The 57,393-nt window shown below is 72.0% G+C and carries 58 protein-coding genes (1 of these 58 only partly in view); 4 read left to right on the plus strand and 54 right to left on the minus strand.

Annotated features, from left to right (window positions below):
- Nucleotides 1-691: 691 nt before the first annotated feature.
- The 21 genes from tyrS to ABD287_RS13655 form a co-directional block, all read right to left on the minus strand.
- On the minus strand, nt 692-1,948 hold the full coding sequence (gene tyrS / locus ABD287_RS13555) for a tyrosine--tRNA ligase (protein WP_344172920.1): 1,257 nt from the start codon (nt 1,946-1,948) through the stop codon (nt 692-694).
- A gap of 49 nt (nt 1,949-1,997) precedes the next feature.
- Nucleotides 1,998-2,612, minus strand: a complete 615-nt coding sequence (locus ABD287_RS13560) for a DNA-3-methyladenine glycosylase (RefSeq protein WP_344172922.1) — start codon at nt 2,610-2,612, stop codon at nt 1,998-2,000.
- A gap of 7 nt (nt 2,613-2,619) precedes the next feature.
- Nucleotides 2,620-4,068, minus strand: coding sequence for an argininosuccinate lyase (gene argH / locus ABD287_RS13565; RefSeq protein WP_344173134.1), 1,449 nt, complete (start codon nt 4,066-4,068; stop codon nt 2,620-2,622).
- A 5-nt stretch (nt 4,069-4,073) separates the two neighbouring features.
- Nucleotides 4,074-5,315 (minus strand): argininosuccinate synthase, encoded by a 1,242-nt coding sequence (locus ABD287_RS13570; RefSeq protein ID WP_344172924.1) that lies wholly within the window; start codon nt 5,313-5,315, stop codon nt 4,074-4,076.
- Nucleotides 5,312-5,899 (minus strand): arginine repressor, encoded by a 588-nt coding sequence (locus ABD287_RS13575; RefSeq protein ID WP_344172926.1) that lies wholly within the window; start codon nt 5,897-5,899, stop codon nt 5,312-5,314. Before ABD287_RS13575 ends, ABD287_RS13570 begins: the two co-directional genes overlap by 4 nt.
- Nucleotides 5,900-6,018: 119 nt before the next feature.
- Nucleotides 6,019-8,508, minus strand: a complete 2,490-nt coding sequence (pheT, locus tag ABD287_RS13580) for a phenylalanine--tRNA ligase subunit beta (RefSeq protein WP_344172928.1) — start codon at nt 8,506-8,508, stop codon at nt 6,019-6,021.
- Nucleotides 8,509-8,511: 3 nt separating this feature from the next.
- Nucleotides 8,512-9,594: a phenylalanine--tRNA ligase subunit alpha gene (gene pheS, locus ABD287_RS13585; protein WP_344172931.1), complete on the minus strand. Its 1,083-nt coding sequence runs from the start codon at nt 9,592-9,594 to the stop codon at nt 8,512-8,514.
- A 140-nt stretch (nt 9,595-9,734) separates the two neighbouring features.
- The gene (locus tag ABD287_RS13590; RefSeq protein WP_344172933.1) at nt 9,735-10,010 is read right to left on the minus strand and encodes a hypothetical protein; all 276 of its coding nucleotides are present in this window, start codon (nt 10,008-10,010) and stop codon (nt 9,735-9,737) included.
- A 66-nt stretch (nt 10,011-10,076) separates the two neighbouring features.
- Nucleotides 10,077-10,928, minus strand: coding sequence for a TrmH family RNA methyltransferase (locus ABD287_RS13595; RefSeq protein ID WP_344173136.1), 852 nt, complete (start codon nt 10,926-10,928; stop codon nt 10,077-10,079).
- A gap of 29 nt (nt 10,929-10,957) precedes the next feature.
- Complete coding sequence (gene rplT, locus ABD287_RS13600; protein ID WP_344172935.1) at nt 10,958-11,350, minus strand: 50S ribosomal protein L20; 393 nt, start codon at nt 11,348-11,350, stop codon at nt 10,958-10,960.
- A 35-nt stretch (nt 11,351-11,385) separates the two neighbouring features.
- Nucleotides 11,386-11,580 (minus strand): 50S ribosomal protein L35, encoded by a 195-nt coding sequence (rpmI, locus tag ABD287_RS13605; RefSeq protein WP_344172937.1) that lies wholly within the window; start codon nt 11,578-11,580, stop codon nt 11,386-11,388.
- Nucleotides 11,581-11,600: 20 nt separating this feature from the next.
- Nucleotides 11,601-12,218: a translation initiation factor IF-3 gene (gene infC / locus ABD287_RS13610; RefSeq protein WP_344173138.1), complete on the minus strand. Its 618-nt coding sequence runs from the start codon at nt 12,216-12,218 to the stop codon at nt 11,601-11,603.
- A 302-nt stretch (nt 12,219-12,520) separates the two neighbouring features.
- Nucleotides 12,521-12,985, minus strand: a complete 465-nt coding sequence (locus tag ABD287_RS13615; RefSeq protein ID WP_344172939.1) for a PH domain-containing protein — start codon at nt 12,983-12,985, stop codon at nt 12,521-12,523.
- 47 nt (nt 12,986-13,032) lie between these two features.
- Entirely contained in the window at nt 13,033-13,878 is an 846-nt protein-coding gene (gene hisG, locus ABD287_RS13620; RefSeq protein ID WP_344172941.1) for an ATP phosphoribosyltransferase, read from the minus strand.
- A gap of 43 nt (nt 13,879-13,921) precedes the next feature.
- Entirely contained in the window at nt 13,922-14,185 is a 264-nt protein-coding gene (locus ABD287_RS13625; protein WP_344172943.1) for a phosphoribosyl-ATP diphosphatase, read from the minus strand.
- 81 nt (nt 14,186-14,266) lie between these two features.
- Nucleotides 14,267-14,743, minus strand: a complete 477-nt coding sequence (gene ribH, locus ABD287_RS13630) for a 6,7-dimethyl-8-ribityllumazine synthase (RefSeq protein WP_344172945.1) — start codon at nt 14,741-14,743, stop codon at nt 14,267-14,269.
- The gene (locus ABD287_RS13635; protein WP_344173140.1) at nt 14,743-15,978 is read right to left on the minus strand and encodes a bifunctional 3,4-dihydroxy-2-butanone-4-phosphate synthase/GTP cyclohydrolase II; all 1,236 of its coding nucleotides are present in this window, start codon (nt 15,976-15,978) and stop codon (nt 14,743-14,745) included. Before ABD287_RS13635 ends, ribH begins: the two co-directional genes overlap by 1 nt.
- A 17-nt stretch (nt 15,979-15,995) precedes the next feature.
- A complete protein-coding gene (locus ABD287_RS13640; RefSeq protein WP_344172947.1) occupies nt 15,996-16,589 on the minus strand; it encodes a riboflavin synthase in 594 nt (197 codons plus the stop codon).
- A gap of 432 nt (nt 16,590-17,021) precedes the next feature.
- On the minus strand, nt 17,022-17,975 hold the full coding sequence (locus tag ABD287_RS13645) for a response regulator (RefSeq protein WP_344173143.1): 954 nt from the start codon (nt 17,973-17,975) through the stop codon (nt 17,022-17,024).
- Between the two features lie 50 nt (nt 17,976-18,025).
- A complete protein-coding gene (gene rpe / locus ABD287_RS13650; protein ID WP_344172950.1) occupies nt 18,026-18,700 on the minus strand; it encodes a ribulose-phosphate 3-epimerase in 675 nt (224 codons plus the stop codon).
- A 43-nt stretch (nt 18,701-18,743) separates the two neighbouring features.
- Nucleotides 18,744-19,364 carry a hypothetical protein gene (locus ABD287_RS13655; RefSeq protein WP_344172952.1) on the minus strand — a complete coding sequence of 207 codons (621 nt, stop codon included), beginning with the start codon at nt 19,362-19,364 and terminating at the stop codon, nt 18,744-18,746.
- Nucleotides 19,365-19,576: 212 nt separating this feature from the next.
- Between ABD287_RS13655 and ABD287_RS13660 the strand changes: the two genes are divergently transcribed.
- Nucleotides 19,577-20,647 (plus strand): hypothetical protein, encoded by a 1,071-nt coding sequence (locus ABD287_RS13660; protein WP_344172954.1) that lies wholly within the window; start codon nt 19,577-19,579, stop codon nt 20,645-20,647.
- Between the two features lie 70 nt (nt 20,648-20,717).
- On the opposite strand, the gene ABD287_RS13665 is transcribed toward ABD287_RS13660, so the two are convergent.
- From ABD287_RS13665 to def, 3 genes are read right to left on the minus strand one after another with little or no spacing between them, the layout of a single operon-like run.
- The gene (locus ABD287_RS13665; protein ID WP_344172956.1) at nt 20,718-22,079 is read right to left on the minus strand and encodes an RsmB/NOP family class I SAM-dependent RNA methyltransferase; all 1,362 of its coding nucleotides are present in this window, start codon (nt 22,077-22,079) and stop codon (nt 20,718-20,720) included.
- A complete protein-coding gene (gene fmt / locus ABD287_RS13670) occupies nt 22,076-23,011 on the minus strand; it encodes a methionyl-tRNA formyltransferase (protein ID WP_344172958.1) in 936 nt (311 codons plus the stop codon). The genes ABD287_RS13665 and fmt overlap by 4 nt, the downstream gene beginning before the upstream one ends.
- Nucleotides 23,008-23,592: a peptide deformylase gene (def, locus tag ABD287_RS13675; protein WP_344172960.1), complete on the minus strand. Its 585-nt coding sequence runs from the start codon at nt 23,590-23,592 to the stop codon at nt 23,008-23,010. Before def ends, fmt begins: the two co-directional genes overlap by 4 nt.
- Before the next feature lie 145 nt (nt 23,593-23,737).
- On the opposite strand from def, the gene ABD287_RS13680 reads away from it, so the two are divergent.
- Nucleotides 23,738-24,469 (plus strand): HEAT repeat domain-containing protein, encoded by a 732-nt coding sequence (locus ABD287_RS13680; protein ID WP_344172962.1) that lies wholly within the window; start codon nt 23,738-23,740, stop codon nt 24,467-24,469.
- Here the strand turns inward: ABD287_RS13680 and ABD287_RS13685 are convergent.
- The 15 genes from ABD287_RS13685 to pyrR all read right to left on the minus strand — a co-directional run bounded on the left by ABD287_RS13685 (nt 24,457) and on the right by pyrR (nt 42,053).
- Complete coding sequence (locus ABD287_RS13685; RefSeq protein ID WP_344172964.1) at nt 24,457-25,419, minus strand: TolB family protein; 963 nt, start codon at nt 25,417-25,419, stop codon at nt 24,457-24,459. The genes ABD287_RS13680 and ABD287_RS13685 overlap by 13 nt on opposite strands.
- A gap of 100 nt (nt 25,420-25,519) precedes the next feature.
- A complete protein-coding gene (locus tag ABD287_RS13690) occupies nt 25,520-27,463 on the minus strand; it encodes a primosomal protein N' (protein WP_344173146.1) in 1,944 nt (647 codons plus the stop codon).
- Between the two features lie 48 nt (nt 27,464-27,511).
- Nucleotides 27,512-28,702: a methionine adenosyltransferase gene (metK, locus tag ABD287_RS13695; RefSeq protein ID WP_344172966.1), complete on the minus strand. Its 1,191-nt coding sequence runs from the start codon at nt 28,700-28,702 to the stop codon at nt 27,512-27,514.
- 193 nt (nt 28,703-28,895) lie between these two features.
- Nucleotides 28,896-30,086: a bifunctional phosphopantothenoylcysteine decarboxylase/phosphopantothenate--cysteine ligase CoaBC gene (gene coaBC, locus ABD287_RS13700; protein WP_344172968.1), complete on the minus strand. Its 1,191-nt coding sequence runs from the start codon at nt 30,084-30,086 to the stop codon at nt 28,896-28,898.
- Between the two features lie 17 nt (nt 30,087-30,103).
- Complete coding sequence (gene rpoZ, locus ABD287_RS13705) at nt 30,104-30,367, minus strand: DNA-directed RNA polymerase subunit omega (protein ID WP_344172970.1); 264 nt, start codon at nt 30,365-30,367, stop codon at nt 30,104-30,106.
- A 10-nt stretch (nt 30,368-30,377) separates the two neighbouring features.
- Nucleotides 30,378-30,959, minus strand: a complete 582-nt coding sequence (gene gmk / locus ABD287_RS13710) for a guanylate kinase (protein ID WP_344172973.1) — start codon at nt 30,957-30,959, stop codon at nt 30,378-30,380.
- 26 nt (nt 30,960-30,985) lie between these two features.
- The gene (gene mihF, locus ABD287_RS13715) at nt 30,986-31,303 is read right to left on the minus strand and encodes an integration host factor, actinobacterial type (RefSeq protein WP_344172975.1); all 318 of its coding nucleotides are present in this window, start codon (nt 31,301-31,303) and stop codon (nt 30,986-30,988) included.
- Between the two features lie 181 nt (nt 31,304-31,484).
- Nucleotides 31,485-32,318 carry an orotidine-5'-phosphate decarboxylase gene (gene pyrF, locus ABD287_RS13720; RefSeq protein ID WP_344172977.1) on the minus strand — a complete coding sequence of 278 codons (834 nt, stop codon included), beginning with the start codon at nt 32,316-32,318 and terminating at the stop codon, nt 31,485-31,487.
- A gap of 22 nt (nt 32,319-32,340) precedes the next feature.
- The gene (locus ABD287_RS13725; RefSeq protein ID WP_344172979.1) at nt 32,341-33,648 is read right to left on the minus strand and encodes an adenosylmethionine--8-amino-7-oxononanoate transaminase; all 1,308 of its coding nucleotides are present in this window, start codon (nt 33,646-33,648) and stop codon (nt 32,341-32,343) included.
- On the minus strand, nt 33,645-34,682 hold the full coding sequence (locus ABD287_RS13730; RefSeq protein ID WP_344172981.1) for a quinone-dependent dihydroorotate dehydrogenase: 1,038 nt from the start codon (nt 34,680-34,682) through the stop codon (nt 33,645-33,647). The genes ABD287_RS13725 and ABD287_RS13730 overlap by 4 nt, the downstream gene beginning before the upstream one ends.
- Before the next feature lie 31 nt (nt 34,683-34,713).
- Nucleotides 34,714-38,127: a carbamoyl-phosphate synthase large subunit gene (carB, locus tag ABD287_RS13735; RefSeq protein WP_344172983.1), complete on the minus strand. Its 3,414-nt coding sequence runs from the start codon at nt 38,125-38,127 to the stop codon at nt 34,714-34,716.
- A complete protein-coding gene (gene carA, locus ABD287_RS13740) occupies nt 38,120-39,229 on the minus strand; it encodes a glutamine-hydrolyzing carbamoyl-phosphate synthase small subunit (protein ID WP_344172985.1) in 1,110 nt (369 codons plus the stop codon). The genes carB and carA overlap by 8 nt, the downstream gene beginning before the upstream one ends.
- A gap of 39 nt (nt 39,230-39,268) precedes the next feature.
- Nucleotides 39,269-40,588, minus strand: a complete 1,320-nt coding sequence (locus ABD287_RS13745; protein ID WP_344172987.1) for a dihydroorotase — start codon at nt 40,586-40,588, stop codon at nt 39,269-39,271.
- On the minus strand, nt 40,585-41,496 hold the full coding sequence (locus ABD287_RS13750) for an aspartate carbamoyltransferase catalytic subunit (protein WP_344172989.1): 912 nt from the start codon (nt 41,494-41,496) through the stop codon (nt 40,585-40,587). Before ABD287_RS13750 ends, ABD287_RS13745 begins: the two co-directional genes overlap by 4 nt.
- Nucleotides 41,493-42,053, minus strand: a complete 561-nt coding sequence (pyrR, locus tag ABD287_RS13755; RefSeq protein WP_344172992.1) for a bifunctional pyr operon transcriptional regulator/uracil phosphoribosyltransferase PyrR — start codon at nt 42,051-42,053, stop codon at nt 41,493-41,495. Before pyrR ends, ABD287_RS13750 begins: the two co-directional genes overlap by 4 nt.
- Before the next feature lie 302 nt (nt 42,054-42,355).
- On the opposite strand from pyrR, the gene bldD reads away from it, so the two are divergent.
- Complete coding sequence (bldD, locus tag ABD287_RS13760) at nt 42,356-42,844, plus strand: transcriptional regulator BldD (RefSeq protein WP_344172994.1); 489 nt, start codon at nt 42,356-42,358, stop codon at nt 42,842-42,844.
- A gap of 135 nt (nt 42,845-42,979) precedes the next feature.
- Here the strand turns inward: bldD and nusB are convergent, their stop codons facing one another.
- The 14 genes from nusB to ABD287_RS13830 all read right to left on the minus strand — a co-directional run bounded on the left by nusB (nt 42,980) and on the right by ABD287_RS13830 (nt 56,371).
- Nucleotides 42,980-43,390: a transcription antitermination factor NusB gene (gene nusB, locus ABD287_RS13765; RefSeq protein WP_344173148.1), complete on the minus strand. Its 411-nt coding sequence runs from the start codon at nt 43,388-43,390 to the stop codon at nt 42,980-42,982.
- A gap of 23 nt (nt 43,391-43,413) precedes the next feature.
- Nucleotides 43,414-43,971 (minus strand): elongation factor P, encoded by a 558-nt coding sequence (efp, locus tag ABD287_RS13770; protein WP_344172996.1) that lies wholly within the window; start codon nt 43,969-43,971, stop codon nt 43,414-43,416.
- A gap of 162 nt (nt 43,972-44,133) precedes the next feature.
- Nucleotides 44,134-44,577: a type II 3-dehydroquinate dehydratase gene (gene aroQ, locus ABD287_RS13775; protein ID WP_344172998.1), complete on the minus strand. Its 444-nt coding sequence runs from the start codon at nt 44,575-44,577 to the stop codon at nt 44,134-44,136.
- Entirely contained in the window at nt 44,574-45,665 is a 1,092-nt protein-coding gene (aroB, locus tag ABD287_RS13780; protein ID WP_344173000.1) for a 3-dehydroquinate synthase, read from the minus strand. Before aroB ends, aroQ begins: the two co-directional genes overlap by 4 nt.
- Nucleotides 45,662-46,177 carry a shikimate kinase gene (locus tag ABD287_RS13785; protein ID WP_344173002.1) on the minus strand — a complete coding sequence of 172 codons (516 nt, stop codon included), beginning with the start codon at nt 46,175-46,177 and terminating at the stop codon, nt 45,662-45,664. Before ABD287_RS13785 ends, aroB begins: the two co-directional genes overlap by 4 nt.
- Entirely contained in the window at nt 46,174-47,349 is a 1,176-nt protein-coding gene (gene aroC, locus ABD287_RS13790; RefSeq protein WP_344173004.1) for a chorismate synthase, read from the minus strand. Before aroC ends, ABD287_RS13785 begins: the two co-directional genes overlap by 4 nt.
- Nucleotides 47,350-47,374: 25 nt before the next feature.
- On the minus strand, nt 47,375-48,187 hold the full coding sequence (locus ABD287_RS13795) for a shikimate dehydrogenase (protein ID WP_344173006.1): 813 nt from the start codon (nt 48,185-48,187) through the stop codon (nt 47,375-47,377).
- Nucleotides 48,188-48,211: 24 nt separating this feature from the next.
- Entirely contained in the window at nt 48,212-49,396 is a 1,185-nt protein-coding gene (gene mltG / locus ABD287_RS13800; protein WP_344173008.1) for an endolytic transglycosylase MltG, read from the minus strand.
- Complete coding sequence (gene ruvX / locus ABD287_RS13805) at nt 49,393-49,851, minus strand: Holliday junction resolvase RuvX (RefSeq protein WP_344173010.1); 459 nt, start codon at nt 49,849-49,851, stop codon at nt 49,393-49,395. The genes mltG and ruvX overlap by 4 nt, the downstream gene beginning before the upstream one ends.
- A gap of 5 nt (nt 49,852-49,856) precedes the next feature.
- The gene (gene alaS, locus ABD287_RS13810; RefSeq protein ID WP_344173012.1) at nt 49,857-52,535 is read right to left on the minus strand and encodes an alanine--tRNA ligase; all 2,679 of its coding nucleotides are present in this window, start codon (nt 52,533-52,535) and stop codon (nt 49,857-49,859) included.
- Nucleotides 52,532-52,801 (minus strand): hypothetical protein, encoded by a 270-nt coding sequence (locus tag ABD287_RS13815; RefSeq protein ID WP_344173014.1) that lies wholly within the window; start codon nt 52,799-52,801, stop codon nt 52,532-52,534. Before ABD287_RS13815 ends, alaS begins: the two co-directional genes overlap by 4 nt.
- Before the next feature lie 24 nt (nt 52,802-52,825).
- On the minus strand, nt 52,826-53,281 hold the full coding sequence (locus tag ABD287_RS13820) for a DUF948 domain-containing protein (protein WP_344173016.1): 456 nt from the start codon (nt 53,279-53,281) through the stop codon (nt 52,826-52,828).
- 64 nt (nt 53,282-53,345) lie between these two features.
- Nucleotides 53,346-54,131: a hypothetical protein gene (locus ABD287_RS13825; protein ID WP_344173018.1), complete on the minus strand. Its 786-nt coding sequence runs from the start codon at nt 54,129-54,131 to the stop codon at nt 53,346-53,348.
- Between the two features lie 803 nt (nt 54,132-54,934).
- Nucleotides 54,935-56,371 (minus strand): replication-associated recombination protein A, encoded by a 1,437-nt coding sequence (locus ABD287_RS13830; RefSeq protein WP_425565619.1) that lies wholly within the window; start codon nt 56,369-56,371, stop codon nt 54,935-54,937.
- A gap of 205 nt (nt 56,372-56,576) precedes the next feature.
- Here ABD287_RS13830 and ABD287_RS13835 point away from each other — a divergent pair, with 205 nt between their 5' ends.
- The gene (locus tag ABD287_RS13835) at nt 56,577-57,056 is read left to right on the plus strand and encodes a hypothetical protein (protein ID WP_344173020.1); all 480 of its coding nucleotides are present in this window, start codon (nt 56,577-56,579) and stop codon (nt 57,054-57,056) included.
- Nucleotides 57,057-57,077: 21 nt separating this feature from the next.
- On the opposite strand, the gene aspS is transcribed toward ABD287_RS13835, so the two are convergent.
- A protein-coding gene (aspS, locus tag ABD287_RS13840) for an aspartate--tRNA ligase (protein ID WP_344173022.1) crosses the window boundary here: on the minus strand, nt 57,078-57,393 show its 3' end. Its footprint extends 1,499 nt past the window's final position; the window shows 316 of its 1,815 coding nt (coding positions 1,500-1,815); the start codon falls outside the window, past its right edge — the gene reads right to left on this strand; the stop codon is at nt 57,078-57,080.

A 57,393-nucleotide genomic window follows, 5' to 3' on the forward strand; every position in this document is an offset into this window, starting at 1 on the left:
CAGCGTTCGTCCTGAGCCAGGATCAAACTCTCCAACAAAAACCTCTTTGGAAAATCATCCCGGCAATCAAAGATTGCCAAAGGAATCCACATCAGAAACCCACAACCCAAAAGCTGTGAACCCTGACGGGGTATAAAACATAATTGGCACTGGCTTTTCAAAGCACCCTGTTGAGTTCTCAAAGAACAAACACACACCGTGCCGACCGCCATTGCGGATGGCACCGGGGCAACTACACCAGCTTACTACACCGAATTCGGCTTGTCAATCCCGTTTGTCGAGATCGTTACGTTTGCTGGCATTTCCCACTACTTCCCACCGTACACCCCATTGAAAGAGCTTCGGGTGGTTGCTTGGCAAACCAACCGCCGGGACGCACCCAGTCGCGCGTGGCTCTTGCCGAATCGCTAAGCTACCCGGTCAGTGTCGCATCTTCAAAATCGGATCCGCCTGATCTTACGCGTTCCGACGAAGGCCCTGCCCGTCACCTCAAACTTACCACCTGTGGAACCAGGTCAATCAAGCGGGGCGACCGCGACTGCCTGGAACCCGACAGCGAAGTTCAGAAGAACTGCGCTCAACCAGGAATCGAACTTGAGGCTCCAGTAACGATACCCGTGCTGTCACGCCTCGTCAAGCGGCAGCCGCGACGAAGCGTCAGCGTCGGTGTGAACCCGCGCGGCCGCGCGGCTCACCCGGAAAACTCGACGCCGGCAACCGTCCGCTTTCCCCGTCGGATGACGAGGTAGCGGCCATGCAGGCGTTCAGAAGCGCCGATGACCAGCTCCGGATCGGTGACCCGGACATTATTGACGTAAGCGCCGCCCTCGGCGATCGCACGACGCGCCTCATTCATACTGGAAACCACGCCCGCCGCCCTGAGCAGCGCGGCGACCGAAAGGCTCCCCTCGGCGGTCGTCAAGCCAGCTTCGGCCAGCGCGGCACGTAGCGTCGGCTCAGCGAGATCCGCCAGTGGCGCCCGTCCGAACAGGGCCTGACTCGCCGCCTCAGCCTGCGACAGCTCCTCCTGGCCGTGCACGAGGGTAGTGAGCTCCTGGGCCAGCGCCCGCTGAGCCAGCCGGGCCGATGGCCGCTCCGCGGCCGCCGCCGCGAGCTCCACCAGCTCGGCACGGTCCCGGAAGCTGAAATACCGCAGGTACCGCAAAACATCGCGGTCGTCGGCGTTAAGCCAGAACTGGTAGAAGGCATAGGGACTGGTCATCGAGGCGTCGAGCCAGACCGCGCCGCCAGCGGTCTTGCCGAACTTCGTTCCGTCGGCCTTCATCACCAACGGCGTGGTGAACGCGTGCACCGGGCCCGCGCCGCGGCGGCGGACGAAGTCAACGCCCGCGGTGATGTTGCCCCACTGGTCAGAGCCGCCGAACTGGAGCGAGCAGCCGTGATCGCGGCGCAGGGCATAGAAGTCGTGCGCCTGGATGAGCTGGTAGCTGAACTCGGTAAAGCTGATCCCGGAGTCGAGGCGTGCCTTCACCACGTCGCGGGCGAGCATCTTGTTCACCGGGAAGTGTTTGCCGACGTCACGCATAAACTCGACAACCGACATCGCGCCGGTCCAGTCCAGGTTGTTGACCAGCGTCGCGGCGTTCGCGCCGTCGTACGAGACGAAGGGTGCGAGCTGCTGACGGATCCGCTCCACCCAGCCCCCGACCACCTCTGGGTCATTCAGGGCGCGCTCGCCCCGGTCAGTGGGGTCGCCGATCTGGCCGGTGGCGCCGCCGACGAGCAGGAGCGGGCGATGCCCAGCCTGCTGGAGGCGACGGGCGGTGACCACCTGCATCAAATGGCCGACATGCAGACTGGCGGCCGTCGGATCAAAGCCGACATAGAACGTGGTGGGACCAGCGTCCAGGTGCCGCCGCAGCTCGTCGAGGTCCGTCGAATCCTGGATGAGTTCGCGCCACTGCAGGTCTGCGATGAGATCGGTCACCCGGTGATTCTCCCTCAGGCCCGCGGCGCGTCCCCAGCCGGTTCGGGCCCTACCGCCGACGACGTGGGACGTGCCGACGGTACGCGCTCACCGAGGGGTCGTTGGCGATCCAGAAGCGCCAGGGAACATCGGATGCCTTGGCGACCCCGACCCTCGGACCAGCGATGATCTGGTCCGGGGCCACCGGCCGGGTCGGCGGCGACAGCAGCACCGGGCCGCCACCGTCCAGCATGGAGGTGTCGTTGGCCTCAGCGCCCACGCCTAGCGCCACGCAGAGCCGTCCCGGCCCGCGGGCGAGCTCCCGATCCAGGACGTTCCCCCGGCGGGCGCGGGCCACAGCCAAGCCGTCGACAACCTCGCCGGCGCGCAGCAGGACCGCGGCGGCCTCGCCCTGCGGCCCGCACACCACGTTGAGACACCAGTGCGCCCCGAACACGAAGTAGGTGTACGCCCGCCCCGGCGGACCGAACATCACCCTGGTTCGGGCGGTGACGCCCCGGTGGGCGTGCGAGGCCGGATCGGCGCTCACCCCCGCGTACGCCTCCACCTCGGCCAGGCGAACCCGAACGCCGTGCGCCGAGACCTCCCATCCCAGCAGGGAACGCGCTACGCCCGGCACGTCAACCGCGGGCGCCGCGAGCCAGCAGCCGTCTGAACCGCTCACGCCTTCGTCAGCGGGGCACGACGGTCTGGGCGACCCACTCACGCCACCCGGCGAGCTTGGCATCCACGACCGCCAGCTGATCGGCGACCGGTCCGGGACCGGTCGACCCGGGGGTGGTGCGGGCGGCCAACGCGCTGCGCACCGACAGAACCTCACGGACGTCCGGCTCCAGGTGCTCGCTCACCATGCTCAGGTCGTCGTCGGAGACGTCAGCCAGAGCGCAGTCACGGGTGACGCACAGCGCGACGAGCTGGCCGGTCACCTCGTGGGCCTCCCGGAAGGGCACCCCGCGTCGTACCAGCCAGTCGGCGATCTCGGTGGCCAGGGTGTAGCCCTGGGGGGCGGCGGCTACCAGGCGATCCACCCGCACTGTCATCGTGTGGATCATCCCGGAGAGAGCCGGCAGAACGGTGTCGAGAGTGTCGACGGCGTCGAACGCCGGCTCCTTGTCCTCCTGCATGTCGCGGTCGTAGGCCAACGGTAGACCCTTGAGCATCGTCAGCAGGGTCACCAGACCGCCGATGAGCCTGCCCGCCTTGCCGCGGGCCAGCTCGGCGATGTCGGCGTTCTTCTTCTGCGGCATGATCGACGACCCGGTGGCGAAGCTGTCGTCCAGCTCCACCCAGCCGAACTCCTGCGACGTCCACAGCACCACCTCCTCGCCGAGGCGGGACAGGTGGACCCCCACCAGCGCCGTGACGAAGAGGAACTCGGCGACGAAATCGCGGTCGCCGACGGCGTCGATCGAGTTCTCCGCTGGCGCGTTGAAACCCAGCTCGCGGGCGACCCGGACGGGGTCCAGCGGCAGGGACGAGCCGGCCAGGGCGCCGGCGCCGAGCGGGCAGATCGCCGCCCGGGCGTCCCAGTCACGGAGCCGGTCGAGGTCGCGCAGCAGCGGATGGACGTGTGCCAGCAGGTGGTGAGCGAAGCTGACCGGCTGGGCGTGCTGGAGGTGGGTCATCCCGGGCATGGGGGTGTCGAGGTGCCGTCCGGCCTGCTCCACCAGGGCCTCGGCCAGCTCGACGAGCCGCTCGGCGATACCCCGCGCGCGATCGCGCAGATACAGACGCAGGTCGGTGGCGACCTGGTCATTACGGGAGCGGCCGGCCCGTAGCTTGCCGCCGAGGGCGCCGAGACGCTCGAGGAGGCCGCGTTCGAGCGCGGTGTGCACGTCCTCATCCTCGATCGTGGGACGGAACTGACCGGAGGCGCAGGCCGCCTCCAGATCGTCCAGGGCGGCCAGCATCCGGCCCAACTCGTCGGCGGTGAGTAACCCGGCCCTGGCCAGCACCCCGGCGTGGGCGCGCGAGGCGGCCAAGTCGTACGGCGCGAGGCGCCAGTCGAACTGGACGCTGACGGACAACCGGGCGAGCGCCTCGGCGGGGCCGCCGGCGAACCGGCCACCCCACAGGCGCGCGCCGCCGGTGTTCAATGACTGCTGCTCCACGGCTTCCATTGTGCTCAACTTGGCCCCGCGCCGCTCGGCGTGGCCGCGACGAGCCGCGTGTCGCGTGCGGCGGACAGCCGGCTCGGCAGGCCCCAGAGAGTGGTGAAGCCGGCCGCCAACGACTGGTCGAAGGTGTCGCCGGTGTCGTAGGTGGCGAGGCCGAAGTCGTAGAGGCTGGCTGGGGAGCGCCGTCCGGTGACGACCGCGCGACCGCCGTGCAGTCGCAGCCGCACCTCGCCGGTGACGTGCGCCTGTGTCTGGGCGAGGAAGGCGTCGAGGGCCTGCTTGAGCGGGGAGAACCAGAGCCCGTCGTAGACGAGCTCGGTCCAGCGCTGCTCGACGCTCTTCTTGAACCGGGCCAGGTCGCGTTCGAGGGTGACGGTCTCCAGCTCCTGGTGGGCGGTGATGAGGGCGACGGCGCCGGGGGCCTCGTAGACCTCGCGGCTCTTGATCCCGACGAGGCGGTCCTCGACCATGTCGAGCCGTCCGACGCCGTGGGCGCCGGCGCGTTGGTTGAGCGCGTCGATGGCCTGGAACGGGGTGACCGGACAGCCGTCGATCGCGACAGGGACGCCGTGTTCGAACGTGATGAGGGCGTCGTCGGGGTCCTTGGCGACCGCGGGGTCGTCGGTGTATCCGTAGATGTCCTCGACAGGGGCGTTCCAGATGTCTTCGAGGAAGCCGGTCTCGATGGCCCGTCCCCACAGGTTCTGGTCGATCGAGTACGGGCTGCGGGCGGTGACGTCGATCGGCAAGTTGTTGGCCTCGGCGTAGGCGATGGCGTCGTCGCGGGTCCAGGCGTAGTCGCGGGCCGGAGCGATGATTCTGAGGTCGGGGGCGAGCGCGCCGAGGCCCACCTCGAAGCGGACCTGGTCGTTGCCTTTCCCGGTGCATCCGTGCGCGACCGTGGTCCCGCCGTGCCGGCGGGCCGCCTCGACCAACCGTTTCACGATCAGTGGCCGACTCAGCGCGGACACCAACGGGTACTGCCCCATGTAGCGGGCGTTGGCGTGCAGGGCTGGCAGACAGTACCCGGCGGCGAACTCCTCGCGGGCGTCGATGACCTCGGCGACGACGGCGCCGCAGTCGAGCGCCCGCTGACGGATGGCGTCCAGGTCCTCCCCGCCCTGTCCGACATCGACGGCGACGGCGACGACCTCGGCGCCGAGCTTGTCGGCCAGGTACGGGATGGCGACAGAGGTGTCGAGGCCGCCGGAGTAGGCGAGCACGATGCGTTCCCGGTGCGGTGTGGTCATGTCGTCCCCTTGAGATCGGCGCCGGCGGTGGAGCCGGCGGTAGCGCCGCGGCGGTCGCCGGCGGTCGTGGTGGCGGGGGTGTCGGGAGAAGCTGTGGGGCTGGACCACGCGGCCAGGGTCGTGGCGAGCGCCGGCCCGCCGGACGGGTCGCGGGAGACGACGAGGATGGTGTCGTCGCCGGCGATGGTGCCGAGGATGTCGGGGAGGCCGGCGCGGTCGATGGCGCTGGCCAGGAACTGGGCGGCGCCCGGTGGGGTGCGGGCCACCACGATGTTGCCGCTGCTGTCGACGCCGACGCATAGATCACGCAGCAGGCGGACGAGCCGCGCCGGCGCGTCCTCGGCCGGCAGGAGGGGCTCCCGTCCGTCGTCGGGGATGAGGTAGGCGCCGAGACCGTCGCCGGCGCGGGCCTTGACGGCGCGCAGCTCGTCGAGGTCGCGGGAGAGGGTGGCCTGGGTGACGGTGATGCCGTCGGCGGCGAGCAGGGCGGCGAGCTCGGCCTGGGATCGCACCGGGCGCTGCCGGATGACGTTGACGATGCGGGCGTGGCGGGATGCTCGGCTGATCGGGGGCGGCGGGGTCACCCCATGAATACTAATGCATGACATCGCAAAATCATGCGATCTGGTTTCGTCATGCGTGTGTCCCCGTTTCGCTGAGGCCGCCAGACTGGATCAGCTGGCGGCCTCAGCGATACGTTGCGTCAGGCGCCGCGCATCGTCGCCCCGAATTCCTGGGCTGCCCGGGCCACGGCGGCGTCCCGGGCAGCCACCGATTCCTCCGCGGTGAGGGTGCGATCGGCGGCCCGCAGCGTCAGCTTGAAGGCCAGCGACTTGTGGCCGGCGCCGAGCTGCTCGTCATTGACGTACACGTCGAACAGCCGCGCTGACTCCAGCAGATCGCCAGCCCCGGCCGCCAACGCCTCGCCGACCTGCGCCGCCGGCGCCGCCGCGGCCACCACCAAGGCGACATCGATGAACGAGGGCGGGAAGGTGGACACTGACGGCGCTGTCGGAACCTGGGGCAGCGGGAGCGCGTCCAGGCTCACCTCCATGGCGCAGGTCCGGACCGGCAGATCAAGAGTCGACAGCACCGCCGGATGCAGCTCGCCGGCGTGTCCGACAACCTCCCCGCCGACGAGGAGCTCCGCACACCGGCCCGGGTGCCACGGCGCGACCTGAGCGGCGCGCACGATGACCATGGCGTCCGGAACACCAGCCGCCACCACGGCGAGCCTGGCCGCGGCGACCGCGTCGGCCCAGCCCGCGGCGCGGCCTGCGCCCCACCAGCCAGCGGGCTCGACCTCGCCCGCCAGCACCGCGGCCACGTGCCGGGGCTGGTCGGGAACGAACGCCTCCAGCTCGGCCAACTCGCCCGCGGAAGGACGGCCGGTCACCGGCAGGCGGCGCGGGGCGCCGGTGACAGCACGCGGCCAGAAGACCAGGCCGATCTCGTAGAGGGCCAGGTCGCGGTGACCACGACCGACATTGCGCCGCAGCGCCGCCAACAGCGGGGGCAGCAAGCTGGTGCGTAGCGCCGGCTCCTGCTCCGACATCGGATTCGCCAGGCGGACGGTCCGGCGGCGCGGATCGCCGGCCGGAAGGCCGAGCTGGTCGGCGCTGTCGGGACTCACGAACGGATAGCACAGCGTCTCGACGAAACCGGCCTCGGACAGCGCGCGGGTCACCTCGCGGCGCCGACGCTGATCGGGCGACAGCCCCCGGCCGGCCGGGGCCACCGGCAGAATGCTCGGCACCCGGTCATAGCCGTCGAGCCGGACGACCTCCTCGACCAGATCGGCCGGTTCGGTCAGATCCGGCCGCCACGACGGCGGCGTCACAGCGAGCCGATCGGCATCGACCTCGACCGCGCAGCCCACCTCGCGCAGCAGCTCAGCCACCCGGTCGACGCCATACGCCACGCCGGCGGTGCGCTCCGGCAGGTCCGCGGCGATACCGATCGGCTGCCGGGGGGCGACAGCGTCGATGTCGAGCACCTCGGCGCCAGCCGAACCGCCACCGTGCTCGACCAGCAGCTGGACCGCGCGCCGCAGCGCCACCAGCGGCAACGCCGGGTCCACACCGCGTTCGAACCGCTTGCTGGCCTCGCTGGGAAGCTTGTGCCGGCGGGCCGTGCGGGCCACCGCGATCGGTTCCCAGTGGGCGGCCTCGAGCAGGATGTCGGTCGTCGACGACGACACCTCGGTGCTCGCTCCGCCCATCACCGCCGCCAGCGAGATGACGCCGGAGTCGTCGGCGATGACGATGTCCTCCGGGCGCAGCTCGCGGGCCGCGCCGTCCAGGGTGGTCAGCTTCTCCCCCGGCTCGGCCCGACGCACCACCAGCTCACCGCGCAGGGCGGACAGGTCGAAGGCGTGCAGCGGCTGGCCAAGCTCCAACATCACATAGTTGGTGACGTCGACCGCCAGCGAGATCGGCCGCATCCCCGCGGCCGTCAGCCGGCGCGCCAGCCAGCGTGGGCTGGTCGCGGCGGGGTCGACGCCGCGCACCACGACCGCCGCGAACCGGTCGCAGCCGGCCGGGTCGAGCACCCGCGCCGGGTACGCCGGCGCCTGCGTGGCCACCAGGGGCTCGATCGCGGCCGGGTCCCGGAACGGCGCCCCCAGCGACGCGGCCAGCTCGCGGGCGACGCCGCGCACCGATAAGCAGTAGCCCCGGTCCGGGGTGACGTTCAACTCCACAACGACCTCGTCGAGACCGACCAGCGGGCGGGCGTCCTGGCCAGCGACGCCGGCGTCGGGCGCGAGCACGATGATGCCCTCGTGGTCGTCGCTGATGCCCAGCTCGCGGCCGGAGCAGATCATGCCGCGGGACATCCGGCCGTACGTCTTGCGCTCGCCGATAGCGAAGCCGCCCGGCAGTTCTCCGCCGGGCAGGATGACCACGACGTGGTCGCCCTCGGCGAAATTGCGGGCCCCGCAGATGATCTCCTGCGGCTCGCCGGAGCCGTTCGCGGCGCCGACGTCGACCAGGCAGTACCGGATAGGCTTCTTGTACTCGGTCAGCTCCTCGATGCTGACCACCCGGCCCACCACTAGATCGCCGCGGACGGCCGCGCCCAGATCGGTGATCTCCTCGACCTCAAGGCCGACCTTGACCAGCGCCCGCTCCAACGCGTCCGGATCGGTGGGCGCGTCGACGTGCTCGCGTAGCCAGCTGACTGGAACCTTCACGGTTCAGACCCCCATTCCGAAGGCGCGGGCGAAACGCACGTCGCCCTCGACGATGTCGCGCATGTCAGTGACCCCGTTGCGGAACATCAGGGTGCGGTCGATGCCCATGCCGAAGGCGAAACCGGAGTAGACGTCCGGATCGACGCCGCACGCGGTCAGCACCCGCGGGTTGACCATGCCGCAGCCGCCCCACTCGATCCAGCGGGCGCCGCCCGGGAAGTCCGGGAACCACACGTCCATCTCGGCCGACGGCTCGGTGAAAGGGAAGTAGTTGGGCCGCAGCCTGGTCCTCGCGTCAGGCCCGAACATCTCCCGGGCGAAGTGGTCCAGGGTCCCCTTGAGGTGCGCCATCGTCACGCCCTTGTCCACCACCAGGCCCTCGACCTGGTGGAACACCGGAGTGTGGGTGGCGTCCAGCTCGTCGGTGCGGTACACCCGGCCCGGGCACGCGATGTAGACCGGCAGATCCCGGGTGAGCAGCGTGCGCGCCTGCACCGGCGAGGTGTGCGTGCGCAGCACCAGGCCGGACTCGCCGGCGGCGGCCTCGGCGGCGCGCACGTAGAAGGTGTCCATCATGGTACGCGCCGGGTGGTCCGGGGTGAAGTTGAGCGCGTCGAAGTTGTACCACTCCACCTCGACCTCAGGGCCTTCGGCGATCTCCCAGCCCATGCCGACGAAGAAGTCGGAGACCCGCTCCATCATCGTCGACAGCGGATGCCTGGCCCCACGGGGCCGACGGTCCCACGGCAGGGTGACATCGACGGTCTCCTCGACCAGAATCCGCAGGGCCTGCTCGGCCTCCAGCGCGGCCACCCGCTCGGCGTAGGCCGCGTCGACCGCCTGGCGCGCGACGTTCACCCGCTTGCCAGCCTCAGACTTCGCCGCCGGCGGCAGCGCGCCGATCTCCCGACGCGCCAACGAGAGGGGCGAACGGTCACCCAGATGCAGATGTTTGAGCCCGGTCAACGCGGCCAGATCGCCGGCCGCGGCGAACGCCGCCCGGGCCTGCGCCACCGCGTCGTCGAGCGCGCCCTGGTCGAGCAACGCGACCTGCTTCGGGTCGTACGGATCATTCCTGTAAGACATGGTCTCCCTCACACCGGACAGCCATCGGGCAGTCTACGGAGGCGCGACCTGGCCGTCACCAGGCGGTGGGGATAGTCGGCCGCCGGAACGCGCGGGGCGGGTTCGGCGTCCCGGCGGCGGAGCGACCACGGCCGCGCCGGCTAACCAGCTTCGTTCGCCATCGGCCGGCGCAGTGAGTAGGTCACGGCCAACAACCGGTGCGGCTCGGACGGGTGGTGCGCAGCGTTACGCGCATACGCCTGCCAGCCCTCGGCGCCGGCGCGGTTCAGGTGCGGCAGGTCGTTGAACCGCTCGTCGGTGCCCCACCGGCGGACGCCGTCGGGGGCGTGGAACGCCGCAGACCAGTCCATGAACTTGTCCCCGCCGAGCGTGCCGGCCGCGCGGTATTCAAGTCGGGCATATTCCCATGTCGTCATTGGACCTATTCTTACCGGTCGCCGCAGCCGCGCCCACCCGGGGCGGCGGGTGGGCGCGGCTGATCGTCAGCGCTGCGGCGCGGCATCCGCCTGGGCGGATGCCGAGGCGTACAGGCACACCGCGGCGGCCGCGGCAAGGTTCAGGCTCTCGGCGCGCCCGTACACCGGCACCCGGACGGTCGCCGCCGCCGCCGACATCACCTCGGCCGGCAGACCGTGGGCCTCGGAGCCGAACGCCCACGCCGTGGGCACGACAAGGCCACCAGCTGCGGCCAACGTCGTCAGGTCCTGGTCACCGTAACCGGAGGCCGCAAGCACCCGCACCCCACGACGACCAAGCGCCGCCACCACGGTCATCGGGTCGTGCTCACGCGCCACCGGAACATGGAACAGGCTGCCGGCGCTGGCCCGGACGCACTTGCCGTTGTACGGATCAACCGTGTCGCCCACGAAGATGACCGCGTCGGCCCCGGCGGCGTCCGCGGTGCGGAGAACCGTGCCCGCGTTGCCCGGGTCCCGGATGTCGACCAGCAGCACCACCAACCTGGGCCGCGCGCCCAACGCCTGCGCGAACGGCACGTCGACGCGGTCACACACGGCGACGACGCCCTGCGGCGCGACTGTCTCGGCAAGAGCCTCGATGACGTCATCAGCCACCGACGAGACGGGGACGGCGGCGGCGTCCGCGGCGTTGACCAGCTCCCGCTGCCGAGCCAGGGCGTCGGCGGTGACGAACAGCTCCCGGGCCCGGCCGGCGGCCAGGGCCTCCCGGACCGCCTGCGGTCCCTCAGCCAGGAAACGACCGGCGGCGTCCCGCTCGCGCCGCCGCCGCAGCTTGCGGGCGGCGACAATGCGAGGCGTCCGCAGCGTGAACGCCACAGACGAGACGAGGCGCCCCCCATGCTGCTCGTGCGGCATGCGGGGCGCCTCGTTCACCGTTGCGAAGATCAGGCAGCCTGGGCGGCGGCGCCGCCGGTGCCCTCCGCCTCGACCGCCGTGCGGGCGATCTCGACGAGCGCGGTGATCGCGTTGGCGTCGTGGACGGCGAGATCCGCGAGGATCTTGCGGTCGACCTCGACACCGGCCAGGCGCAGACCCTGGATGAAGCGGTTGTAGGTCATCCCGTTCGCCCGCACGGCGGCGTTGATACGGGTGATCCACAGCTGCCGGAAGTCGCCCTTACGGTCCTTACGGTCCCGGTAGGCGTACTGCATCGAGTGCAGCATCTGCTCTTTGGCCTTGCGGTACAGGCGGGACCGCTGGCCCCGGTACCCCTTGGCCGACTCGAGAATCTCGCGGCGCTTCTTGTGCGCGTTCACTGCGCGCTTGACGCGTGCCATGTCATGTGCTCCTTAGATCTATGAAATGGCGCGCGTCAGCGGCCGAGCAGCTTCTTGATCCGCTTGGTGTCCGCCTTGGCCACCTCGACGGTGCCGGTCAGACGACGGGTGCGGGTGGACGGCTTGCTCTCGAGCAGGTGGCGCTTGCCGGCCTGCTCGGTGCGCAGCTTGCCAGTGCCCGTGACCCGCACGCGCTTGCCGGTGCCGGTGTGGCTCTTCATCTTCGGCATTGAAAACCGCTCTCTCTGCGTTACTCGCCGACGGTCCCGGCCGGCTCGGCCGCGACGTCGCCCGCTACATCTGCCTCGTCCTCGCGACCGCCGTCCTTGCCCGAGGCGGCCAGAGCGGCGGCCTTCGTGGCGCGGTGCGGCGCGAGCACCATGATCATGTTTCGGCCGTCCTGCTTCGGGGCGGCCTCGACGTAGCCCAACTCGGCGATTTCCTCTTCGAGCCGGCGCAGCAGCCGGTAGCCCAGCTCCGGTCGGCTCTGCTCACGACCGCGGAACATGATCGTGACCTTCACCTTGTCCCCGGCCTTGAGGAACCGCATGACGTGACCCTTCTTGGTCGCGTAGTCATGCGGGTCGATCTTCGGTCGGAGCTTCATCTCCTTGATAACGGTCTGCTGCTGGTTACGCCGCGCCTCGCGGGCCTTGAGCGCGCTCTCGTACTTGAACTTGCCAAAGTCCATGAGCTTGCACACCGGCGGGCGGGCCATCGGCGCCACCTCCACCAGATCCAGGTCGACGTCCGCGGCCAACTGCAGGGCTCGCTCCAGCGGGACGATGCCCACCTGCTCGCCCTCAGGGCCGACCAGACGGACCTCGCGAGACCGGATCTGATCGTTGACACGTGGTTCGACGCTGATGGGGCCTCCTAGGGTGCGTTGCTTCCCGTCGATTCCCGATGACGCCCCATGGGGGACGCCTGGGCAGCAGAAAGCCCCGGCACATGCCGGGGCCCCACTCGACCGGTCACCGCGCAGCGCGCGAGGCACGAGCCCGGACAACGCCGGGTTCGCGGACCGGACCCGGCCGCCGAGGCGAACGCGGGTGGGAGCGGGAGCTCCGCTTCAAGACGCCAGGCCCGTGAGGGCATGGCAGTCTGGTCGACTTCCGCCGAGCCTAGCAGACCAGCAGGCGCCGCCAGCCAGCGGCAGTCAGCTGCCGGTCAGCTGCGGCCGGCGGTGGCGTGTAGCGCCCGCAACGCTCGGACCCCGGCCACGGCGTAGTCCTTGTCAGTCGCCTGGACCGCCATCATTGGCACGATGTCGTCGTCGTTGAGCTCCAGGCTCGCCCACGGGGCGCCGTGCGGGAAACGCACCGAACGCACCACCGACCACGGCAACTGGTAACCGCCGACAAGGTTGCGCACGGTGATGCCCGTGGCGTCCGCGACAACGCGGGGCCGGGTCAGCGCGAGAATGCCGGCGGCGCCCAGCGCGCCCAGCACGACCATCGCGATCTGATCGCCGCGCCCGAACGTGGCCGGCCCCTCGTTGACCTGGCCACGAAGCGCGGTGGCCACGAACACGAACACGAGGAACAGCGCTCCCGCAGCGACCGCGCAGACGATCCGCGCCCGCAACGGCCGTAGCCGCACCTGATCCCCGGCAGTCAGCTCAGCATCGTTCACCTGCCCGAGTCTGCCAGCCTGGCGGCTGACCGCCAGCGGCGACCCGGTCACAGGCGGCAGGCGTGGATGTCGGTGACCAGGAGCGCCCGCGCCCCCAGCTCGTACAGGTCGTCCATCACCCGGTGCACGTCGCCGCGCTTGACCATCGCCTGGACCGCGATCCAGCCTTCCCGGTGCAGCGGCGAGATCGTCGGAGACTCGATCCCGGGCGTCAGGGCGCTGGCCTGGTCGAGCAGGTCGGCGGGCACGTCGTAGACCAGCATCACGTAACGCCTGGCCACCAGGACGCCCTGGAGCCGACGCAGCAACTGGCCCGCGGCGGCGCCGTCGGCCGACCCGTCCCGGGTGATGAGGACGGCGGACGAGTCGAGAATCGGCTCGCCGACGACGACCAGGCCGGCCTGCCGCAGGGTCGTGCCGGTCTGCACCACGTCGGCGACGACGTCGGCGACGCCCAGCCGGACGGCGTTCTCGACCGCCCCGTCGAGCCGGATGACCTCGGCGTCGACAGAACGCTTGGCCAGGTACCCGCCGACGACGCCGGGGTAGGAGGTGGCGATGCGGCGGCCGGCCAGACCCGCGGTGTCGGCCAGCGTGCCGGGGGCGGCGGCGAACCGGAACGTCGCCGCGCCGAAACCGAGATCCAGAACCTCCTGGGCCGGGCTGCCGGAGTCGACGAGCAGGTCCCGCCCGGTGATACCCAGGTCAAGATCGCCGGAGCCGACGTAGGTGGCGATGTCCCGCGGGCGCAGGTAGAAGAACTCGACGTCGTTGACCGGATCGTGGCAGACCAGATCCTTGGGGTCCGTCCGCTGCCGGTAGCCGGCCTCGGCGAGCATCTGGGCGGCGGCGGTGGCCAGCGACCCCTTGTTCGGTACGGCGATGCGTAGCATCGGGCGTGCTCCTTAACCTGAGGGCGAACGGTCGGCGGGCACGTCAGAGATGTCGGTAGACGTCCTTGAGCTCCAGCCCGGCGGCGAGCATGAGCACCTGCGCCTGGTACAGCAGCTGGGCGATCTCCTCGGCGGCGCGCTCGCGCCCCTCGTGCTCAGCGGCCATCCACGACTCGGCCGCCTCCTCGACGACCTTCTTGCCCACCCCGTGCACACCGCCGCGCAGCGCCACCACGGTGCCGGAAGTGGGGTCGCCGGCGGCGGCCTTGGCCGACAGCTCGGCAAACAGCTCCTCGAACGTCTTCACCCGCGGGATTCTGCCAGCCCGCGCGGTCAGAACGCCGGCCGGCCCGGCGCCGCGCCCCCAGCGGTCCGGGGCCGGGCGCGGTCAGGCGCTGGCCAGGTCCCGCAGTGTCACCGCGGCGTCGAGCGCGGCGACAGCCGCCGCGTAGCCCTTGTCCTCGATCGAGTCCTCCAGGCCGGCCCGGTCCTTGGCCTGGCCGAGCGACTCGACCGTGAGGACGCCGTTGCCTACCGGCGTCGACTCGTCCAGCGCCACCCGGGTGAGGCCCGCGGTCACCGCGTCGCAGACGTACTCGAAGTGCGGCGTCTCGCCGCGGATGACGACGCCGATGGCCACCACCGCGTCGTGCGTGCGCGCCAGCGCCTGGGCCACCACCGGCAGCTCGACCGCCCCGGAGACCCGGACGATGGTCACCTCCGGGACATGGCAGGCGCGGGCGGCGACCCGAGCCTGTTCGATCATGTGCTCGATGAGGTCGTGATGCCACCGCGAGCCGACCACTGCCAGCCTCAGACCGGTGGCGTCGACCGTGCTGAGGTGCGGATCTCCGAAGCCGGCCATCAGGCGAGTCCTTCCACAACGTCGTCCAGCTCGTCGAGCAGGTGCCCCATCCGGTCCCGCTTGGTGCGCAGGTACCGCACGTTCTCCGGGTGGGCCCGCACCGGCAGCGCGGCCCGGCCGACGATGGTGAGACCGTACCCTTCCAGGCCCGCCCGTTTGGCCGGATTGTTGGTCAACAGGCGCATACTGCGCACGCCGAGGTCGAAGAGAATCTGCGCGCCGGTGCCGTAGTCGCGGGCGTCCGCGGGCAGCCCCAACTCCAGGTTGGCCTCCACCGTGTCGCGGCCGAGGTCCTGGAGCTGGTACGCCTGGAGCTTGTGAAGCAGGCCGATCCCCCGGCCCTCGTGCCCACGGACGTAGAGGACCACGCCGCGCCCCTCCGCGGCGACGGCGGCGAGCGCCGCGTCCAGTTGGGGGCCGCAGTCGCAACGCAGCGAGCCGAAGACGTCGCCGGTGAGGCACTCCGAGTGCACCCGCACCAGGACGTCCTGGCCGGCGCCGATGTCGCCGCAGACCAGGGCGATGTGCTCGCTGGGGTCGAACGCGGCCCGGTACCCGACCGCCCGGAAGACCCCGTGCCCGGTGGGGATGCGCGCCTCGACGACCCGCTCCACCTGCTTCTCGGACCGGCGCCGGTGGGCGATGAGGTCGGCGATGCTGATCAGGGCCAGGTCGTGCTCGGCGGCGAAGCGGCGCAGGTCGGGCAGGCGCATCATGGTGCCGTCGTCGTTGACCAGCTCGCAGAGCGCGGCGGCCGGACGCAGGCCGGCCAGGGTGGCCAGGTCGATCGCGGCCTCGGTGTGCCCGGGCCGACGCAGCACCCCGCCGACCTTGGCCCGCAGCGGGACGACGTGTCCGGGTCGGGCCAGGTCGGCCGCGCTGGTGGCAGGGTCGGCGAGCAGGCGGATCGTGTGCGCCCGGTCAGCTGCCGAGATGCCGGTCGAGACGCCCTCGCGCGCGTCGACGCTGACCGCGTACGCGGTGCCGCGACGGTCCTGGTTGGTGTGGTGCATCGGCGGCAGATCGAGCCGGTCGGCCTCGTCCTCGGTCAGCGGGGCGCAGATGTAGCCGGAGGTGTGGCGGACGGTGAACGCCAACAGCTCCGGCGTGGCCTTCTCCGCGGCGAAGATGAGGTCGCCCTCGTTCTCCCGGTCCTCGTCGTCGACGACGATCACCGCACGGCCGGCGGCGATCTCAGCGACGGCGCGTTCGATCGTGTCCAACGTAGACTCCATGACCTCGGTCGGCGCGGTCATCGCGCTCCTCCCAGCATCTTCTCGACGTACTTGGCAATCACGTCGACCTCGATGTTGACCGGGTCGTCGGGCTTGCGGTGGCCGAGCGTGGTCAGCTCAAGCGTCGTCGGGATGAGGCTGACGGCGAACGACCGCTCGTCCACCGAGGCGACGGTCAGCGAGACTCCGTCGACGGTGATCGACCCCTTCTCCACCAGGTAGCGGTCCAGGCCCGACGGCAGGGAGAAGGTCAGCCGCTCCCAGTGCTGCGAGGGCTGGCGGTCCAGCACGGTGGCGACAGCGTCGACGTGGCCCTGGACGAGGTGGCCGCCGAGCCGGCTGCCCAGGGTGGCGGCGCGCTCCAGGTTGACCGGGTCGCCGGGGCGAAGCGATCCGAGGGCGGAACGGCTCAGGGTCTCGGCCATGACGTCGGCGGTGAAGACGCCGCCCTGGACGTCGACGACGGTCAGGCAGACGCCGTTGACGGCAATCGAGTCGCCGTGCCGGGCGTCGGTGGTGACCAGCGGACCGCGCACGGCCAGCCGCACGGCGTCGGTCTGCTCGGTGAGATCGGCGACGGCGCCGAGCTCTTCGATGATGCCGGTGAACAATCCGACCCCTCATGCTCGCGGTGGACGCGCGGCGGGCAGGGGTGGCGCAGGCGGCGCCGGCGACGACAGCGCCAGCAGGGCGCTGACCGCCAGGGGCGTTCGCGGGCCAGATCGTGGCCGCGTACGCGGCCCGGAGGGCAGCGCTGACCGTCCCGCGCGCCGCTCCCATCCGGACTGTCTGGCCACGGGCTGTGCCGCTGCCAACCGTCGGCCCTGGGGTCACACCAGGTCCACCGGGCGCGTGATGCGACCGGGTCACGGGCTTACCGGGCGACGGGCCGCTCAACACGGCCAACAGCCCGGATCACCGCCGGTTCGGAATTTCACCGAGTCCCGCCAGCGCGTGGTGGGTACCGACCAGTGTTGCACGCCCGGGCCCGGCGGCAACCCGCCGGGAGCTACGTCACACCGGCACGCGCCACGGGCCGCCGGTCAGGCGACCTTCCTTCGGTCGATCGCGATGTACGAGCCGGGCTGGCTCTTGGCCACCGACTTCATCTCCGAGGCCACCGCGATCACCTGCCGGGCGTCGGGGAAGCGCCGCTGGGGGGTGGACTGGGCGACGCCGATGGACAGGGTCACCAGGGCGGCCCGGTGCGCCTGGCCCCGTCGATCGGTGATCTCGACATAGCCGCGCCGGGAGTCGACGGGGTCATAGAGCTGGTCGGCCGCCGCCTCGAAATCGATCACCACCTGGCGGAGCAGCGGCAGCACCTGCGGCGGGGTGCAGATAATGACGAAGTCGTCGCCGCCGATGTGCCCCAGGAACGGCATCGGGGGGCTGGCGGCCACCGCCGCTCCCTGAACGCTGCGGGCCAGCGCCGAGATGAACTCGTCACCGCGCACGAAGCCGTACATGTCGTTGACGCTCTTGAACCGGTCGATGTCGATGTAGGCGATGGCGAAGTCGGCCCCGGAGCGGACCCGGTCGGCCACCTCGCGCTGGATGCGGGTGTTGCCCGGCAGCCCGGTCAGCGGTGACACCTCGCGAAACTCCTGGTTGCGCCGCAGCGTGGAACGCACCCGGGCGATGAGCTCCAGGGTGTCGAAGGGCTTGACGAGGTAGTCGTCGGCGCCGGCGGTGAGGCCGACGACCTTGTCCACGGTCATGCCCTTGGCCGTCAACATGATGATGGGCAGCGCCGTGGTGAGCGGGTTGGCGCGCAGGCGGCGGGTCAGCTCCAGGCCGTCGACCCGGGGCATCATGACATCGACCAGGGCCAGGTCGGGGCGACGGGCCTCGATCAGGTCGAGCGCTTCCTGGCCGTCACGGGCCACGGCGACCTCGAAGCCGTGCAGCCGGAGATTGACCTCGACGAAACGCGAGATGTCGGGATCGTCGTCGACCACGAGAATCGTGTCCTGCCGGGGCTGCCCCGGATCCATGGCCACCGTTCCCCCCTCACGGTCGCCAAGCCCGCCCCGGTCGGGCGACGTCAGCGCTGCGCTCCCTCGGCCAGGGCGCGCAGCCGGCGGACCGCCTCAGCGGCGTCCGGGACGCCGTAGACGGCGGTGCCGGCGACGAAGGCGTCCGCGCCGGCCTCGGCCGCCTGGGCGATCGTGTCGTCGGCGATGCCGCCGTCGACCTCGATCCGGATCTGGAGCCCTTCGGCGGCGACCCGCTGGCGGGCCGCCCGGACCTTCGACAGCAGCTCCGGCATGAACCTCTGGCCGCCGAATCCGGCCTTGATGGTCATGATGAGCAGGGTGTCCAGGTGCGGCAACAGGTCCAGGTACGGCTCGATCGGGGTGTCCCGGTCGATCGCCAGGCCAGCCCTGCTGCCGGCGGCGCGCAGGTCCTTGGCCAACGCCACTGGGTCGTCGCACGCCTCGGCGTGGAAGGTGACGTTGTAGGCCCCTGCCTCGGCGTACTCCGGCGCCCACCGCCGCGGGTCGGTGATCATGAGGTGGATATCGAAGGGTATCGCCGTGGCCTGGAGAAGGCTGCGCACCACCGGCAGGCCGATGGTGAGGTTCGGAACGAAATGGTTGTCCATGACGTCGACGTGAAGCCAATCGGCGACGCCTTCCACCGCACGGGCGGCGTCCGCGAGGTAGGCGAAATCGGCCGCGAGAATGCTCGGCGCCACCACAAGCTCTGCTGGGTTCACGGCGGCCAGTGTACGGATTCGCGAGCGCCGCGGCGCCGCCGGCTTAGATGGCCAGATCCAACGCGAAGCGGTCTCCGGCGGGGGCGAATCCCAGCCGCTCGTAGTAGGGCGAGACCATGCCGGGCGGGGTGAGGACGCGGCGGAAGCCCCGCTCGGTCAGCAGCCGGCTCCGACGGAAGACGAACTCCCCCGGGGTGAAGTCGCGGAACCGGGGCGTGACGTAGTCCAGCTCCACCTGGGCGACGCCGTCGCCGAGGTCGCGCACCACCATCACACCGACCGTCTCGTCGCGGCGCACGATCAGGAACGCCGTCCTGTCGCTGACCGTTGCGCCGATCCGGAACCCGGGGTTGAACCGCTGGATGTCGGGGGCGTGCACGGTCAGCAGGTGGCCAAGGAACGGATCGCCGACACCCACCTCGACGACGCCGTAGACCGCGCTGTCGTGCCGGGACGACAGCAGGCGCCACAGGTGCCAGACGTTGATCGCCGACAAGGCGACGTTCAGGGCGACCATCGACCAGAGCGACACCGCGGCGTTGAAGGCCACCAGAAGCAGCCCGCCGATCAGGTTGTAGGCGCGTAGTCGCAGGATGCGCGCCTGGAGCAGCGACCACACCACCAACGCCGAGCCGGCCCAGCCGACGACCTCCCACACGCCCACCCGCGCAGGCTACGTGCTCACCCGGACGGTCACCGACGAGATCGACATGGCCCCACCACTGCGACTTACGGACAGCCATCGGTTCACCACTTGACGTCAGACACCGCGTCGTCATCCGCGAAAGATGACACAACGTCGTCTGTTCGCCGGGCCACGCCGCGCCTAGCGTTGCCGACAGGACGTCCGAGCGAGCGAGCGGTGGTGGTGCGACCGTGTGGCGGACCCGTCTGGCCTGCGCCGCGACAGCGGCCGCGACGCTCGTTCTCCCCACCCCCGCGCCAGCGGCCGCAGCCGCGCGTGCCGACAACGTGCGGGTGCAGATCGTGGACGCCCCCACGACGGTCACCGCGGGTCGGGCCGGCGCGGCGATCACGGCGACCGCGGTGCGTCGCGGCCTGTTCCCGCTCGGCTGTCAGCGCGTGCGCTGGGCGCTGTCCGGCGACGCGGTCGGCGTGGATGTCGACGATCTGCGGATCACCCGCGAGGAGAACGGCAAACGCCTCGATGTCGATCTCAGGCGCAGGGGCGACCGCATTCAGGCCGTCGACACCGAGTTCGACGAGGGCGCCCTCTGCATGGGTCGCAACGTCACCGGCACATATGTGGTCGGGGCCGTCGGCGGCGCCGCGGCGGGCCGGGTCCGGTTCACGATGACGGCGCTGAGCGCCCAGGGTCGGATTCTGGACAGCGCCGCCGTCACCGTCGGGGTTCGGGCCCGGCAGGCGCCGCCGACGACCCCGCCGCCGACCGGAAGCCCCGACCCGACGCCCACCGACACCCCCGACCCGGAGCCCACCGACACCGGCGACATCGATGACGCGCTGCCCGACGGTCCCGAGGTCAGCCTGCCGGCGCCGGTGGGCGACGCGACAAACGCCACGCCCGCCAGCTCGTCCCTGCCGACGCTCGGCTTCGGCGCCGGGGCGCTGTTGCTCCTGGTCGGTCTCGCGCTGCTGCTCAACCTGTACTACCGCCGTCAGTTCGGGCCCGGCGGCGTCCGCGGCCGCCACGGACGTCCGCCGGCCGCAGCGAACATGATCATGGTAGTGCTCGGACGGCTGCGGGAGCGCCTCGGCCCGTGGCAGGAGCGCCTCGGCGTCGCCGCCGGACTACCCCGACCCGGGGCGCGACCCGGCGCCGGTGGTCCCGCCGGGGCCGGCGCTGACGCCCTGGCCGCGCTGCCCAGTCAGGTGACAGACGCGCTGGCCGCCGCCGGGGACTGGATCACCCGGACGGCCGACCAGCTCAACGGCAGACTGGTCCGCCGCCCACGCCGGCACTGACCGCCGACCAGCCAAGCATTGGCCGGACCACATCCACGGCGTCACGAGGGCAGGTCCTCCGGACCGCGAGTCAGTCCATGCGGCGCAGCAGGGCCAGGAACATCGCATCGGTGCCGTGGCGGTGCGGCCACAACTGGACGCTCGGGCCGCTGCCCAGGCCGGGCATCCCGGCCGGCAGCAGCGGACGGGCGTCCACCAGCTCCACGCCCAGGCCGCTGCGCCGGGCGGTCTCGCTGACCGTCACCTGCGTCTCGACCAGATGCGGCGAGCAGGTGACATAACCGACCACGCCGCCTGGACGCACCGCCCTCAGGCCGGCAGCGAGCAACTCCCGCTGGAGTTTGGTCAACGGCGGCAGGTCCGACGGCTGGCGCCGCCACCGCGCCTCCGGCCGCCGGCGCAGCGATCCGAGGCCGGTGCACGGGGCGTCGACGAGAACCCGGTCGAACCATCCTTCGGCGAACTCCAGACCGACCTCGCGCCCATCGGCGTGACGGACCTCCACCGGCAGGCCCCGGGTCGTCCGCTCCACCAGCCGGGCCCGGTGCGGCACCGACTCGATCGCGGTCAGGTGCGCGCCGCGACCGGCCGCGATCGCTCCCAGCAGACCGGCCTTGCCGCCCGGGCCGGCGCACAGGTCCAGCCATCGGGCGTCCGGTCCGTCGATCGCGGCGTCGACGAGCGCCGACGCCACCAACTGCGAGCCCTCGTCCTGCACGTGCGCCAGACCGTGCTGGATCGCCGGGAAGTCGCCCGGGGCGCCGCCGGGCAGATACACCGCGTACGGGGAGAACGCCCCCGGCGCCCCACCGGTCTGCTCAGCCAGCTCGTCGGGGTCGATGAGGCCCGGCCGGGCGCACAGGTGCACCTCGGGCCGCTCGTTGTCCTCGACAAGCAGCCGGGCTGTCTCGTCCAGGTCGCCGCCGAGAGCGTCAGCGAAGGCCCGCACCACCCATTCCGGATGCGAGTGCGCCACCGCCAGGTGGCCCACCCGGTCGGTGGCCTCGTCCGGGGCGACCTGCTTGAGCCAGGTCTCCAGATCCTGCTCAACGACCCGGCGGAGCACCGCGTTGGCGAAGCCCGCCGCGCCCGGGGCGACATCGCGCACCAGATCGACCGTGGACGACACCGTCGCGTGCGGCGGCACCCGGGTGTACAGGGCCTGGTAGGCGCCCAGCCGCATAGCGTCCCGGGCCTGCGGGTCGATCCGGTCGACGGGCCGGTCTGCCGCGACGGCGAGGATAGCGTCCACCGCCCCCAGCGCGCGCAGGGTGCCGTAGGTCAGCTCAGTGGCAAATGCCGCGTCGCGGCCGTAGAGACCCCAGTCGCGCTGGATGAGCGGCAGCACCAGATTCGCATAGGCGTCATCACGGTGCACCGCGGCGACCGCCTCGTAGGCGACCCGACGGGCCTTGTCCTGCTCGTTCTTCATGTCAACCGCTCCGACCCCTGGACACGCACGCCGCGGGCCCAATCAATGGCGGACATGGGCCGCTTTCCCGCCGCCCGCACCTCGCCCAGCTCAACCGCGCCGGAACCGGCGCCTACCAGAACCCGGTCCCGCTCGACCAGCAGATCCCCCGGCGCCAACGGCGGCCCGTCGGCGACGACACGTGCCGGGCCGAGCTTCAGGCGGTCCTCACGGAACGTCGTCCAGGCGCCCGGCGCCGGCGAGCAGGCCCGGATCCGTCGGTCCACCGCGAACGCCGGGTCCGACCACCTGATCCGGGCGTCCGCGGAGGTGATCTTCGGGGCCAGCGAGACGCCGTCGGCGGGCTGCGGGAAGGCGTCGACGCCGTCGGCGGCGATCGCGTCCAGCACTTTGACCAGCAGGGTCGCTCCAGTGTGCGACAACCGTTCCAGCAGGTCGCCGGCCGTGTCGGTCGGCCGCACCGGCTCCACGACCGTGCCGTAGACCGGCCCGGTGTCCAGGCCCTTGTCCAGCTCGAAGACCGTCGCGCCGGTGACCTCGTCACCGTGCAGGATGGCGTGCTGCGCCGGCGCCGCGCCGCGCCAGGCGGGCAACAGCGAGAAGTGCACATTGATCCAGCCGCGGCGCGGGACCGCCAACGCCGCCGGGGGGACCAGCGCGCCGTAGGCGACGACCGGGACGCAGTCCGGGGCGAGCGCGGCGAGGCGCTCCAGGAACTGCGGCTCGGCTGGCCGGGCGGGCGTCAACACCTCGATGCCACGCTCGTCCGCCCACGCGCCCACCGCGGAGCGGACCATCCGGCGGCCGCGACCGGCCGCGGCGTCCGGGCGGGTCACGACCGCCACGATCTCGTGCGCCGACGCGGCCAGCGCCGCCAGCGACGCCAGCGCGACCGCCGGCGTGCCGGCGAAAACTAGTCGGAGCCCGCTCACCGGCCCAGCCCGAACGGGTCGCCGGCCGAAGGCAGCAGCGCGCCGCCGGGCACGTGCGGGCTGAGCTTGACCGTCGGCGGGGCGCCCTCGTCGTACCAGTCGGCCTGCCGGATGGCCTTCATGGCTTCCTTGCGCGCCTGGGCGTCGAGCCGGTCCACGAACAGGACCCCGTCGAGGTGGTCGGTCTCGTGCTGAACGCAGCGGGACATCAGCCCGGTGCCGACGATCTGGACCGGGTCGCCGTAGGCGTTGAAGCCCTTGGCGGCCACGTTCAGCCGACGCTTGGTGTCGAAGTACAGCCCGGGGATCGACAGGCAGCCCTCCGGACCGTCCTGCTCCTCCTCGTCGGGGAAGCTCAGCACCGGGTTCACCAGATACCCGACGACGTCATCGACGTCGAAGGCGAACACCCGCAGCCCCACCCCGAGCTGCGGGGCGGCCAGACCCGCGCCGCCCTCCTCCAGCATCGTGTCGGTGAGATCCTTGACGAGCTTGCGCAGCTCCTTGTCGAAGTCCACGACCGGCTCGGCCGCGGTGCGCAGCACAGGATCGCCGAACAGGCGGATGGGCTGGACGGTCACAGGCGCGCTCCTCGAACTCACGACGTGCGGGGCCACCCAGTCTACGGAGCGCGTCGGGCAGCTCAGCGGGCCGGCGGCGGCACACGGTGGAGACGGTCACCCGGCGGGGCGGCGCGAGGACACCCAGGTCGTGGAGGATGCGCCCATGAACCCGAATCAGAACCGGCTCAGCCACGCGGTGGCCGCCTTGAGCGCCGAGGCGTCCTCCACCCGGCTCCAGGCGGCCCTGGCGGTCGGCACGCGCCCCGACCCCGACACCGTCGACGTGCTGGTGGAGCGGTGCGCGGTCGAGCCCGACTTCTTCGTACGCGACATGCTCACCTGGGCGCTGACGCGGCTCCCGCAGGAGGTCACGCTGCCCAGACTCCTCGCCGAGCTCAAGTCCGAACGAGCGCAGGCGCGCAGCCAGGCGCTGCACTCGCTGTCCAAGCTCAGGAACCGGAACGCATACCCTGCGATCACCCGGTCGCTGCTGGACGACGCCGATGACGACGTCGCGCGGACCGCCTGGCGGGCCGCTGTCGTCCTCGTCCCCGAAGGGGAGGAGGCGACGCTGGCCGCGGAGCTGGCCACCCATCTCGGTCGCGGCGACCGGAACGTGCAGCTGAGCCTGAGCCGGGCGCTGGTCGACCTCGGTGAGGTCATCGTGCCGGCCCTGCATCCGGGCGCCGTGGGCCGGGACCCCAGGGCGCAGGCGCACGCCCACGCCACGGTGCTGCTCCTGCGCGATCCGGACGCAGGCTTCGACGTGGCCGTCGAAGAGGCGAAGCGGCTGGTCGCGCTGGGCGGCGACTGGGTCAGGGAAGACGACGACGCGCCGCCGCCGGGGACGACGCCGGTCCCGCCCGGCCCGGGGCCGGACGGTCAGCTCGGCTGAGAGCCTGGCCGCAACGGGGTGCGCGTGCCGGTGCGGGTGTTCAGGATCAGCACCCAGGTTCCGCCCCGGTGCGTGCCGCTGACCAACATCCGGTGGTCAGCGACGTAGACGCCCTCGCGGTCGCCGGGAGCGCCGTGCCACCGGGTGGCGCCGCTCGTCAGGTCGTGGGTCTGCACGCCGATCGGGTGCTCGCCGTCAACGAAGCCGGTCCAGCTCAACGCGCGACCGTCCGGACGGAACGCGGGAACGACCGCGAAGCCGTCCGCCTGGCCCCCGCCGCCGAAGGCTGCCAGCGGGCGCTCGGCCCCGGTGGCGAGGTCGCCGAGGCTGAGACAGTCGTCGAAGATGCCCTCGCAGTCGCCGCCCCGGAACGCGATCCTGGCGCCGTCCGGGGACCAGGCGACAGCGTCGTCGACCCGGAGCCGCTCATGGAGGGGGCCGGCCGGCGGCGCGGCCGGCGGCGCCGGCGGGATCGGCCGGGTGCGGCACTCGGCCGGGAACAGCGGCGTCGGCGTGGCCGCCTGGCCGCCGGCGGTCACGCCGACGCGGTAGACACCGGGACCGCCGATACACCCGCGGGAGGCGAACGCCAGCTGCCGGCCGTCCGGCGACCAGGCCGCCCCGGCGGCCGGCATCGACGTCGCCAGCCGCTTGGCGCTGCCATCGGCGTTCATGACGAACAGCTGGACGCCGCGGAGCACCGCGATCCGCTTGCGGTCCGGGGACCAGCGCGGGCGACGGTGCTGCCCGTCGAAGGTGATCCGACGCTCGGTGGGACCGGCGCTGGTGTAGACGTCCCCCGAGCGCACGTAGGCGACGGTCGTGGCGAGTGTGGGCGCGGCGCCGCCCACCGGGTTGGCGGTGGCCCCGCCGGCGGTCACGGCGAGCCCGGTGGCGGTGACCGTCGCGGTGGCGGCGACCGCGACGCCGTAGGTGATGGTCCGGAGCATCGTTCCCCCATGGTGTCCAGATCTGTGTCGTCCCAGTGTCCTTCGGCGCCACCGGCGCGCACCTGAGCTGAAACCGAACGGCAACGCGGCCGCCCACGATTCAGAGCAGCTCCAGCGGGTCGATCTGAATCCGTGCCGGCAGCGGCGCCTTGCGGGCGCTGCGGGCGGCCGCTGCCTCGTGCAGCGCCGCCGCCAGCGCCGCAGCCTGGCCGCGGCGGATCCGGATCAGCATCCGCTCCTGATCCGCGCCGGCGGGCACCGGGCCGAGCAGCTCAGCGCCCTCGGGCAGCCGGGCCTGGTGGAGCAGGTCCGCGACGGCGGCGGCGGCGCCGGTCACGCTGGCCATCCGGGCGGCCGGAGGAAAGCCCAGCTCCCGTCGCTCAGCCAGCTCCCGGGCGGCGAACCACGCCTGATCCCAACGGACCAGCGCCTGCACCGGCGCGAGCGCGGCATCGGCGACGATCACCACCGTCCCGCCGGCCGCGGCGGGACGCGCCAGCGCCGCGGCGGCGGACCAGCGCCGCAGCGCCTCCTCAGCGGCGCGCAGATCGGCCCGGGCCAACAGCGCCCAGGTATCGAGCAGCAGCACCGCCCCGTAGCCGCCGGGGGCAGGCGGCTCAGCGCCCGGGGTCGCCACGACCACGCAGGGGCCCGCCGGCGCCTGGTCCAGGATCTCGTCGCGTCCGGAGGTGCGCACGACGGCCCCGGGGAACGCGCGCCCCAGCTCTTCGGCCGTCCGCCGGGCGCCCACGACCGAGGCGCGCAGCCGAGGGCTGCCGCACTGCGGGCAACGGTGGCCGACCTCGCCACGGCCGCACCACCGGCAGAGCGCCGCGCCGCGGGCCACCCGCAGCTCCAACGGCCCCTGACAGTGGACGCAGCGCGCCGGCGCGCGGCAGTCCTGGCAGGCGACCGACGGCAGGTAGCCCCGCCGGGGCACCTGCGCCAGCACCGGCGCGCCGGTTCGCAGCGCGGCGGCGGCGGCCTTCCAGGCGTCGCTGGGCAGTCGCGCCGTCGCCGCCGCGGGATCGCGGGCCAGCTGCGGCTCGGCCCCCAGCGCGACCACCTGCGGCGCCGCCGCCCGGACGGTGGCCCGGTCGGCGACGATGTCCTGCGCCCAGCCCGTCTCCACCAGCAGCTGGGCCTCGGCGGTGCGGCTGAACCCGCCGACCAGGGCGGCGCAGTCGGACCGCTGGGCGCGGGTCAGCAACACCTCGCGGGCATGCGGGTACGGGGCGCGGGGCTCGGCGTGCAGATCGTCGCCGTCGTCCCACAGCACCACCAGACGCAGGTCCGGCACCGGGGCGAACATGGCCGCACGCGTGCCGACGACGACCCGCGCGTGTCCCCGGAGCACGTCCAGGAAGCTGCGGTAACGCGCCGCCGGCCCCGACGCCGCCGAGAGGCAAACATGCCGGCCCGCGCCCAGCACGGTGGCGCAGGCGGCATCGAGCCGGTCAAGGTCACGGGCGTCCGGGACGACAACGAGCGCGCCCCCGTCGACGGCGGCGACCAGCTCCGCGAGCCGGGTCGGCCAGTCCTCCCCGGGCAGCGCCGACCAGACGCCGCGCGCCGGCCGGCGCGCGGCGACAGCGCGCAGGAACGCCCCGCCGGCGGGGTAGCGCCGCCATCCCGGCGCCGCCGCGGACGCGGTGGCGCCGACGGTGGGTGGGATGTCGGGTGGCGGCGGGGCGCTCGCTTCCAGCGCCTTCTCTGCTCGGGCGTGACGGGGCGGCACGGCCAGCCGCAGGACGTCGGCCATCGTTCCGCCGTAACGGTCGGCGATGGCCCTGGCCAGGCCGGCGACATCGGCGGTGAGCGCCGGCGCGGCGGAGACGACGCGTTCCAGGAACGCCAGTCGACCCTGGTGGTCGGACGCGGCGACCCGCTCCAGCAGCCAGCCGTCGACCAACTTCCCAGCGAACCGGACCCGGACCCGGACCCCCGGCTGGGCGTCCGCGGCGGCGGCGGCCGGCACGAGGTAGTCGAACGGGCGGTCGAGGTGGGCCAGGCCGATGTCGACACAGACACGCGCGACCGGCAGCCGGTCTGCCGGCTGCCGGTCGGAACGCTCAGCGGCGCGCGCCACCCACTAGCCGGCGGCGGACTTCAGATCGGCGACCCGGTCGGTGCGCTCCCAGGTCAGGTCCGGCAGCTCCCGGCCGAAGTGGCCGTAGGCGGCGGTCTGCTGGTAAATCGGGCGCAGCAGGTCAAGATCCCGGATGATCGCTGCCGGACGCAGATCGAAGGCGTCACGGATGGCCTTCTCGATCCGATCGACGGCCACGTTCTCGGTGCCGAACGTCTCGACGAACAGGCTGACCGGGGCGGCCTTGCCGATGGCGTACGCGACCTGGACCTCGCACCGCTCGGCCAGGCCGGCGGCCACGACGTTCTTGGCGACCCAGCGCATCGCGTAGGCGGCCGAGCGGTCGACCTTCGAAGGGTCCTTGCCCGAGAACGCGCCACCGCCGTGCCGGGCGTAGCCGCCGTAGGTGTCCACAATGATCTTCCGGCCGGTAAGGCCGGCGTCGCCCATCGGGCCGCCGATCTCGAAACGACCGGTGGGGTTCACCAGCAACTGGTAGCCGTTGGTGTCCAGACCGAGGCCCTCGAGCTCCGGTCCGAGGACGTGCTCGCGCACGTCCGGCGCCAGCAGCGTCTCCAGCGAGATGTCGGCGGCGTGCTGGCTGGACACGACCACGGTGTCCAACCTGACCGGCCGCAGGCCGTCGTACTCGATGGTGACCTGCGTCTTGCCGTCAGGCCGCAGGTAGGGGACAGTCCCGTCCTTGCGGACCGTGGCCAGACGCCGGGACAGCCGGTGTGCCAGCGCGATCGGCAGCGGCATCAGCTCGGGCGTCTCGGAGCAGGCGAACCCGAACATCATGCCCTGGTCGCCGGCGCCCTGGATGTCGAGCTGGTCGCCGGCGGCGCCGGTGCGCTGCTCGATAGCGGTGTCGACGCCCTGGGCGATGTCCGGCGACTGGGACCCGATCGAGACGCTCACGCCGCAGGAGGCCCCGTCGAAGCCCTTCTTGGACGAGTCGTATCCGATGTTGAGGATGGTCTCGCGGACGATCGTCGGGATATCGGCGTAGGCGGACGTGGTGACCTCGCCCGCCACATGCACCTGACCGGTGGTGATGAGCGTCTCGACGGCGACCCGGCTACGCGGGTCCTGCGTCAGCAGGGCGTCGAGAATCCCGTCGCTGATCTGGTCAGCGATCTTGTCCGGGTGGCCCTCAGTGACAGACTCCGAGGTGAAAAACCGGCGTACCACAGCACTCCCTAGGTCCGAAACATCGCGCCGCCCCGACGCAGGACATGCCGGCCACCGTGGCGCCAAGACCCTGGTGGTCGCAGTTGGAACGCCTCCGAGGCCCCGTCGCCGACGACGACCGAGGCTGCGAAGTCTACGGCCACCAGCAGCTTGTTCGAGAGTACGCGCTCCGGGTGTCGCGGCGGCAGCCCGCCTACGCCATCCGGCTGACGATGAGGTCCCAGACCGCGGCGGCGACCTCCGCCTTCGGGCGCGAGGAGATCTCGGCGGCGGCCCCGCGGGCGTCGTAGACCACGACGGCGTTGTCGTCAACGGCGAAGCCGCGACCGTCGCCGACCTCGTTGGCGACGATGAGGTCGGCACGCTTGGCGACCAGCTTGGCCCGGGCGTGCCGTGCGGTGTCGCGGGTCTCGGCGGCGAAGGCCACCAGGATCTGACCGGGCGGTTTGGCCGCCCCGAGTTCGGCGGCGATGTCGGGATTGGCCACCAGCGACAGGGTCAGCGCGTCGCCCACATCCGCCTTCTTGATCTTGTCGACCGCGACGGCGGCGGGGCGGTAGTCGGCGGGCGCGGCGGCCATCACGATGACGTCCGCGCCCTCGGCCGCGGCCAGCGTCGCCGACCGTAGCTGCCCGGTGGTCTCCACCGCCACCACCGCGACACCGGCCGGCGCCGGCAGCGACACGTTCGCGCTCACCACGGTGACCTCGGCGCCACGGGCCGCGGCCTCGGCCGCGAACGCGTACCCCTGCTTGCCCGACGAGCGGTTCCCGACGTACCGCACCGGGTCGATCGGCTCCCGGGTGCCGCCGGCGGTGACCACCACCCGACGTCCGCGCAGATCGTCCTTCACGCCGGCCAACACCCGCAGCGCGAACGCGAAGATCTGCGACGGGTCGGGCAGCCGGCCCTTGCCGGTGTCGGCGCCGGTCAACCGACCGGAGTCCGGTTCGATCACCCAGGCGCCGCGTCGCCGCAACGTCGCCACGTTCGCGACGGTGGCCGGGTGCTCCCACATCTCCGTGTGCATCGCCGGCGCGAAGACCACCGGGCACCTGGCCGTGAGCAGGGTGGTGGTGAGCAGGTCGTCGGCGAGTCCGTGGGCGGCCCTGGCGAGCAGGTCGGCGGTGGCGGGGGCGACGAGCACGAGATCGGCGGTTTGACCCAGCCGCACGTGCGGCACCTCGTGGACGTCCTGCCAGACGGTCTCGCTGACCCGGTGGCCGGAGAGGGCCTCCCAGGTCGGCGCCCCCACAAACCGCAGCGCGGCGGCTGTCGGCGCCACCCGCACGTCGTGCCCGGACTCGGTGAACAGCCGTAGCAGCTCACACGCCTTGTAGGCGGCGATGCCGCCGCCTACACCCAGCACGATGCTCGGGCCCATCGACGGCGGCTGTCGGCTCAGACTTCGCCGGTCGGCTCGGCGGTGAGCAGACCGCCGTTGATCTCGCGCAGCGCGATGGACAGCGCCTTCTCCTGCGGGGTGGTCTCGACCAGCGGGCCGACATACTCGAGCAGACCCTCGCCGAGCTGGCTGTAGTAGGCGTTGATCTGGCGAGCGCGCTTGGCCGCGAAGATCACCAGGGCGTACTTGGAGTTGGTCTTCTCAAGCAGCTCGTCGATCGGCGGGGAGGTGATGCCCTCGGGGTTGGCGATAGTGGCCACGAAGCGGTCCTCAGCTCTGATTAGACGGCGAACCGAGCAAGGTTATCAGCTCGTCCGCGGCACGCTCGACGTAGTCGTTGACGATCGTCACGTCGAACTCCTTCTCCGCGGCCAGCTCGTCGTCGGCGTGGGCCAGCCGGCGGGCGATGGTCGCCTCGTCGTCGGTGCCGCGGCCGATGAGGCGCCGCCGCAGCTCCTGGACGCTCGGCGGGGCCAGGAACACCAGCTGCGCCCCGGGCATCGACGCGCGGACCTGACGGGCGCCCTGGAGGTCGATCTTCAGCAGGGTGGAGATGCCGGCGGCAAGGTTGCCCTCGACCTGGGCGCGTGGGGTGCCGTAGAGGTTGCCGGCGAACTCGGCCCATTCGAGAAGCTGGTCGCCCTCGATCAGCCGGGTGAACTCGGGGCGGCCCACGAAGTGGTAGTGGACGCCGTCGACCTCGTAGTCGCGCTTGCGGCGGGTGGTGACCGAGACCGAGAGCCGTAGCCATGGAGCGCGCGCCCGGATCAGCTCGATCACACTGTCCTTGCCGACCCCGGAGGGGCCGGAGAGGACAGTGAGTCGGGCTGCCGGGCGCGCGTCGTCATGCATGCGTCGTTTCTACACGGCGCGGTTTGTCAGCTCGCAGCGAACTCCCCCAGCAGCGCCTTGCGCTGCTGGTCGCCCAGACCACGCAGACGGCGGCTGTCGGCGATCTTGAGCTTCTCCATAATCTGCGTGGCACGGATCTTGCCGATGCCCGGAAGCGCCTGAAGCACCGCCGAGACCTTCAGCTTGCCGACCACATCGTCGGCCTCGGCGCGCTCGAGCACGTCGGCCAGGGTGGTCTTGCCCTGCTTGAGCTGGTCCTTCAGCTCAGCTCGGGCCTTGCGGATCTCCGCGGCCTTCTCCAGCGCAGCGGCGCGCTGCTCGGGGCTCAGTGTCGGGAGCGGCACCAGTTCTCCTCAGGTCCCTCGCGCCGTCACGGAGTGTGGCGGCGCCGTCGTGAAACATGGTGTGCCTGCGACCGCGTGTGGCACGCGGTAGCCAGCGGGACGGAAAACTAGCGGTCACCGGCGTTTTCAGCAACGTCGCCTGAGCAAGATCACAAATATCCGAGCCGGCGGCGCCAACCGGTCACGGCCTCAGGACGGCCGCGCAGGCGTCCCGGGCGCGCTCAGCGGCGGCCCGCAGCGCGCCCGGGTCGGGACCAGCGCCCAGCACTTCGCGCGAGTAGGACGGGAGCACGGCGGACAGGTCGTCGCCGAAGACCTCGCGCAGGCCCGCCGGGGCGCCGCCCTGCGCGCCGAGGCCCGGCGCGAGCATCGGACCATTGACGTTCGCCAACTCATGCCCGGTCCGCCCGATCGTCGCGCCAACCACGATGCCGAAGCTTCCCAGCGGCGTAGCACCAGCGTTGAGCAGGGAAATCTCGTCGACGACCGTCTGCGCGACAGTGCGTCCGTCGGCGGAGCGGGCGTGCTGCACGCCCGCGCCCTCCGGGTTCGAGGTGAGCGCGAGCACGAAGACGCCGGCGTGGTGGTCGACCGCGGTGGCGAACAGCGGGGCGAGCGATCCAACGCCCAGATACGGCGAGGCAGTGACAGCGTCGACCGCCAGGGGGCTCGACGGATCGAGGTACGCCGAGGCGTATGCCTGCATCGTCGACCCGATGTCGCCGCGTTTCACATCGAGAAGAATCAATGCGCCGGCTTCCCGGCACTGTCGGATAGTTGACTCAAGTATTGCAATCCCGCGGGATCCGTACTTCTCGAAGAAGGCGGACTGCGGCTTGATCACAGCCACCCGGTCCCCGACCGCCGCCACGACCCCGTCGCTGAAACGAGCGAGCCCGTCAACACTGTCCGTGAGGCCCCAGGCCGCCAACAACGACGGATGCGGGTCAACCCCCACGCACAGCGGACCCCGCTCGACCATCGCCCGGACAAGCCGGGCGCCGAATGGCTCCATGATGTCTCTCCTCACTGTTCGATCAATGTCCGACCGCTTGGTGATGCTGTGTGGATGCCCGCGCCGCCGCCCCGATCGCGGCGCCGATACGTTCGATTTCACCTGTCTCAGCGACGTATGACGGCATCGTGTAGATCAGGTCGCGGAACGGTCGCAGCCAGACCCCCGCCTCCGCCGCCGCCGCGGTGGCCACCGCGAGCGGCGCCGGGGCCGCCAGCTGCACCACGCCGATCGCGCCCAGCACCCGCACGTCCGTCACGCCCGGCGCGCCGCCCAGCGGCGACAGCGACGTCCGCAGTGATGCCTCGATCCGCGCCACGTCGGCCCGCCAGGCGCCGTCGGCGAGCAGCTCGATCGATGCGTTCGCGACCGCGCAGGCCAACGGGTTGCCCATGAAGGTCGGCCCGTGCGCCAGCACCGGCACCTCGCCCTGGGCGATCCCGGCCGCCACCGCCGGCACGCACAGCGTCGCCGCCAACGACAGGTAGCCGCCGGTGAGCGCCTTACCCAGGCACATGATGTCCGGGGTGACTCCCGCGTGGTCGGCGGCGAACAGCGCGCCGGTGCGCCCGAACCCGGTCGCGATCTCGTCGAAGACGAGCAGAATGTCGTGCTCGTCGCAGAGCCGGCGCAGCTCCCGCAGGTAGGCCGGGCTGTGAAAACGCATCCCGCCGGCGCCCTGCACGACCGGCTCCACGATGACGGCGGCCAGCTCGTCCGCGTGCCGACCCAACGCGTCGGCCACGATGGACACATACGCCGGGTCGGCCGGCGCGTCGAAGCCGTCCGGTGGGGGCGGGGCGAACAACTGGCTCGGCAGCACCCCGCGCCACAGCTGATGCATCCCGCCATCGGGATCGCAGACGCTCATCGGGTGGAAGGTGTCGCCGTGGTAGCCGCCGCGCCAGGTCGCCAGCCGCCGCTTCTCGGGCCGGCCACGCGAGCGCCAGTGCTGCAACGCCATCTTGACCGCGACCTCGACGGACACCGAGCCGGAGTCGCACAGGAACACATGTTCCAGGCCGTCCGGGGTCAGCTCCACCAGCCGGCGGCACAGCTCGACCGCCGGAGCGTGGGTGAGGCCGCCGAACATGACGTGACTCATCCGCCCGAGCTGGTCGACGACCGCGGCGTCCAGCGCCGGGTGCCGGTAGCCGTGGATCGCCGCCCACCACGACGACATGCCGTCGATGAGCTCCCGGCCGTCGGCCAGCGTCAGGCGCGTCCCGGCCGCCGACTCCACGACGTACGGGTCGACCTGACCTGGCATCGGCGCGTACGGATGCCAGACGTGCGCGCGGTCCAGCCGCAACAGCTCCGTCGGGGTCACCGCGACGATCCGCGGGCCACCGCCCGCGCCAACGCCGGCCCACGGTAGATGAGACCGGAGTAGATCTGCGCCAGGCTCGCCCCGGCGTCGAAGAGCCGGGACGCGTCGTCCGGGTCGACGATCCCGCCGACGCCGATGATCGGCAACGCGCCGCCGGTCTGCCGGTGCACAAACCGGACGACCTCCTGCGCCCGCGCGGCCAGCGGCCGGCCGGACAGGCCACCGGCCTCGCCGGCCAGCCGCTGGTCCGCGCCGGCCAGCCCGGCCCGCGACACGGTCGTGTTCGTGGCGATGAGACCCGCGACGCCCCGGTCGGCGCAGACCTGGAGCACCTCGCCGATCCCCCGCTCCGACAGGTCCGGGGCGATCTTGACCAGCACCGGCGGCGGCGTCGCCCGCCCCGGGGCCGGCCGGCTCACCAGGGCCGCCACCAGGGCGTCCAGATGGTCTCGGTCCTGGAGGTCACGAAGGCCGGGCGTGTTGGGCGAGGAGACGTTCACCGCGATGTAGTCGGCGTGCCGGGCCAGCAGGTCGTACGAGGCGAGGTAGTCCCCCACCGCCTCGTCGAGCGGGGTGACCTTCGACTTGCCGAGGGAGATCCCCAGCGGCACGCCGATCGGGCGCGGCAGCGCCGCGATCCGATCGGCGAGCGCCGCGGCGCCGGCGTTGTTGAAGCCCATCCGGTTGATGACGGCCTCGCTGTCGCGCAGCCGGAACATCCGCGGACGCGGATTGCCCGGCTGGGCGTGCCGGGTGACGGTGCCGACCTCCACGAAGCCGAACCCCAGAGCCGGCCAGGCCGGCAGGGCCGTCCCGTTCTTGTCCATACCGGCGGCCAGGCCGACCGGGTTCGGGAAGTCCACCCCGAACACCGTCCGCGGGGCGCGGTAGGCGTACCGGGCGCGCAGCAGCGCCAACGCCGCCGGACGCCGGGACAGGGCGGCCAGCCTGCGCATCGTCCAGTCGTGCGCTGTCTCGGCGTCGCCGCCGCCGACCCGGAACAGCACCGGCCGCACGGCCCGCTCGAAGATCACCGGCTACCGCCTCGGCTGTGGACCTGCCGGCTCATCGTTCGCCGCCGCGCAGCGTCGCGTGCAGCTCCTGGAGCGGACGCACGCTCATGTCGCCGCGGATGAGGGCCTCGATGCCCATCACCGCCGCGGCGACGCCAGGGACCGTGGTGATGCACGGGATGTCGGCGGTGACCGCCGCGCTGCGGATCTCGTAGCCGTCGCTGCGGGCCGCCGCGCCGGAGCCCTGCGGGGTGTTGATGACCAGGCAGACCTCGCCCGAGGCGATCATCGACACCGCGTGGCGGCCGTCGGCGGCCTCGTAGTGCTTGCCGACGATCTCGCACTCGACGCCGTGCCGGCGCAGCACCTCGCCGGTGCCGGTCGTGGCGATGAGGTCGAAACCCAGGTCGGCCAGGCGCTTGATCGGCCACAACATGCCGCGCTTGTCCCGGTTGGCGATCGACACGAAGATCTTGCCGCTGACCGGCAACGACCCGTAGGCAGCCGACTGGCTCTTGGCGAAGGCGTGCCCGAACTCGACGTCGATGCCCATCACCTCGCCGGTCGACTTCATCTCCGGCCCCAGCAGCGAGTCGACGCCCTTGCCGGCCGGGGTGCGGAACCGCTTGAACGGCAGCACCGCCTGCTTGACCGCCACCGGGGAGGTCGACGGCAGGTCGCCGCCGTCGGGGCCGCCGCGCTCGCCGAACCCGGGGGCCGCCGGCAGCAGCATCCCCTCGGCGCGCAGCGAAGCGATCGTCGCGCCCATCATCACCCGGGCCGCCGCCTTGGCCAGCGGCACCGCCGTGGCCTTGGAGACGAACGGGACGGTGCGCGAGGCGCGCGGGTTGGCCTCCAGGACGTAGAGCTGGTCATCCTTGAGGGCGTACTGGACATTGAGCAGACCACGGACGCCGATACCCCGGGCGATCTCCTCGGTGTACAAGCGCACCTGCTTGATGTGGGTCGCGCCGAGGGTGATCGGCGGCAGCGCGCAGGAGGAGTCCCCGGAGTGGACGCCGGCCTCCTCGATGTGCTCCATCACCCCGCCGAGGTACACCTCGCCGGTGGCGTCGCAGAGGGCGTCCACGTCGATCTCGATGGCGTCGTCGAGGAACCGGTCCACCAGCACCGGATGCTCCGGGGAGACCTCGGTGGCGCGGGCGATGTAGTCGGCCAGGGTCGGCTCGTCGTAGACGATCTCCATGCCGCGTCCGCCGAGCACGTACGACGGGCGCACGAGCACCGGGTAGCCGATCTCGTCGGCGATCGCCTTGGCCTCGGCGAAGCTCGTCGCGGTGCCGTGTGCGGGGGCGCGCAGCCCGGAGCGGGCCAGCAGCGCGCCGAACGCGCCCCGCTCCTCGGCCAGATGGATCGACTCCGGCGAGGTGCCGACGATCGGGGCGCCGGCGGCCTTGAGCCGCTTGGCCAGCCCCAACGGCGTCTGCCCGCCGAGTTGCACGATGACCCCGACGACGCCGGGGCCGCCGGCGGCCTTGCCCGAGGAGTCCTCGGCGTGCCACACCTCGATGACGTCCTCGAACGTCAGCGGCTCGAAGTAGAGCCGGTCGGCGGTGTCGTAGTCGGTGGAGACGGTCTCCGGGTTGCAGTTGACCATGACGGTCTCGTACCGGTTGTCGCCCCGGCCGGCCCGCTCGTCGCGCAGGGCCATGACCGCGTGCACGCACGAGTAGTCGAACTCGATGCCCTGACCGATCCGGTTCGGGCCGGAGCCGAGGATGAGCACCTTCGGCCGGGCCGACGGCGACACCTCGGTCTCGCTGTCGTAGGTGGAGTAGTGGTACGGCGTGCTGGCGGCGAACTCGGCCGCGCAGGTGTCGACGGTCTTGTAGACCGGCCGCAGCCCGAGGCGGTGGCGCAGCCGGCGCACCCCGTCCTCGCCAGCGAACTCGGGCCGCAACGCGGCCAGCTGCCGGTCCGACAGCCCGGCCCGCTTGGCCCGGCGCAGCAGCGCCAGGTCCAGCACCGGGGCGGCCAGGATCTGCTCGCGCAGCGCGATCAGCGAGGCGATCTGGTCCAGGAACCAGGGGTCGATCCCGCCGGAGAACTCGGCGACCTGCTCGACGGTGGCGCCCAGACGCAGCGCCCGCTCCACGGTGTACAGCCGGCCGTCGTGCGGGACCCGCAGCGCATCGAGAGTGTTGGCCAGCGTGGCGTCGGCCGGGTCCGGGGTGGTCCAGAAGCCGCCGGCCCTGGTCTCCAACGAGCGCATCGCCTTGTTGAGCGCCTCGACGAAGTTGCCGCCCAGGCTCATCGCCTCGCCGACGGACTTCATCGTCGTGGTCAGCTCGGCGTCGGCGCCGGGGAACTTCTCGAAGGCGAACCGCGGGGCCTTGACGACCACGTAGTCCAGCGCCGGCTCGAACGCCGCCGGCGTCCTGAGGGTGATGTCGTTGGGGATCTCGTCGAGGGTGTAGCCGATGGCCAGCTTCGCGGCGATCTTGGCGATCGGGAAACCGGTCGCCTTGGACGCCAACGCCGAGGAGCGCGAGACCCGCGGGTTCATCTCGATGACCACGATCCGGCCGTCAGTCGGGTTGACCGCGAACTGGATATTGCAGCCGCCGGTGTCCACGCCGACCTCGCGCAGCACCGCGATGCCCAGGTCGCGCAGCTGCTGGTACTCGCGGTCGGTGAGCGTCATCGCCGGGGCGACGGTCACCGAGTCGCCGGTGTGCACGCCCATCGGGTCGAGGTTCTCGATCGAGCAGACGACCACGACGTTGTCGTTGCGGTCGCGCATCAGCTCAAGCTCGTACTCCTTCCAACCGAGCACGCTCTCCTCGATGAGCACCTCGGTGGTCGGGGACGCGGCGAGCCCGGCGCCGGCGATCCGTTCCAGGTCCTCGGCGGTGTGCGCCATGCCCGAGCCCAGCCCGCCCATGGTGAACGACGGCCGGATGACCACCGGCAGACCCAGCTCGGCGACGGCGCCGCGGACCTCGTCCATGGAGTGACAGACCTGGCTGCGTGGCACCAGCGCCGCAGCGTCCGACCGGGCCGGACCGGTGAGGCCGATCCGGCGGCCGGCAGCGGCGACGACGTCCTTGAACAGCTGACGGTCCTCGCCGCGCCGGATCGCGTCGATGTTGGCGCCGATCAGCTCCACCCCGTACTTGGCCAGCACCCCCGACTCGTGCAGGGCGACCGCGGTGTTGAGCGCGGTCTGCCCGCCCAGGGTCGCCAGGATGGCGTCGGGGCGCTCCCGGGCGATCACCAGCTCGACGAAGTCCGGGGTGATCGGCTCGACGTAGGTGGCGTCGGCGAACTCCGGGTCCGTCATGATCGTCGCAGGGTTGGAGTTGACCAACGACACCCGCAGACCCTCGGCGCGCAGGACCCGGCACGCCTGGGTGCCGGAGTAGTCGAACTCGCAGGCCTGGCCGATGACGATCGGGCCGGAGCCGATGACCAGGATGTGGGACAGGTCGGTGCGCCTAGGCATTTTTACCCTCAATCAGAGCCGCGAACCGGTCGAACAGGTAGTCGGCGTCGTGTGGACCGGCCGCCGCCTCCGGGTGGTACTGGACGGTGAACGCGGGCACGTCCAGAGCCCGCAGCCCCTCGACCACGTTGTCGTTGAGGCACATGTGCGACACCTCGACCCGACCGAACTCGGTGTCCACCGCCTCGTCCAGCGGGGCACGGACGGCGAAGCCGTGGTTGTGCGCGGTGACCTCGACCTTGCCGGTGGTCCGGTCCATCACCGGCTGGTTGATGCCGCGGTGGCCGTAGCCGAGCTTGTAGGTCCCGAAGCCGAGCGCGCGACCCATGATCTGGCTGCCGAAACAGATGCCGAACAACGGAATGCGGCGCCGCATGACCTCCCGGGCCAGGCTCACCGGGTGCTTGGCGGTGGCCGGGTCGCCCGGGCCGGGCGAGAGGAACACCGCGTCGGCGCCGGTGGCGAGCAGGTCGTCGATGGTGGAGTGGGCCGGCAACACATGGGTGCGCACGCCCCGGACGGCCAACCGCCGTGGGACGTTGCGTTTGATGCCCAGGTCCAGCGCGGCGACGGTGAAACGGTGCTCGCCGTCGGGCTCGACGGTGTACGGCTCCGCGGTGGTCACCTCGGCGGACAGGTCGGCGCCGACCATCGGCGGCGCCTGCCGCACCCGCTCCAGCAACGCCAACGGGTCGGTCTCCACGCTGGACACCCCCACCCGCATGGCCCCCCGCTCGCGCAGACGACGGGTCAGCGCACGGGTGTCGATCCCGCTGATGCCGACCACGCCCTCGGCAGCCAGGCGCTCGCCCAGCTCGCCGGTGGAGCGCCAGTTCGAGGCCCGCGGGGACGGGTCGCGCACGACGTACCCGGCCACCCAGAACCGGTCCGACTCGTCGTCCTCGGCGTTCACGCCGGTGTTGCCGATCTGCGGGGCGGTCTGCGCCACCACCTGACGGTGGTACGACGGGTCGGTCAGCGTCTCCTGGTAGCCGGTCATCGCGGTGTTGAACACCGCCTCGCCGAAGGTCTCCCCCACCGCCCCGTACGCCTCGCCGACGAAGGTGCGCCCGTCCTCAAGGACGAGGATCGCCTCACTCACTGATTGTGCCTTTCGTTGTGCTGGAGAGTCTGGCCACGCTCATCGGCAGGCCTTGCCGTCGATCACCGTCGGCTCGCCGCGCAGGAACGTGGCGACGATCCGGCCAGGCAGGCTCAGCCCGGCGTACGGGTTGTTGCGGCTGCGGCTGGCCCCGCCGTCGGCGGCGATCACCCGGGTGGCGGCCGGGTCGACCAGGGTCAGGTTCGCCGAGACGCCGACCGCCGGGTCACGACCGTGGCCGTCGAGCCGGGCGATCCGCGCCGGGGCGCGGGACATCCGGGCGGCGATGACGTCCCACAGCCGGCGATCGTCGAGGCCGGCGTCGCGCAGCGCCGACAGGGTCACCGACAACGCGGTCTCCAGACCCAGCATCCCGGGACGGGCGTGCGCCCACTCGCACTCCTTGTCGTGGGCGACGTGCGGGGCGTGGTCGGTGGCGACGATGTCGATCGTCCCGTCCACCAGCGCCTGACGCAGCGCGGCGACGTCGGTGTCAGCCCGCAACGGGGGGTTGACCTTGTAGAGCGGGTCGTAGGTGGCGGCCAGCTCGTGGGTGAGCAGCAGGTGGTGTGGGGTCACCTCGGCGGTGATCCGCGCCGGGCCCGGGCCCGAGGACGCCCACGGCCGCGCCTTGGCCGCCCGAAGGATCTCCACCGAGCCGGCGGTGGAGACATGGCAGACGTGCAGGCGGGAGTCCACATGCTCGGCGAGCCGCACATCCCGGGCGATGATCGACTCCTCGGCGACCGCCGGCCAGCCTCCCAGGCCCAGCCGCGCCGACACGTCGCCCTCGTGCATCTGCGCGCCCTGGGTCAGCCGCGGCTCCTCGGCGTGCTGGGCGATCACCCCGTCGAACGCCCTGACGTACTCCAGCGCCCGGCGCATGAGCAGCGGGTCGTGCACGCAGATGCCGTCGTCGGAGAAGATCCGCACCGCGGCCGCCGAGTCGGCCATGTCGCCGAGGGCGGCCAGGCGCTCGCCGGCCAGCCCGACCGAGACCGCGCCGATCGGCTGCACGTCCACCAGCCCGACGTCGCGCCCGATCCGCCACACCTGCTCGACCAGGGCCGCGGTGTCGGCGACGGGGTCGGTGTTCGCCATCGCGCAGACGGCGGTGAAGCCGCCGAGCGCCGCCGCCCGGGAGCCGGTCGCGATCGTCTCGGCGTCCTCACGGCCCGGCTCACGCAGGTGGGTGTGCAGGTCCACCAGGCCGGGCAGAACGACGAGGCCGTCGGCGTCGACGACCGTGGCGCCGGCGGCGGACAGGCCCGTCCCGACCTCGGCGACAGTCCCGTCGCGCAGCAGCAGGTCGACCGGATCGCCCCCGACGATCCGTGCCCCTCTGATCAGGTAACTCAACGGTTTGCCAGTCCTTTCAACAGCGACAGCACGGCCATCCGCACCAGGACGCCGTTGGCGACCTGGTCGACGATGGTGGAGCGGGCGGAGTCGGCGACCTCGCCGGCGATCTCGACGCCCCGGTTCATCGGCCCGGGATGCATGACAATGGCGTGCTCGGCCAGTAGGGCCGCCCGCCGGACGTCCAGGCCCCAGCGGCGGGAGTACTCGCGCACCGACGGGAAGAACGCCTGGCCCATCCGCTCGTGCTGGACCCGCAGCATCATCACCACGTCGGCCTCCGGCAGCACGGCGTCGAGGTCGAAGGAGACCTCAACGCCGGGCGCCAGGACCGCGCCGTCACGCGGGACGAGGGTCGGCGGGCCGACCACGGTCACCTTCGCGCCGAGGGCGCCGAGCAGGATGGCGTTCGAGCGGGCCACCCGGCTGTGCCGCACGTCACCGACGATCGCCACCCGCAGGCCGGCGATCCGCCCCAGCCGTTGCCGGATGGTGTAGGCGTCCAGCAACGCCTGGGTGGGGTGCTCGTGGGCGCCGTCGCCGGCGTTGACGACCGGCTCGTCGATCCAGCCGGCGAGCCGGTGCGCCGCGCCGGCGGCGCCGTGCCGGATGACGACGGCGCCGACGCCCATCGCCCGCAGCGTCCACGCGGTGTCCTTGAGACTCTCGCCCTTGGCGACGCTGGAGCCCTTGGCGGCGAAGTTGACGACGCCGGCGCCGACCCGGCGGGCGGCGGTGTCGAAGGAGAACCGGGTGCGGGTGGAGTCCTCGTAGAACAGGTTCGCCACGGTCACCCCGCGCAGCGGCTGGTCCGGCCCGGCGCCGGCGGCGAACCCGGCCGCCCGGTCCAGGATCGCGGCGGCCGTGGCGGCGTCGAGGTCGGCCGCCGACAACAGGTTCTCGATCATGAAGCTCCTTCGTGTAGCCGGACCTCGTCACGGCCGTCAACCTCGGACAGGGCGACCCGCACCAGCTCGCTGAGCGCGGTCGGGATGTTCTTTCCGACATAGTCGGCGCGGATGGGCAGCTCCCGGTGCCCGCGGTCGACCAGCACAGCCAACTGCACCGAGGCCGGGCGGCCCAGCTCCAACAGGGCGTCCAGGGCGGCGCGCGCGGTGCGGCCCGAGCAGAGCACGTCGTCGACGAGAATCACCCGGCAGCCGTCGATGCCGCCGGACGGCACCTGAGTGGGCAGCGCCGGTCGGGCGGGACGGATGGTCAGGTCGTCCCGGAAGGGGGTGACATCGAGCGTTCCGGCCGGCGCCGCGACGCCCTCGAACGCGTCGATGCGTTCGGCCAACCGGCGGGCCAGCGGCACGCCACGGGTCGGGATGCCGAGCAGGACGGTGCCCCGGGCGCCGGAGGTCCGTTCGAGGATCTGGTGGGCCAACCGGTCCACCATCCGCTGGATCTGGGACGCGGTGAGCACCACTTTGCCGGGATTCCCGGTCTCGGGGCAGGCCAACGCGGACCTCCTTCCCCGCCTCACTGGACGGGTCGTTAAAGGATGTCGGGCGGCTCACCGGACATATCGACGGACGCCCCTGGACGGGGCGCCGGCGCCACACCGGTGTGAGCCGCGGCCACGGTAGCACTCCGCGATCATGGTCACCGAACGGGCGCGGCGACGCCGTCCAGATGGCCGGTAGCGCCGTCGGCACGAAAGCAGTATTGCGTCGGCACTTGACCAGTCGACGCATGCCCCGTACCGTCACGCTCCGTAGTGAAGATCTGGGGAGAAACCCCGGGCAGCACTGGGAGAGTTGAATGCCCTCTGAGTACGCCAAGTCCCTCGGCGCCCGCCTCCGCTCCATCCGCCAGCAGCAGGGCCTGTCCCTGCAAGGCGTAGAGGAGAAGTCCAACGGCCGCTGGAAGGCGGTCGTCGTCGGCTCCTACGAGCGCGGCGACCGGGCCGTCACCGTCTCGCGCCTGGCCGAACTGGCCGATTTCTACCGGGTGCCCGTCGCTGAGCTGCTGCCCGACAGCAGCGGCATTCGACAGGAGGCTACGAACAAGATCGTCCTGGACCTCGAGAAGCTGTACGACCAGGCGTCCGAGGACCTCGCGTATGTCGGCCGGTACGCCCGTGCCATCCAGCAGCAGCGCGGCGACTACAACGGCCGGGTGCTCTCCATCCGCGCCGACGACCTGCGGGCGCTGGCCATCGTGTACGACATCTCCCCTTCCGGCCTCATCGAGCGACTCAGCGAGCAGGGTGTCCTGGTCGCCGATCCGCGGGCGTTCTTCGGCTCCTGACCACGCCCGCCTAGCACGGCGCGGGATGTGACCAGAGCGGATACGTTGAAGGGCTCGTGCCGGAGTTCCGGCACGAGCCCTTCAACGTCACGATCGGGGCGCCCGGCCGAGGGCCCTTCCTCAGCGGCGCCTTCCTCAGCGGGTGGCGTACTCGGCGATCCGGCCCAGAACCCCGTTGAGGAACCGCGGCGAATCGTCGGTCGACATCTGGCGGGCCAGCTCCACCGCCTCGGTGATCGCCACCGCGTCGTCGATCTCGTCGACGTGCAGCAGCTCGTACACGGCGATCCGGGCGAGGTTGCGGTCGACGACCGGCATCCGCTCCAGCGACCACCCCTCGGCGTAGGTGGAGATCACCTCGTCGATCCGGGACAGATGCCCGGCGACGCCATCGATGAGGAAGATGGCGTATCCCATGTGCTCAGGGTGCGGCCGCTCCAGGTGTTCCAGGTAGCTGGCCAGCACCTCGGCCGGAGGCAGGTCCCGAATGTCGGACTGGTAGAGCACGTCCAGCGCCCGCTTGCGCGCCTTGCGGCGGGCGGGCATCTGAAGCTTGGGACCTTCAGCCATCAGGACCGGCCGAGGTAGCGGCCATCCCGCGTGTCGACCTTGATCTTCTCGCCGGTGGAGATGAACAACGGGACCTGGATCGTGGCCCCGGTCTCCACGGTCGCCGGCTTGGTGCCGCCGGTCGAACGGTCGCCCTGCAGACCCGGCTCGGTGTAGGTGACCTCCAACATCACGCTGGTCGGCAGCTCGACATACAGCACGACGCCCTCGTGGGTGGCGACCGTCGCCTGCGCCTCGGGCAACAGGTAGTTGGCCGCGTCACCGACGGTCACCTTGGGGACATGGATCTGGTCAAAGGTGTCCAGATCCATGAAGACGTAGTCGTCGCCGTCGACGTACAGGAACTGCATCGTCCGCTTGTCGACGGTGGCCGTCTCGACCTTGGTGCCGGCGTTGAACGTCTTGTCGACGACCTTGCCGGAGAGCACATGCTTGAGGGTGGTCCGCACGAAGGCGGGTCCCTTGCCTGGCTTGACATGCTGGAACTCGACGACGGACCACAGCTCGCGGTCGAGGTTGAGAACCATGCCGTTCTTCAGATCGTTCGTGCTCGCCATGTCCTGCCTTGGTCATCTGGGCGGCCCGCGCGGCCGGTAACGTCAAAGAACGAAGTCGGACGTCGACGCCGACATCGTCGGCGACCGAAGTCGTCGGTGATCGGCGGCCGAAATCGTCAGCCCGACCGGACGCGCCGGAGGGCCAGCGGCGAGTCTATCCGGTCAGGCCGGGCTACTCAGCCGCTGGGCCAGATGGCGCAGCGCCAGCACGTAGCCGTCGACGCCGAGTCCGGCGACGACGCCGGTGGCGACCGCCGAGATCACCGAGTGGCGACGGAACTCCTCGCGGGCATGGATGTTCGAGATGTGCACCTCGACCAGCGGGGCGGTCAGCAACGCGCAGGCGTCCCGCAGCGCGTACGAGTAGTGCGACCACGCCGCAGGGTTGAGGACCACCGGGGTCCGGGCATCGGCCGCCGCATGCAGCCAGCCGATCAACTCGGGTTCGTCGTCGGTCTGCCGGACCTCGACCTCAAGACCGAGCTGCGCGCCGGTCCGCCGACACAGCTCCGCCAGCTCGGCGAAGGTCACGACACCGTAGACATCGGGTTGCCGGGCGCCGAGCCGTCCCAGATTCACGCCGTTGAGCACCAGCACCCGGCTCACCTGGCCACCTCCCGATACGCCGCCGCCAACAGCTCCTCAGCCGGCCCGGCCAGCGTCGCCGGCTTCGCCAACCCGTCGAGCACCACGAAGCGCAGCGTACCGGCGCGCGCCTTCTTGTCGACGCTCATCGACGCCCGCAGCGCCGGCCACGCGGCCGCCGGATACGACACCGGCAGCCCCAGCGCCGCCAGCACGTCGCGGTGCCGCCGCGCCGTCGCCTCGTCGAGCCGACCGTCCAGCCGGCCGAGCGCCGCCGCGAAGACCAGACCCACCGCGACGGCGTCGCCGTGCCGCCACCGGTAACCCTCGCGGCGCTCGATCGCGTGCGCCAGGGTATGGCCGTAGTTGAGGATCTCCCTCAGCCCGGACTCACGAAGATCGGCGCCGACCACGTTGGCCTTCACCTGGATCGCCCGGGTGATCAGCTCCCGCTGGGCCGGGCCGCCGACAGCCAGCGCGGCGGCCGGCGCCGCCTCGACGAGATCCAGGATGGCCGGGTCGGCGATGAAACCGCACTTGACGACCTCCGCCAGCCCGGCACGCAGGTCGTCGGCGGGAAGGGTCGCCAACGCGGTGAGGTCGCACAGCACCCCGGCCGGCGGGTGGAACGCGCCGACAAGGTTCTTGCCGGCCGCGACGTTCACCCCCGTCTTGCCGCCGACCGCGGCGTCGACCATGCCGAGCAGGCTGGTGGAGACCGGAACCCAGCGCACCCCGCGCAACCAGCACGCCGCCACGTAGCCGGCCAGGTCAGTGACCGCCCCGCCGCCGACGCCGACGACCGCGTCCACCCGGGTGAAGCCGGCCGCGCCCAACCGGTCCCAGCAGGACGCCGCCACCGCGACCGTCTTGCCAGCCTCGGCGTCCGGGACCTCCATGAGCAGCGGGGCGACGCCCACCGCCGCCAACGCGCGGGCGACAGCGTCGGCGCGCGCGGCCACCGGCCCGGCGAACAACACCGCGACCTGCGCCGCCCCGGGCAACAGCTCAGGAAGGTCACCGCTGAGGTCGTGGCCGATGCGCACCCGGTACGGGCGCTCGCCGCCGACCTCGATGACCGTCGTCGCCCCCTGCGCCGGCCCGCTCATCGCCGCGCCGCCGCCAACGCCCGCCGGACGTCGTCGACCACCGCGGCGACGTCACGGCCGTCGGTGTCCACGGTGTGCGCGGCGACCTGCTCGTACAGCGGCCGCCGCTGCTCCATGAGATGACGCAGGGTGGCCCGCGGATTGACCGCCAGCAGCGGACGACTCGCGCCCAGGCCGACCCGGGCGACGGCGTCGCCCAGCCCCACGGTCAGGTAGACCACCGGACGTCCGGTCAGCGCCTCCCGGACGCTCGCGTCCAGGACGGCGCCGCCGCCGAGCGCGAGGACACCGCCGAAGCCGGCCAACGCGGCGACGACCGCTTCCCGTTCCCGCTGACGGAAGAACGCCTCGCCCTCGTCGACGAAGATCTCCGGGATCGGCTTGCCGACCGTGGCGGCGACGTCGACGTCGGTGTCCCGGAACGCCACACCGAGGGCGTCGGCCAACGCCTGGCCGACGGTGCTCTTACCGGCGCCGGGCGGCCCGACCAGGACGCACACCGGGCCGCTCACGGAACCACCAGGTGCCGGCGGTAGCTGTCCACGTTGCGGCGGACCTCGGCGACCGAGTCCCCGCCGAACTTCTCCAGCGCGGCGTCGGCCAACGTCAACGCCACCATCGACTCGGCGACCACGGCGGCGGCGGGCACCGCGCACACATCGGACCGCTGGTTGATCGCCGTGGCCGGCTCGCCGGTGGTCACGTCCACGGTCGACAGCGCCCGCGCGAGGGACGAGATCGGCTTCATCGCCGCCCGCACCCGCAGCCGCTGCCCCGTCGTGATGCCGCCCTCAAGCCCGCCGGCGCGGTCGGTGAGACGACGCACCCCGTCCGGCCCGGGGACGATCTCGTCATGGGCGACCGAGCCGCGCGAGCGCGCCTGGGTGAACGCGTCGCCGATCTCCACCCCCTTGATCGCCTGGATGGACATCAACGCCATCGCCAGCCGGGCGTCGAGCTTGCGGTCCCACTGCACATGACTGCCCAGGCCCGGCGGCAGCCCGTAGACGACGACCTCGACGACGCCACCGAGCGTGTCGGCGTCCGCTTTCGCGGCGTCCACCTCAGCGACCATCGCGGCGCTGGCCAGCGGATCCACACAGCGCATCGGATCGGCGTCGACCCGTTCGGCGTCCTCCGGCGACGGAGCGACGCCCGCGGGCACGGCCACCGGACCCAGCTCGACGACGTGTGAGAGCACCGCGACGCCGAACGCCTGACGCAGCAACGCCTTGGCGAACGTGCCGGCCGCGACGCGGGCGGCGGTCTCCCGGGCGCTCGCGCGTTCCAGGATCGGCCGGGCGTCGGTGTGGCCGTACTTCTGCATGCCGGCGAGGTCGGCGTGGCCGGGCCGCGGCCGGGTCAGCGGCGCGTTACGCGCCTGCGCCGCCAGCTCGTCCGGGTCGACCGGGTCCGCGGCCATCACCGTGCGCCACTTGGGCCACTCCGAGTTGCCGATCCGCACCGCCACGGGACTGCCCAACGTGACGCCGTGGCGCACCCCGCCGATGATCTCGATCTCGTCGCGCTCGAAGCTCATCCGGGCGCCCCGACCGTAGCCGAGCCGCCGGCGGGCCAGCTCCCGGTCGAGATCCACACTGGTCACCTCGACGCCGGCCGGCACCCCGTCCAGGAGCGCCACCAGCGCCGGTCCGTGCGACTCGCCCGCGGTTGTCCAACGCACCTCGCCACCTCCGCCGGACAGTCTGTCACGCCACCGGCCGCCATCCCGGGACGGCTGCCGCCAACGCGGCGCGCATCGGCGTGGTCGGGGCCGTCACCGCGGTGATCAGGCGGAACTGCTCCACGGCCTGGGCCAGGAGCAGGTCCAGGCCGGACGCGACCCGGACATTGTTGGCGGCCGCGGCGGCCGCCAACGGCGTGGGCCACGGGTCGTACAGGGCCTCCAGCAGGACGCCGCCGGCATGCCAACGGGCCTGCCCGGCGAGCTGGTCGGTGACCGTCCTGGGCACGGTGGCGACCACCGTCGGCGCGCTCAACAACTCCGGCGCCTGCGACCAGCCGGCCGCAGCGAGCCGCAACCCGCTGGCCTCGGCCACCGGGGCCAACGCCCGTCCCGCCTCGGGGCGCCGCGCCACCACCGTGACCGTCGACACGCCGCAGCGGCCGAGGGCGGCGATCGCGGCGCGGGCCGTGCCCCCCGCGCCGAGGACCACCGCCGGACCGCCACGGACCCCGAGCGCTGACAGGACCGCCGCGGCCCCCGGCACGTCCGTGTTGTCCGCCGCCCAGCCGCCCGTGTCGTCATGGGTCAGGGTGTTCGCCGCCCCCACCGCGACGGCCACCGCGCTGGCGCGGTCAGCCAGCGCCAACGCCTCGGACTTCAGCGGCATCGTCACCGAGAGCCCGGCCCAGTCGGCGCCAAGCCCGCCCGCCAACGCCGCCAAGGCGCCCTCTGGACACTCCAGCGTCGTGTAGGACCAGTCAGTCAGGCCCGCTGCTGCGTAGCCGGCCCGATGGATGACCGGCGAGAGCGAATGCGACACCGGGGAGCCGACCACGGCTGCCCACCGGCCGGCCGGCACCTACAGCACGCCGTTCTTACGCGCGGTGGCGATGTTCTTCTCATGCTCGGCGAGGGTGGTCGCGAAGGCCGAGTGGCCCTCCTTGTCGATCGCCACGAAGAAGAGCCAGTCCCCCACCGGCGGCGCCATGGCGCCCTTGAGCGCTTCCTGCCCGGGATTGTTGATCGGGCCCGGGACCAGTCCACGGCGCTTCCGGTTGTAGGGATTCTTCGGATCGTCCAGCTCAGCGGCGGTCATGTCCTTCGACGCCTTGGTCGGCTTCCCGGTCGCCTCCAGCCAGTAGTTGACCGTGACGTCCATCTCCAGGCAACCGCAGGGGAAGTCACCGGCGTAGACCCGGTTGTAGGCGACCCGGGCGACTTTCCCCAGGTCCTCCGGCACTCCGGCCTCAGCCTGGGACAACGACGCGACAACCAACGCCTCGTAGGGGGTGATCCCACCGCGTCCGGCCTCCACCTGCGCGACGAAATCGATCTCCTCGGCTTCGGTGAGGAACTGCTGCACCATCGTCTTCAGGATCGCGGTCGCGTCGGCGTCCGGGTCGAACTCGTAGGTCTGCGGGAACAGGAAACCCTCCAGCGACGGCTTGGCCTTGACCTCGTCGCTGCGGTTGAACCAGAACTTCGGCACGCCGAGAGCGACCGGGTCCTTGCCGGCGCTCTCGAAGTCCTTCACCGGGATCTTCGTGGCCTCCGACAGCAGCTTGTAGGTCTGCTTGACCGTGCGCCCCTCGGGGATCGTCACGCCCTTGACGATCCGATTCACCGGATCGATGAGCAACGCCAGGGCGTCCTTGGCGCGCATCTGCCTGCGCAGCTCGTAGAACCCGGGTTGGATGTTGCGGCTCAGGGCGTTGTCGGAGGCGGCGTTGACGAATGATTTCTCACTCTTGACCACGTCAGCCTGAGCCAGGGTCCGGGCGATGTCGACGGCGGTCTCGCCCGGACGGACCTGCACCGACACGGCGTTCGTGCCGCCGCCGGTGTAGTCGGGGGCCGAGAAGAAGCCGACGACCCGGTCCAGGCCCCACCAGGCGGCCCCGCCCAGGGCGGCCAGCATGACCGCGACGACGACGAGCACGACGCCCGTGCGGGCAGCCCCGCCCGAGCGATCGTCGGCGCCCCGACGGCGGTGCCGACGATGTCGGGGCGCGTCGTCGTGCTCGAGACCGAGGTCGTCGATCATTGGGTCCGCCTCCGCAGGGTTTCGAGCCAGCTCTGGAGGATCTCCACGGCGGCCGCCTGGTCGACCACCGCCCGTTGGCGTCTGCCACGGACACCACGCTCCGCAAGCCTACGACTAGCGACGACGGTCGACATCCGCTCGTCAGATAGCTGAACATCGATGGGGTCGATGGCAGCGCCAAGTTGTCGAGCGTACCCGAGCACCTCCTGGGCTGCCGGTCCGTGCTTTCCGGCCAGGTTCACCGGCAGCCCGACGACCACCGCCACCGCCTCATGCTCCTCAACCAGCGCCGCCAGCGCCCGGATATCGGCCGGCGGATCAACGGCGCCGGAAAGGTCACGCGCCAGGGTCACCAGGGGCGTCGCCAGGATGGCATCGGGGTCGCACCTGGCGACCCCGACCCGCACCCTGCCCACATCAACGCCCAACCGGACGCCACGCACGAAAGCCGACACCAGGATCAGGCGCCCGCCACGGTCTTCTCCACCGCCGCCAACAGTCCCGGCGCCTCGGCCGCGGCCACCCCGCCGCCCTGCGCAAGGTCAGCGTTGCCGCCGCCGCGGCCGGACAACGCCGCCTTCACCAGCTCGGCGGCCGACAACCCACGCCCCTTGCCTGCCTGGTTCACCGCCACCACCAGCGACGCCTTGCCGCCGGCGCGGCTGGCCACGGCCACCACCGCCGGGCGGGCCGGGTCGATCCTGCCACGGATCTCCTGCGCCAACGTGCGGACGTCATTGCCGCCGGCGCCCTCCGGCGCCTCTGCGCCGACGTAGGCGACGCCGCCCAGATCCCGGGCCTTGGCCGCCAGCTCGCCGGCGCCGCCCAGCACCGCCGCCGCGCGCAGCCGCTCCAACTCCCGCTCAGCGTCCCGCAACGCCGCGACCGTCTGCTCGACCCGGTCCGCGACCTCGTCCCCGGGCACCCGGAACAGCTCCGCGAGCCGCGACACCAGCAGGTGCTCACGGGCCAGGAAACCGAAGGCGTCCATGCCCACCAGAGCCTCGACCCGGCGGACCCCGGAGCCGATTGACGCCTCCGACAGGATCTTCACCAGCCCCAACTGGCCGGAGCGGGCGGCGTGCGTGCCGCCGCACAGCTCGCGGGCGTACTCGCCGACCTCGACGACCCGCACCTCGTCTCCGTACTTCTCGCCGAACAACGCCATCGCGCCCAGCCGCCGCGCCTCAGCCTGCGACGTGACGAACGCGTGGACCTCGAGATCGCTCATGAGGACCTCGTTGACCTGTTGCTCGACATCCCGCAGCACTGTCGCGGAGACCGCGCCCGGGGTGTTGAAGTCGAACCGCAGCCGGCCCGGGGCGTTCAACGACCCGGCCTGCGTCGCCGTCTCGCCGAGGAGGTTGCGCATCGCCTGGTGTACCAGGTGGGTGGCGGTGTGCGCCCGGGAGATCGCCCGGCGCCGGGCCACGTCGATCTCCGCGAACGCCGACTCACCCGCCCGGACCTCGCCGCGGACCACCTTCGCCTTATGCACGATGAGACCCGGCACCGGCTGCTGTACGTCGAGGACCTCGACCTCGCCCCCGCCGACGGTGATCCGTCCCAGGTCCGGCTGCTGGCCGCCGCCCTCGGCGTAGAACGGAGTGGTGTCGAGCACCAGCTCCACCAGCTCGCCCTCGCCCGCGGCGCTCAACAGCCCACCGGCGCCGATCACCGAACGCACCCTGGACTCACGGCTCACATCGGCGTAGCCGGTGAACGCGACCGCCCCCCCGGCGTCGAGGGACTGCCGGTAGGCCGACAGGTCCGCGTGGCCGGTCTTACGGGCCGCGGCGTCAGCCTTCGCCCGGGTCCGCTGCTCGGACATCAGCCGGCGGAAACCCTCCTCGTCGACGCTCAGGCCCTGCTCGGCGGCGATCTCCAAGGTGAGGTCGATCGGGAAGCCGTAGGTGTCGTGCAGCTGGAACGCCTTGTCTCCGGAGAGCCGGCCGCCGCCGGCGGACTTCGTCTCGGTGATCGCCAGGTCCAGGATCGTGGTGCCGCTACGCAGCGTGGACAAGAACGCGTCCTCTTCGGCGTAGGCGTATGAGGAGATCCGTTCGAACTCCTCGGCCAACTCCGGGTACGACGGGGACATGCAGTCGCGGGCGATCGGCAGCAGCTCGGGCATCGCCCGCTCCTGCCAGCCCAGCAGCCGCATCGCCCGGATCGCCCGACGCATGATCCGCCGCAGCACGTAGCCGCGGCCCTCGTTCGACGGGGTGACACCGTCGCCGATGAGCATGAGCGAGGTGCGGACGTGATCGGCGATGACCCGAAGCCGCACATCGTCCGGGTGCGACTCGGTGGCCGCCTGGCCCGAGCGCACGCCGTACTGGGCGCCGGTCAGCTCAGCGGCGCGGGCGAGCACCGGGCGGACCTCGTCGATCTCGTACATGTTGTCGACGCCCTGCAGGATGGAGGCCATCCGCTCCAGGCCCATGCCGGTGTCGATGCTCTTTGCCGGTAGGTCGCCCAGGATCGGGAAGTCGTCCTTCGAGCCGCCCGCGCCCCGCTCCTTCTGCATGAAGACCAGGTTCCAGAACTCCAGATACCGGTCCTCGTCGACCTCAGGGCCGCCCTCGGGGCCGTAGGCGGGGCCCCGGTCGTAGTACAACTCCGAACACGGGCCGCACGGGCCGGGAATGCCCATGGACCAGTAGTTGTCGGCCATGCCCCGACGCACGATCCGGTCCGCCGGCAGGCCGGTGGCACGCCAGATGTCGATGGCCTCGTCGTCGTCGAGGTAGACCGTCGCCCAGATCCGCTCCGGGTCCAGGCCGAACCCACCGTCGGCGACGGACCTGGTCGACAGCTCCCAGGCCAGCGGGATCGCCAGCTCCTTGAAGTAGTCGCCGAAGGAGAAGTTGCCGTTCATCTGGAAGAACGTGCCGTGCCGGCTCGTCTTGCCGACCTCGTCGATGTCGGGGGTGCGCAGGCACTTCTGTACGCTGGCCGCCCGCTTGAACGGCGGCGTCTGCTGACCGAGGAAGTACGGCACGAACTGGACCATGCCGGCGTTGATGAACAGCAGGTTCGGGTCCTCGATCGCCGGCAGCGGGGCGCTGGGCACGACCGTGTGCCCGTTCGCCTCGAAGTGCGCCAGGAAGCGGCGCTTGATCTCCGCTGTCTTCATCGGGTGCCTTCCTCGATCAAACGGTCTTCGTCGACGGGCACGGCGATGCCCGCCGCGAACGCCTCGTGGATCTCCTGCTCGCGCTCGGCCATGCCCGTCCGGACATCATCGACGAAGAGCCGGATCGCGTCGACGGCGTTCTCCGCCGACCCGGTGACCGCGCCGGCGATGCCCTGCGGCGTGAAAGCCTGGGCCTTCTGCGAGACCTTCCGCACGATGAGCGCGCCGACCGCCAGGCCGATACCCAACCACAGCATCCGCTTCATGTTCGCCCGTCCCCCGTTTCGCCGTCAGGCCGAGTGCGCGCCGCGACGGCGCTGTTTGAGGGCCGAGCGCACCTCGCGCTCGTCGTCGGCGTGCCGGCGGTTCGCCGCCGCCTTACGCACCCCGTAGCCGAAGGCGGCCACCTTGACCAGCGGGTTGGCCGCCGCCGACGCCACCACCGTGGCCAGGTTTGCGACATTCGCGCTGACCGTCTGGACGTGCGAGGTGATCGTGTCGACGCGGGCCAGTTGGGCGTTCACGCCGTCGAGCGAGACCTGCGTCTGCTCCAAGGCCACATTGACGTTCTCCATGGTGGAGTTCACGTTGCCGAGGATCGGACCGGTACGGGCGGTCACCTCCTCGATCGCCCTGGTGGCGGCGTCGATGGTGCGACGCAGCCGGAGGATCGGCACAGCGAGCACGAGAACGAGCATCAGGAAGGCCCCTGCGGCGATCAACCCTGCGATGTCTCCAGGCTGCACGCCTGCCTCCTTCGATCAACCGTCAACGCTGGGAACCTTACCGGCAGGCGACGCCGGGCGCGCATCACGACGGCGCGCCTGTCGCCCCGGACGTGGGCAGGCCGCCCAGGGCCGGATCGGGGTCCTCCCCGGTCTGCTGCGGGTCCTGGGCGGGCAGACGTCGCTGCCGATCGTCGGCCATGGCGTTGCGGATCTTGAGGTCCACCGCCGCGCCGGGGCACTCCGGCGGTGGCCCGGTGACCCCTGGCGTGGCGCACCGGGGCGGGCGTACCGACAGGTCCAGGGTGTACTCGTCACGGCGCCAGCACGAGAAGTACTCCCCCGACGGGACGACGCGCCCGGCGCAGGCGGCGATCCGCCACCGCTGCCAGCCCTGCTCGGCGAGGCTGCTCTCGTACCCGGCGAATGTCACCTGCGGGCCTTGTTCGGACTGGGCCCGACGCTGCCGGAAGCGGCACTCCTTCAGGCACCAGCGGTTGCCGCTGATCTGATCGTCCGGGGCGCCGGTCATACCGGCGGGAAGGTCGAGGGAGTCGAGTGCGGCGAACACCGGATCGCGGCTGGCCGCGCGGACGCCGAAGTACGCCGGCAGCGCGCCGAGGAACAGGAGGCTGACCACCACCAGCGTGGTGAGCCGTAACCGCTTCTTCTCCCGCAACTGGCGGCGGATCTCCGAACGCGCGCCACGGATCGCCGCTGGCCCAGCGGCGCTGCGCCGCTGCGACGCGCGTCCGGGCTGCCCGGACACCCCGCGGACCGGGTCGACGTCGCTGGTCGGCCCGGGAGCGACCGGCGGAATCTCTGTCGTCAGAGCATCATCAGGGGTTTGCCGCGCCAGCGCCGGCGACATGTCGCCGGGTGAGGTGGGGCCAGGCGACGCGGGGCGGCGGGGGGGCTCAGGACGAGCCGGGGCCGCTGCCCGCGCCGATGCCGTTGGCGGCGTCGGCGGTGGCGTCGCCGGGAGCCCGACGACGGTGGGCGCGTCAGCTGGAGCGCCGCGGCCGGGCGCGCCGGGCGCCTCCGGTTGCTGCGGCCCACGCCCGGCGGCCCGGCGCAGCCAGTCGCCCGGACGTTCCGGGCGACCCGACGGCGGAGCCGGCGGCGGCGGTGGCGGCGGCGCTACCGGCGTGGGGCCCGCCACCGCGCGGCCGACCGGCTTCCCCGTGGGCGGCGCCGACGGAACGATCGGCGCAACAGTGGGCGAGACGGGCGGCGGGGCAGGACGGCCCGGCGGCGGAGCCTGGCGATCAGCGGGCGGAGCCGTACGGCCCGCGGGTGGAGGCGGAGTTGGCGGGGCCGCGCGGACCACCGGAGGAGGAGCGACAGCCGGGGGCGCCGGAGGCGGAACGGCCGGGGGGGCCGAGACCGGTGGCGGCGGCACGACGGCGCGCTGTGGCACGGACGGCGGCACGGACGAGGGCGGCCCGGCCGGTGGTCGCGGGCGCGACTCCGCCGGTCGGGGCTGATCCCCCGGCGCCAGGCTGCTCTTGGATTCCTTGGCGGTACGGAGGTCGTCGAGCCAGCCGACCTCCTCGCTCGGAATCTGCCCCGGCGGCGCCTCCGGCGGCTTGCTCCGTCCCCACCGCCGGCCGCCGCGGGCGCGGGCCGGCTCATCGCCGGTGTGGTCGTCGGGGCGATCGGAACCGCGCGATCTCACCTGGTCCTCTTTCCCTGGGCGGCGGCGTCGCCGGCGGGACCGGCGGCGCTGGGGTCGGCCCGGACGATACGCCGCAGCGTGGGCAGTCGCTGCGCGACGGTCTCCTCCGCGCCGTGCCTGGTCGGGTGGTAGTAGTCCACCCCGACCAGATCGTCGGGCGCGTGCTGCTGGGCGACGACGGCCCGCGGATCGTCGTGCGGGTACCGGTAGCCGGCGCCGTGGCCCAGCCCGCGCGCGCCCGGGTAGTGGCCGTCCCGAAGCTGCGGTGGCACCGCGCCGCCGCGACCGGCCCGGACATCGGCCATCGCGGCCGCCAGCGCGGTCGTCACGGCGTTGGACTTCGGCGCGGTGGCCAGGTGCAGCACGGCCTGCGCCAGGTTGAGCTGCGCCTCGGGCAGTCCGATCCGGTCAACCGCGGTGGCTGCGGCGGTGGCCACCGCCAGGGCTGAGGAGTCGGCGAGGCCGACGTCCTCGCTGGCGAAGATGACCAGGCGGCGGGCGATGAACCGGGGATCCTCGCCAGCGACGAGCATCCTGGCCAGCCAGTGCAACGCGGCGTCGGGGTCGGAGCCACGCATGCTCTTGATGAAGGCGCTGACGATGTCGTAGTGGGCGTCGCCGTCACGGTCGTACCGCACTGCCGCAACATCGACAGCCTGCTCGGCGGCGGCCAGGTCGATCGTCTCAGCGCCCTGGGCGGCCGCGGCGCCGGCGGCGGCTTCCAGCCCGGTCAGCGCCTTACGCACGTCCCCGCCGGAGAGCCGGACCAGGTGATCGCGCGCCTCGTCCGCGAGGCTGAACGCGCCGCCGAGGCCGCGCGGTTCGTCGACCGCCCGGCCTATCAGCTGCCGGACGTCGTCGTCGGCCAATGGACGCAGCGTGAGCAGAACGCAACGCGACAACAGCGGGGCGATGACCGAGAAGTACGGATTCTCGGTGGTGGCGGCGAGCAGGGTGACGGTGCGGTCCTCGACCGCGGCCAGCAGCGAATCCTGCTGGGTCTTGCTGAACCGGTGCACCTCGTCGATAAACAGCACCGTCGGCGGGCTGCCCCCGGAGCGACGGCGCAGCCGCGCCTCGTCGATGACCGCCCGCACCTCCTTGACACCCGCCGAGAGCGCGGAGAGCGCGATGAACCGCCGGTCCACGGCGCCGGCGACCAGGTGCGCGATCGTCGTCTTTCCGCTGCCAGGTGGCCCCCAGAGAATGACGGACTGTAGCTGCTCGCCGACGACCAACTGGCGCAGCGGAGCGCCGACGCCGAGCAGGTGTCGCTGGCCGACCAGCTCGTCCAGCGCGCGTGGACGCATCCGCGCCGCCAGCGGCGCGTCCATCCGGACCGGCGTCGTGGAGGCTGGTCCGGACCCCGGCACGTCGACGGTCGGGGTCGCGACGGTCGGGGTGGCGAGCGGAAACAGGCCATCGGTGTGCATCGCGTCAAACAGTACCGCCAGATGGCGCCGCGGCCGACGACAGTTCTCGGCGACGCTTCGGCCCCGCTGAGCCGAATGACCGGATTCTCAGCGGACATCCAGCAGTTCTCAGCCGACTCACAGCGCGGATCGAACCCACGGCCAGTGGCGGGGAGTCAGATTAGAGGCATAAGACCAGCTCAGGCGCACCAACTAAGGAGCAACGATGACGACCCCCGAGAACCCGGCCGGCCCGCCCGGACAGCAACCAGGCGATGCCCCAACCTCTGACGGAGGCACGCCGCCCCTGTCACCGACTCCCCCGGCCGCGTCAGCCCCGCCGCTGGTCACCCCGGTCGTGCCGGCGCCCGCCGCCACGCGATGGCTCACCGTGCCGGTCCTGCTCGCCTTCGTCGCAGGGGCGTTGCTCGCGGCCTTGCTCTGCGGGATCGGCGGATTCGCCCTCGGCGCGGTCGTTGGTGGACACCACCGCGACGGCGACCGCGGATGGCACCACCGCGACGACCGCGATCGGGGCGGCTGGGGTGAGCGTCCCCGATACCGCGAGCACGACCGCTGGGACAACCGCCGCGACGAGGGCCCGATGATGCGCGGCCCCGGTCAGCTCGACCGGCAGCCGCCGACGAGCACCCAGCCGACCGCACCGACCACCCCGGGGCTGCCATCGACCCCGCCGGCCCGGTGATCCGGCGCGGGGCGTGTCAGCTCAGGCGTTGGCCTGCTGCGCCCCCGCCGACTCCCCCGCCGTCGGCTTCGGCTTCGGCTTGGCGTCCACGCCGGCCTCCGCGCGCTGCTGCGCGGTGATCGGTGTGGGCGCCCCGGTCAGTGGGTCGAACCCGCCGCCGGTCTTCGGGAAGGCGATGACGTCGCGGATCGAGTCGGCGCCGGCGAGCAGCATGCAGACCCGGTCCCAGCCGAAGGCGATGCCGCCGTGCGGGGGCGGGCCGTAGGTGAAGGCGTCAAGCAGGAAGCCGAACTTGTCGGTCGCTTCCTGCGCGGTGATGCCGAGCAGGTTGAACACC

Origin of the sequence: Pilimelia columellifera subsp. columellifera, assembly GCF_039532605.1 — a bacterium.
Classification (GTDB): Bacteria; Actinomycetota; Actinomycetes; order Mycobacteriales; family Micromonosporaceae; genus Pilimelia; species Pilimelia columellifera.

Bases quoted from the DNA above. Each gene is read 5' to 3' on its own strand.
- pheS (WP_344172931.1), bottom strand. From the start codon at position 9,594: ATGTCTTACAGGAATGATCCGTACGACCCGAAGCAGGTCGCGTTGCTC.
- ABD287_RS13570 (WP_344172924.1), bottom strand. From the start codon at position 5,315: ATGACCACACCGCACCGGGAACGCATCGTGCTCGCCTACTCCGGCGGC.
- ribH (WP_344172945.1), bottom strand. From the start codon at position 14,743: ATGGCCGGCTTCGGAGATCCGCACCTCAGCACGGTCGACGCCACCGGT.
- ABD287_RS13750 (WP_344172989.1), bottom strand. From the start codon at position 41,496: ATGATCGAGAACCTGTTGTCGGCGGCCGACCTCGACGCCGCCACGGCC.
- ABD287_RS13830 (WP_425565619.1), bottom strand. From the start codon at position 56,371: ATGCACACCGATGGCCTGTTTCCGCTCGCCACCCCGACCGTCGCGACC.
- efp (WP_344172996.1), bottom strand. From the start codon at position 43,971: ATGGCGAGCACGAACGATCTGAAGAACGGCATGGTTCTCAACCTCGAC.
- ABD287_RS13665 (WP_344172956.1), bottom strand. From the start codon at position 22,079: ATGAAGAACGAGCAGGACAAGGCCCGTCGGGTCGCCTACGAGGCGGTC.
- hisG (WP_344172941.1), bottom strand. From the start codon at position 13,878: ATGCTACGCATCGCCGTACCGAACAAGGGGTCGCTGGCCACCGCCGCC.
- ABD287_RS13595 (WP_344173136.1), bottom strand. From the start codon at position 10,928: ATGCCGCACGAGCAGCATGGGGGGCGCCTCGTCTCGTCTGTGGCGTTC.
- gmk (WP_344172973.1), bottom strand. From the start codon at position 30,959: ATGCATGACGACGCGCGCCCGGCAGCCCGACTCACTGTCCTCTCCGGC.
- aroB (WP_344173000.1), bottom strand. From the start codon at position 45,665: ATGAGCGGGCCGGCGCAGGGGGCGACGACGGTCATCGAGGTCGGCGGC.
- carB (WP_344172983.1), bottom strand. From the start codon at position 38,127: ATGCCTAGGCGCACCGACCTGTCCCACATCCTGGTCATCGGCTCCGGC.
- argH (WP_344173134.1), bottom strand. From the start codon at position 4,068: ATGGAAGCCGTGGAGCAGCAGTCATTGAACACCGGCGGCGCGCGCCTG.
- ABD287_RS13680 (WP_344172962.1), top strand. From the start codon at position 23,738: ATGAACCCGAATCAGAACCGGCTCAGCCACGCGGTGGCCGCCTTGAGC.
- coaBC (WP_344172968.1), bottom strand. From the start codon at position 30,086: ATGGGCCCGAGCATCGTGCTGGGTGTAGGCGGCGGCATCGCCGCCTAC.
- ABD287_RS13815 (WP_344173014.1), bottom strand. From the start codon at position 52,801: ATGAAGCGGATGCTGTGGTTGGGTATCGGCCTGGCGGTCGGCGCGCTC.
- nusB (WP_344173148.1), bottom strand. From the start codon at position 43,390: ATGCCCGCCCGCCGCAAGGCGCGCAAGCGGGCGCTGGACGTGCTCTAC.
- pyrF (WP_344172977.1), bottom strand. From the start codon at position 32,318: ATGGAGCCATTCGGCGCCCGGCTTGTCCGGGCGATGGTCGAGCGGGGT.
- ABD287_RS13685 (WP_344172964.1), bottom strand. From the start codon at position 25,419: ATGCTCCGGACCATCACCTACGGCGTCGCGGTCGCCGCCACCGCGACG.
- ABD287_RS13635 (WP_344173140.1), bottom strand. From the start codon at position 15,978: ATGGAGTCTACGTTGGACACGATCGAACGCGCCGTCGCTGAGATCGCC.
- bldD (WP_344172994.1), top strand. From the start codon at position 42,356: ATGCCCTCTGAGTACGCCAAGTCCCTCGGCGCCCGCCTCCGCTCCATC.
- alaS (WP_344173012.1), bottom strand. From the start codon at position 52,535: ATGAAGACAGCGGAGATCAAGCGCCGCTTCCTGGCGCACTTCGAGGCG.
- ABD287_RS13645 (WP_344173143.1), bottom strand. From the start codon at position 17,975: ATGGATCCGGGGCAGCCCCGGCAGGACACGATTCTCGTGGTCGACGAC.
- ABD287_RS13590 (WP_344172933.1), bottom strand. From the start codon at position 10,010: ATGACGACATGGGAATATGCCCGACTTGAATACCGCGCGGCCGGCACG.
- ABD287_RS13835 (WP_344173020.1), top strand. From the start codon at position 56,577: ATGACGACCCCCGAGAACCCGGCCGGCCCGCCCGGACAGCAACCAGGC.
- ABD287_RS13825 (WP_344173018.1), bottom strand. From the start codon at position 54,131: ATGTCGCCGGCGCTGGCGCGGCAAACCCCTGATGATGCTCTGACGACA.
- mltG (WP_344173008.1), bottom strand. From the start codon at position 49,396: ATGATCGACGACCTCGGTCTCGAGCACGACGACGCGCCCCGACATCGT.
- rpmI (WP_344172937.1), bottom strand. From the start codon at position 11,580: ATGCCGAAGATGAAGAGCCACACCGGCACCGGCAAGCGCGTGCGGGTC.
- rplT (WP_344172935.1), bottom strand. From the start codon at position 11,350: ATGGCACGCGTCAAGCGCGCAGTGAACGCGCACAAGAAGCGCCGCGAG.